Origin of the sequence: Streptomyces mexicanus (assembly GCF_902506575.1) — a bacterium.
GTDB lineage: Bacteria > Actinomycetota > Actinomycetes > Streptomycetales > Streptomycetaceae > Streptomyces > Streptomyces mexicanus.
Genome location: NZ_LR732544.1, coordinates 337,218 through 381,078, shown reverse-complemented (window position 1 = coordinate 381,078; position 43,861 = coordinate 337,218). Strand labels below are relative to the sequence as shown.

Below are 43,861 nucleotides of genomic sequence, written 5' to 3'. Positions count from 1 at the left end.
GGTAACCACCCCCGACCCACCCGCTGACGTACGACCTACGGAGCACCCCGCATGCATGACGACCGCAGCCTGGTCGAAGCCCGCCTCAAGCGCGTCCTCGACGAGCGCATCCGCCCCGCCGTGTACCCCGAGTCCGTCCCCCTCCAGGTGGCGGTGTGGCACGCGCCCGGCGAGCCCGTGCCGGTGGCCGAGGGACTGGCCGCCGCGCCGCAGCCGATCGAGGTGGGCGCCCGTTGGGGTGTTCCGTGGGGCACCAGCTGGTTCCGGGTGACCGGGACCGTGCCCGAGGAGTGGGCCGGGAAGACCGTGGAGGCGCTGCTCGACCTCGGCTTCGACGAGAACATGCCCGGCTTCCAGTGCGAGGGCCTGGTCTACCGGCCCGACGGCACCCCCGTGAAGGGCCTCAACCCGCGCAACCAGTGGGTCAGGATCGGCGCGCCCGTCACGGGCGGCGAGGAGGTGTGCCTGCACATCGAGGCCGCCTCCAACCCGGTCATCCTCGACTACCACCCCTTCCTGCCCACGCAGCTCGGCGACAAGGAGACCGCGGGCAGCGAGCCGCAGTACACCCTCGCCCGCATGGACCTCGCCGTGTTCGACGAGACCGTGTGGCAGCTGGTGATGGACCTGGAGGTGCTCGGCGAGCTGATGGCCGAGCTGCCGGTGGACTCCCAGCGTCGCCACGAGATCCTGCGCGCGATCGACCGGGCCCTGGACGCGGTCGACCTGCAGGACGTCAACGGCACGGCCGCGCGGGCGCGTTCGTGCCTGACCGACGTGCTGGCCGCGCCCGCCGTGCCCTCCGCGCACCGCATCAGCGCCGTCGGCCACGCCCACATCGACTCCGCCTGGCTGTGGCCGCTGCGCGAGACCGTGCGCAAGGTGGCCCGGACCACGTCCAACATGACCGCCCTGCTGGAGGACGAGCCGGACTTCGTCTTCGCCATGTCCCAGGCCCAGCAGTGGGCCTGGATCAAGGAGCACCGGCCCGAGGTGTGGGCGCGGGTGAAGAAGGCCGTCGCCGACGGGCGGTTCGTGCCGGCCGGTGGCATGTGGGTGGAGTCCGACACCAACATGCCCGGCTCGGAGGCGATGGCCCGGCAGTTCGTGCACGGCAAGCGGTTCTTCCTCGACGAGTTCGGCATCGAGAACGACGAGGCGTGGCTGCCCGACACCTTCGGATTCGCCGCCGGCCTGCCGCAGATCATCAAGGCCGCCGGTTCCAAGCGGCTGCTGACGCAGAAGATCTCCTGGTCGCAGACCAACAAGTTCCCGCACCACACCTTCCAGTGGGAGGGCATCGACGGCACCCGGATCTTCACGCACTTCCCGCCCGTCGACACCTACAACTGCTCCATGAAGGGCAGCGAGATCGCGCACGCCGCGCGCAACTTCAAGGACAAGGGTGTCGCCCGGCACTCCCTCGCGCCCACCGGCTGGGGCGACGGTGGCGGCGGCACCACCCGCGAGATGGTCGCCAAGGCGGCGCGGATGCGCGACCTGGAGGGCTCGGCCCGGGTGACGTGGGAGACCCCGTCCGCCTTCTTCGACAAGGCCGAGGCCGAATACCCCGAGCCCCCGGTCTGGGTCGGCGAGCTGTACCTGGAGCTGCACCGCGCCACCCTCACCAGCCAGGCGCAGACCAAGCAGGGCAACCGGCGCAGCGAGCACCTGCTGCGCGAGGCCGAGCTGTGGGCGGCCACGGCCGCCGTGCGCACCGGGTTCCCCTACCCGTACGAGGAGCTGGACCGGATCTGGAAGACGGTGCTGCTGCACCAGTTCCACGACATCCTGCCCGGCTCGTCCATCGCCTGGGTGCACCGCGAGGCCCGGGAGACCTACCGGCGCATCGCCCGCGAACTGAACGGCATCATCGAGGCGGCCCAGCGGGCGCTGGCGGGCGAGGGCGCCACACCGCTGGTGTTCAACGCGGCCCCGCACCCGCGCTCGGGTGTCCCCGCCGGCGGCGCGGCCACCGCCCGCACCGAGGGCCGTACGATGCTGACCGCCCGCGAGGGCGGCGGGCACGTGCTGGACAACGGGCTGCTGCGCGTCGAGATCGACGCCCGCGGCCTGGTGGTCTCCGCCTACGACATCGAGGCCGACCGCGAGACGATCGCACCCGGCCGGGCCGCCAACCTCCTCCAGCTGCACCCCGACTTCCCGAACATGTGGGACGCCTGGGACGTCGACGAGTTCTACCGCCACACCGTCACCGACCTCACCGACGCCGAGTCGGTCACGCCCGGCGAGGACGGCGCGTCGGTGCGCGTCGTACGGGCCTTCGGCTCCTCCCGCGTCACCCAGGTGCTGTCCCTGGCGGCGGGGGAGCGGCGGCTGGTGCTGGACACGGAGGTGGACTGGCACGAGACGGAGAAGTTCCTCAAGCTCGCCTTCCCGCTGGACGTGCACGCCGAACGGTACGCGTCGGAGACCCAGTTCGGGCACGTGCACCGGCCCACCCACACCAACACCTCGTGGGAGGCGGCCAAGTTCGAGGCGTGCAACCACCGCTTCGTGCACCTGGAGGAGCCCGGCTGGGGCGTTGCGGTCGTCAACGACTCGACGTACGGCCACGACGTGACCCGCACCGTGCGCACCGACGGCGACCAGGGCACCACCACGACCGTCCGGGTGTCGCTGCTGCGCGCTCCCCGCTTCCCCGACCCCGAGACCGACCAGGGCGTCCACCGCTTCCGGCACGCCCTGGTGCCCGGCGCGGGCATCGCCGACGCGGTCCGCGAGGGCTGGCGGATCAACGTGCCCGAGCGGCAGGTGACCGGCGCCGGAGAGGTGGCCCCGCTCGTCACCGTCGACCACGACGCCGTCGTCGTCACGGCCGTCAAACTCGCCGACGACGGCAGCGGCGACGTGGTGGTCCGCTTCCACGAGGCCCACGGCGGGCGGGCCCGGGCGACGCTGACGGCCGGCTTCGACGTCGCGGACGCCACGGTGACCGACCTGCTGGAGCGGCCGCTCGCCGACGCGGGCGCGCCGGAGCGGGACGGCGACCGGATCGCGCTCAGGCTGCGGCCGTTCGAGCTGGTGACGCTGCGGCTGCGGCGAGCCTGACCCGACCCACGGCCGCCCCCTGGAACGGGGGGCGGCCGAGCCGTGCGAGGCGCCGCGCGGAGGACGAGGTGGCACGGCGAGCTACCGCGGTGAGACGGGATCCGTCCGACCACGACCGTCCAGACCGTCGTGGTCCCGAAGGGCGAGGGAGGGGTGCGTCCGGCGCAGGGGCACAGGCTGCTGTGGTGGAAACACCTGTCTGCGTCGGCAACGATCCGGCTGTGCACCAGCAGCAGGTGTCAACGATCGTTGTGGGTCGGTCAAGGATCGTTGAGCGGTCCGGGGCCGGCGCGTAGGCTGCCATGTACAGGTCATGCATCCGGTAAGCGGTCCCCTTCCTGCGGGAGAGTGCATCAGTGCAGTCGACCCCTCCTTTGACGGAGACGCTCGAGCGCCTGGAGACGGTCATCGCCCAGCAGGGCCTGGACCGGGCCGAGCTGCTGGATCCAGCGGTTCTGGCCACCCGGGCGGCGCTGCCGGAGGCGACCGTGCGGACGCTGCTCGACGGCGGTCCTCCTCCGGCCGAGGAGGTGAACGACCGTGTGCGACACCGCATCCACACGCTCGTCCGGGCGCGCTTGGCGGCGACGGGCCGACGCATGTCGGACCTCGCGGCGGAGATCCACCGCCTGACGGGTGTGTCCGAGATGTGGGCACGGCAGGTGTGCGACGGCAAGAAGGTGCCCAATGTGGAGCTCTTGCACCACCTGGTCAAGTTCTTCCGGGTCGACGGCGCGGAGTCCTTCTTCACCGCTCCCGCCGACGAGGCGCTCAACCGGGCCCTCTTGCCGACCTTGCGGAGGCTGGAGACCGACCCTCTGCAGCCCTTGATGGACAAGTACGGAGTGAAGGGGAGCGACCTGCGGATGCACGGGTCCATGTCCCGGGCACAGCTGGAGCGCCTTCTCGAGGGAGTCCTCCGGTCCGTGCTGCCCGAGGACGCAGGCGGGGCGCGATGAGCCTTTCCCGGGCACGAGTTGTGGCATGAGGAGCAGGAGGGCCGCGAGCAGCAGGATCGCGGCCGAGTACGGCGTCCCCGTCTGCCCGCACGCCGGCGGGGCCGGCCTGTGCGAACCGGTGCGGCACCTGGCGACGTTCGACTGCGTCGCCGTCTCCGGCACCGTCGAGTACCGCGTCATCGAGTACGTCGACCACCTCCACGAGCACTTCCTGGACCCGGTGGTGATCCGCGACGGTCACTGCACGGCGCCCACCGCCCCGGGGTTCTCGGCCGCCGTGCGGCCCGAGTCCCTCGCGCGCTACTGCTTCCCCGGCGGCGCCTTCTGGGCCGCCGACACCGACCGACAGAAGGGACACGCGGCATGAACGACTTCGCAGGCATCCGGGCGCTGGTGACCGGCGGCGCCTCCGGCATCGGCCGGGCCACCGCCGACCTCCTCGCCGACCGAGGCGCCCAGGTGGCCGTCCTGGACCTGGACCCCTCGGGTGTGGACAAGCCGCTGCTCGCCTTCCGCGCCGACGTCACCGACGACGCCTCCGTACGTGCGGCCGTCACGGACGCCGCCGACGCCCTCGGCGGCCTCGACGTCCTGGTCAACAACGCGGGCATCGGCGCCCAGGGCACCGTCGAGGACAACGACGACGAGGAATGGCGGCGCGTCTTCGACGTCAACGTCCTCGGCCTGGTCCGCACCGCCCGCGCCGCCCTGCCCCACCTGCGGTCCTCCTCGCACGCCGCGATCGTCAACACCTGCTCCGTCGCGGCCACCGCCGGGCTGCCGCAGCGCGCCCTGTACAGCGCGTCCAAGGGCGCCGTGTACTCCCTGACCCTGGCCATGGCCGCCGACCACGTCCGCGAGGGCATCCGCGTCACCTGCGTCAACCCCGGCACGGTGGACACCCCGTGGGTCGGCCGCCTGCTGGACGCCGCGCCCGACCCGGCCGCCGAGCGCGCCGCCCTCCAGGCACGCCAGCCCACCGGCCGGCTCGTCACCGCCGCCGAGGTCGCCGGCGCCATCGCCTACCTGGCCAGTCCCCTCTCCGGTGCCACCACCGGCACCGCGCTCGCCGTGGACGGCGGCATGCAGGGCCTGCGGCTGCGCCCGGCAAACCGGTGAGGCGCCTGGGCCGCAGCGGCGTCCGGGTCAGCCCGCTGGGCTTCGGCGGTGCCGCGATCGGCAACCTGTACCGGGCCGTCTCCGACGAGCAGGCGCACGCGGCGGTGACGGCCGCCTGGGAGCAGGGCATCCGCTACTTCGACACCGCCCCGCACTACGGGCTCGGCCTGTCCGAACGCCGCCTCGGTGCGGCCCTGCGCGCCCACGACCGCTCGGCGTACACCGTCTCCACCAAGGTCGGCCGCCGCCTGGAGCCCTTCGATGGCGCCGGTGACGACCTGGCCCACGGCTTCGCCGTGCCCGCCACGCACCGCCGCGTGTGGGACTTCAGCGCCGACGGCGTCCGCCGCAGCCTGGAGGCGAGCCTCGCCCGCCTCGGCCTGGACCGCGTCGACGTGGTCTACCTGCACGACCCCGACGACCACCTCGACCAGGCCCTGCGCGAGGGCTACCCGGCCCTGGAGAAACTCCGCTCCGAAGGTGTGGTCGGCGCGATCGGCGCGGGCATGAACCGGTCCGCGCCGCTCACCCGGTTCGTCCGCGACACCGACGTCGACGTGGTGCTGTGCGCGGGCCGCTACACCCTCCTCGACACCAGCGCCCTGGCCGACCTGCTCCCGGCCGCCGCCGCACGCGGCACCTCCGTCGTCATCGGCGGCGCGTTCAACTCCGGTCTGCTGGCCGACCCGGGGCCGACGGCGACGTACGACTACGCGCGGGCACCTGCCCGGCTGCTCGACCGCGCCCTGCGCATGCGGGCGATCGCCCACGCCCACGGCATCACCCTGCGCGCCGCCGCCCTCGCCTTCTGCGCCGCCCACCCCGCCGTCGCGAGCGTCCTGGTGGGCACCCGCTCGGCCGCCGAAGTCCGCGACTGCGCCCGGCAGTTCGCCACACCCGTGCCTGCCGCGTTCTGGGCGGAGCTGCGCGCGTCGGGCCTGCTGCCCGAGAAGGCGCCGTAGACGACGCCGCGCAGCTCGGTCGGGACCTTCCGGTGCGCCGCCGCGTAGGCGGCGATCCGGTCGGCGCGGACCTTGGTGTGCAGGGCGGCTCTCATGATGTCGGCGCCACGGCCCTCGTCCAGACGGTCACCGTCGCCGAGGAGACCCCGGAGTTCCTGGTGCCGGCCGAGAGCCACGACCTGATCGCCGGGGTCGTCGGCTGGGGTGGACCACACCGGCCCGACATGGCCGACGACCTGGCCCGCCTGCGCGCCCTGCCTGGCGGCAGGCACCTGAAGGGCATCCGCCACCCGGCCGGCGCCGGCTGCTGCGGCCGGAGCGGCGGGGGCCGGCGGCCGGGGCCGACGCGGGCCCCGTCGGCGGCCCGGTCGGCCCGCCCCCCCAGCCCCCGGCCCGCGCCGAGGCGGCAGCGGCCCTGCCCGGCATCATGGTGAGACCGGAGCGGGCCTCTGTTCAACGGGTCCGTGCCGGCTCCTCCAGCCGGGTCGGTGGCAGGAAGTCCCGCACGTAGGTGCGCTCCCAGCAGGCGCCGGTGGCGCGCAGCTCCCGCCAGGTGGTGTAGCGGTAGCGGAAGAGGCGGGCGCGGATGTAGCGCGGTGGCCGGCCGGGCGGGAAGGGGGAGCGGCGCAGCAGCTTCAGCGTGGCGCGGTCGCCCTCCAGGAGCCGTTCCACCAGGGCGCCGAACCAGGCGCCCGCGTACGCCGGGGACAGCGCGACGAACCACATCAGCCAGTCCAGGCGCAGATGGTAGGGCGCGAACTGGCGCGGCCAGCGCCGTGGATCCCCGGGCTTGCCGCGGAACTCGTACTCCCGCCAGTCGGCGTCTTCGCGCGGCCGGTCGTCCAGGGTGCCCTCGACGACCACCTCGTAGCGGATCCGGCTGATGCTGCCGAACGCGCCGTAGGTGTTCACCAGGTGCAAGGGATCGAAGGAGCGGTTCATCACCTGGCGGCGGGAGACCATGTTCAGCACCGGGTGGTAGCTGAGGACCACCACGAGCGCGGTGACGGCCGACACCACCACCTCGTACCACAGCGGCGCGGGTGCCACCGACGGCGGATGCGCCGGGAAGCGCACGGCGGACAGCGCGAGCACGATCGTGATCCAGTTCAGCCAGGCGAAGTTGCCCGACAGCACCAGCCACAGCTGGGTGAGGATCATCACCGCCGCCCCGGCCGTGGCCACCGGCTGCGGGGTGAAGAGCAGGAACGGCACGAGCAGTTGCGTGACGTGGTTGGCGGCCACCTCCACCTTGTGCAGCGGGCCGGGCAGACGGTGGAAGAACCAGCTCAGCGGCCCCGGCATCGGCTGCGTCTCGTGGTGGTAGTGCAGACAGGTCAGCTTCCGCCAGCACGCGTCGCCCCGGATCTTGATCAGCCCCGCGCCGAACTCCACCCGGAACAGGATCCAGCGCAGCAGGAACAGCACCAGCACCGGCGGGGCGACCTCGTCGTTGCCGAGGAAGACGGCGAGGAACCCGGTCTCCAGCAGCAGCGACTCCCACCCGAAGCCGTACCAGGTCTGCCCGACGTTCACGATCGACAGATACAGCGCCCAGGGCACCAGCCACAGCAGCATCCCGCCCCACAGCGGCAGCCACGAGTCCAGCCCCGCCAGCAGCGCCGCCGACACCGCGCACCCGCCCCAGGCGACCCCCGCGAACAGAGGGTCGGAGTAGCGCAGGTGGAACAGGCTCGGCGCCCGCCGAAACGGCACCCGGGCCACGAAGCGGGGGATCGGCAGCATGCCCCGCTCGCCGAGCAGCGCCCGGAACTGCAGGGCCGCCGTCAGGAACGCCACCAGGTACACCGCGGCCAGGGCCCGCTGGAAGACCAGCCGGCTCATCCAGTAGTCGGGCACGGTGAACCAGTCCACGGCCCTTCTGCTACCCCGCTCCCGGCTCGAAGAATCAGACAAACCCTGGCAAGGTGGCCCCATGGCTGAACAGGGAGCGCGCGCCCTGGCACTCCCGGAGGGCTGGCCCGCCCACCCCGATCCGATCCTCGCGCTCAACCGCATGGGCAGCTTCGACTGGGACCTGGACACCGGTCTGTTCAGCATGGACGCCCAGGCCCACCGGATCTTCGACATCACCCCGCAGGAGTACGACGGCCGCCCCGAGAGCCTGGCCGCCCGGGTCCCCGGCGGCGAGGGCACCCGCCTGGACGCCCTGGTGGCCCAGGCCATGAAGGACGGCAGCGAGAACTACGGCACCTACCTGCGGGTGCGGCGCCGCGACGGCTCCCTGACCTGGATCCACACCCAGGGACACATACGCCGCGACACCACCGGCCGCCCGCGCCGGATCATCGGCATCGTCCGCGACGCCACCGAGGAACTGAACGACAGCGCCGGCCTGCAGGAGCGGGCCGCCCGGGACGCGGCCCGCCGGCAGCAGACCAACGTCGTCCAGGCCACCACCGCCGCCCTCGCCCACGCGCGCACCGTCCAGGACGTCATCGACGTCGTCAAGGACACCCACGGCCTGGCCCGCCTGGGCTCCACCAGCCTGGTCCTCGGGCTGGTGGAGGCCGGCCGCATCCGGCTGGTCGCCGGGGGCCCCTCGGCCGCGTCGGTGCCCGGCCCCCGCGTCCCCCGCATCGACGAGCCGTATCCGATGAGCGAGGCCGTGCGCACCCTCAGTCCGCGGTTCATCGAGTCCCCGGAGGAGTTCGCCGAGCGCTACCCGATCCTGTGGCCGCACATCACCGACCTGAACATCACCTCCGCCGCCTACCTGCCGCTGATCGCGCAGGCCCGCCCGATCGGCGGCATGGGCCTGCTCTACAGCGACCGGCGCGGCTTCACCCCCGAGGAACGCGACGTCCTGGTCGCCCTCGGCAGCAGCATCGCGCAGAGCCTGCAGCGGGCCATGCTCTACGAGCAGGAGAAGGACCTCGCGCAGAGCCTGCAGCAGGCCATGCTGCCGCGCACCATCCCCAGCGTGCCCGGCGCGGACATCGCCGTGCGCTACCGCTCCGGGTACGCCGGCGGCTCCCTGGGCCGCGACATCGGCGGCGACTGGTACGACCTGATCCCGCTGCCCGGGGCCTGCCCCGGTGGCGCGGGCCGGGTCGGCGCCGTCATCGGCGACGTCCAGGGCCACGACACGCACGCCGCCGCCGTCATGGGCCAGCTGCGCATCGTGCTGCGCGCCTACGCCGCCGAGGGCCACACCCCGGCCACCGTCATGGCCCGCGCCTCCGTCTTCCTGCACGAGCTCGACACCGACCGCTTCGCGACCTGCCTGTACGCCGAGGCCGACCTGTCCACCGGCGTCCTGCAGGTCGTCCGCGCCGGGCACATCGACCCGCTGGTGCGCGGCACCGACGGCAGCTGCCGCCGGGTCGAGATCGACGGCGGCCTGCCGCTCGGGCTGTCCGCGGAGTTCGGCAGCCTGGAGTACCCGGTGTGCAGCATGGAACTGGACCCCGGCGAGGCACTGATCCTGTGCACCGACGGCCTGGTCGAGCAGCCCGGCGCCGACCTCGACGACGGCATACGGTCCGTGTGCGCGTCCGCCACCGCCGGTCCCGACGACGTCCGGGAGCTGGCCGACGAGCTGATCGGGACGGCCGAGCTGCGCGGCGGCGACGACGACGTGGCCCTGCTGATCCTGCGCCGCCGTGCCCTGGCCGAGCGGCAGGCCGTGGAACGGATCCGGCAGCACGTGGCCCCCGGCGACCCGGAGGCACTCACCCGGGCCCGGCACACGATCGGCGCCGCGGTGCGCTCCCTGGGCGCCGGGGAACGCTCCGACGAGATCGAACTCGTCGCCGACGAGCTGATCACCAACGCGCTGATGCACACCGAGGGCCCCGCCGTCGTCACCCTGCGGGTGCTCAGCGGCCCCGGGCGGCGGCTGCGCGTGGAGGTCGAGGACCCCTCCAGCGCCCTGCCGCGCCGCCGGGAAGCGGGGGCGCAGGGCGTCTCCGGGCGCGGCCTGCTGCTCGTGGACCGGCTCACCGACGGCTGGGGCGTGGAGGCGCGGGGCAGCGGCAAGTGCCTGTGGGGCGAGTTCGAGGTGCCCGAGCCCGACTGAGCCGCTCGCGCGCCCGCCCGGCGCTGTCGGTGCCGGGTGGCACCCTGGAACCATGCCGGAGTTGCCCGAGGTGGAAGCGCTCAAGGACTTCCTGACCGAGAACCTGACCGGACACGAGATCGTCCGCGTGCTGCCCGTCGCGGTCAGCGTCCTGAAGACGTACGACCCGCCCGTCACCGCCCTTCAGGGCCGCGAGGTGAGCGCGGTGCGCCGGTACGGCAAGTTCCTGGACCTGGCCACCGACGGCGGCCTCCACCTGGTCGCCCACCTCGCCCGCGCGGGCTGGCTGCAGTGGCGCGACCGGCTGCCCGACGGCGTGCCCCGCCCCGGCAAGGGCCCGCTCGCCCTGCGCGTCGCCCTGGAGACCGGCGCGGGCTTCGACCTCACCGAGGCCGGCACCCAAAAGCGCCTGGCGGTGTATGTCGTGGCGGACCCGCGGCAGGTGCCGGGCGTGGCCCGCCTCGGCCCCGACCCGCTGGCCGCCGACTTCGACGCGGAGCGCCTGGCCGGGCTGCTGTCCGGGCAGCGGCGGCAGCTCAAGGGCGCGCTGCGCGACCAAAGCCTGATCGCCGGCGTGGGCAACGCCTACAGCGACGAGATCCTGCACGCGGCCCGCATGTCCCCGTTCAAGCCGGCCGCCTCCCTGACCCCGGAGGAGATCGAACGGCTGTACGAGGCGCTGCGTACCACGCTGACCGAGGCGGTCGAGCGGTCCCGGGGCGTGGCGGCCGGCCGGCTGAAGGCGGAGAAGAAGAGCGGCCTGAGGGTGCACGGCCGCACCGGCGAGCCCTGTCCGGTGTGCGGCGACACCATCCGCGAGGTGTCCTTCAGCGACTCCTCGCTGCAGTACTGCCCGACCTGCCAGACGGGAGGCAAGCCGCTCGCGGACCGCAGACTGTCCCGACTGCTGAAGTAGCCCGCGCCGCGCGCCGTCGTTCAGGGCGGATCGAGCGTCACCAGGCGCTGTCCGCCCGCCGTCCGCACCTCGAAGCGGGCGATCTGGCCGGGACGCAGCGCCGTGCCGCCCGTGACGTCGGCGGGCCGGGTGCCGTGCGCGGGCACGGCCCAGGTGGCCACCGTCTGCTCCGACCCGTCGCGGCCCACCGCGACCAGCCGACGAAGGACTGGCACTTCATCGGGATGGCCGTGGTCTCCGTGCTGGCGCTGGTCCAGCTGGTGATCGGGATCGTGGCGCTGGCCCGGGGCGACAAGCCGGACCAGGGGACGACGATCTTCGTGGCGTATCTGCTGGGCGCCTTCGCCTGCGTCCCGGCGGCCGGGTTCATGTCGCTGGCCGAGCGGACACGCTGGGGTTCGGTGACCGTCGCGGCGGGCGGGATCGTCCTGGCGGGACTGGAAGGACGGCTCTACGACATCTGGGGCGGTTGAGATGGCCTCCGTGCAGGAGAACTCCGCGCAGCACTCCACCGAGGACGACACGGCGCAGGGCCGGCCCGGACGGGACGGCGGGCCGGCGCGGCGCCGGCTCATCAGCGGGCCCGGCATGCTGCTGGTCTGGCTGTACGGCGCGATGGTCGTCGGCGCGGTGTCCCGCTCGGTGTACCAGATCGCCACCGACTTCGGGCGCGCGCCGCTCGCCTACTCGCTGTCGGCGGTGGCGGGCGTGGTCTACGGCTTCATCACGTACTCGCTGGTGCGCGGCGGGGAGCGGGCCCGCAGGGCGGCGCTGGTGTGCTGCGCCGCCGAGCTGGTGGGCGTGCTCACGGTCGGGACCTGGACGCTCGTGGAACCCTCGGCGTTTCCGGACGCGACCGTGTGGTCGGACTACGGCATGGGCTACATCTTCATCCCGGTGCTGCTGCCGCTGTCGGCGCTGTACTGGCTGCGCGCCGCCGCCAAGCGGCAGCCGGAAGCCGCCTGAGCCGCCGCCCCGGCGCGCTACGCGGTCTGCGCGTAGGTGCCGGCCGGCTTCTCCAGGACGATCATCGGTACGCCGTCACTGCCCTGGTCGGTGCCCACCGTCTCGTAGCCCACGCGCCGGTACAGGCGCAGGTTGCCTTCGCTGCGGTGGCCCGTGTGCAGCCGAAAGCGGGTGGCGCCGTGCTGCTCGGTCAGCGCCGCCTCGACCGCGCGCAGCAGCCGGGCGCCGATGCCGTGCCCCTGCAGGCGCGGGTGGACGCACAGCTTGCCGATGAAGGCGGTGCCGTCCTCGCCGAGGCGGCCGCGCACCGAGCCGACCACCTCCTCGCCGAGCCGGGCCACGACCACGCAGTCCCGGGCGACCTCCTCGCGGACGGAGTCCAGGCTCTGGACGAGCGGGTCGATACGGTAGTTGCCGTACAGCGCGGCCTCGCTCTGGAAGCTGAGGTACTGCAGCTTCAGGATCTGCTCCGCGTCCTGTTCGGTCGCCGCAGAGATGGTCACGCTCATGCCCATGTGCGCACGCCTCCCGCTCACCTGATCACCTGTCGTCCTCACTCCTATCCCCGCACTTCGCGGGCCGCAACCTCCGGTGCGAGCAAACGTCGCAGACATCCCAGACATCGGGAACGTTCCGGCCCAAGACTGCCCTGTGAGATACCCAACTCCCCCGCGATCTCCCGGTATGTGAGGTCTCTGGGCGACAGCAGCGCCTCCAGCAGGCGGGGGCAGCGGCCGGGCAGCCGGCGCACCGCCTCGCGCAGGGCCCGCCGGCGGGCGGCGGCCAGCACGATCTGCTCGGGACCGCGTTCGCTGTCGTCGGCGGGCTCCAGCCCGTAGGGACGTTCGATGCTGATGGTGCGTCGGGTGCGGCGGGCCTCGGAGCGGACGGCCTTGCGCACCCAGCCGTGCGGATCGTGCGGCGGACCGTCGGCCTCCAGGCGCTCCAGCAGCCGCAGCCAGACCGCCTGCTCCAGGTCGCCCGGCTCCGTTCCGGCGGCATGTGCCTCGGCGGAGGCCTCGGCGAGGAGCAGGGGGCGCAGCGCGGTGAGCATGTCGTGCGTCATATGCGGCACGACGCGGCCGCCTCGGCCCGGGTTGCCGGGACGGCCGCGGGTTCACCCCGACGAGGGCGTGGCGCGCCGGAGGTTGACGCCCTCAGTGACGGAGGAAGTCCGCCCGGGCCAGCAGGCCCGTGTCGGCGTTGTCGGTGAAGATGCCGTCGATGCCGGTGGCGAAGTACGCCTGGAACAGTGCGAAGACGTCGCCGTAGGCGTCCGGGGCGGTGCCCTTGCGGAACGTCGGCGGCAGGAACGGGTTCTCGTTGCGGACCGTGTACGGGTGCAGGATCAGGCCCGCGGCGTGCGCGTCGCGGACCAGGGTGCTGGGCCTGCCGAGGTTGCCGTCGGCGTCCTTGGGGATGACCAGGTCGAGGGTCGGGCCGATGCCCTGGGCGTAGGAGGCGATCTCCTTCAGTCCTGCGGGGGGGACGAGGTCCGCGACCGTGCGCGGGTCACCGGTGGCGACGAAGTCGTAGGGGCGGGTGTCGGCGCCGGACAGCAGCACGACGAGGGGGTTGCCGACGAGCCGGCGCATCCGCCGGACGCTGGTGGGTTCGAAGGACTGCAGGATCACCGGGGAGTTCTTCTTGTCCTTGCCGTGCCGGCGCAGCAGCGCGGCGACCCGCTCCTCCAGGCCGAGGCCGAGGGCGCGGAAGTACGTCGGGTGCTTGAGTTCGGGGTAGATCCACACCTGCCGGCCCCGCTTGCGGGTCTGCTCGTCCTGCCACGCCAGGACCTCTTCGAAGGTGGGGATCTCCCAGCGGCCGTTGTAGAGGGTGTTGTGCGGCCGGTTGGCCGGGATGCGTTCGGTGGCGCGCAGGGTCTTCAGTTCGGCGAGGGTGAAGTCCTCGGTGAACCAGCCGGTGGTGGGCACCCCGTCCAGGGTCTTGGTGGTCTTGCGGCCGGCGAACTCGGGGTGGTCGGCGACGTCGGTGGTGCCGCCGATCTCCGGCTCGTGCCGGCACACGAGGTGGCCGTCCTTGGTGGGGACGAGGTCGCCGGCCTCGACGATGTCGGCGCCCAGGTCCAGGGCGAGCTCGTAGGAGCCGAAGGTGTGCTCGGGCCGGTAGCCGCTGGCGCCGCGGTGGCCGATGATCGTGGGCACCGGCAGGCTCTTCAGTCCGCCGCCCTGCCCTGCGACCGCCGTCCGGTCGGCGGCCCCGGCCGCGCCGGGCAGCCCGAGGACCGTCGCGGAGGCTCCGAGCACCGCGGCGCCGAGCAGCGCCCGGCGGGAGGGGGGGGGGGGGCCGCGGCGCGGGGGCGGCGGCCCCGCCACAAAGCCCCGGGGGGCCTCCGCCCCGGGTGGGCGGGGGGTCCGCCCCCCGAGGGGCGCCGGGGGACTCGACGCCGCCGCGGGCGACCCCCGGCCGCCCGCCGCCCCGGCGGGGGCCCGGGCGCGCGCCGGCCCCGCCCTGCCCCCCGCCCCGCCCCGCAGACCCGCCAGGGTCGCCGCCGCGGCCCGCCTGCACCGCGCCCGCCACCTGCCCGAACACGCGGCGGCGACCATGGCGGTTCTGCGGGTCGGGTCGGTGAGCAGGTCGGCGCAGTCGCGCGCCAGGTCCTCGGCCGTGTCGGCGAGCGCCAGGTGCTCGCCGGCGACGACGTCGAGTCCCTCGGCGCCGATCGTGGTGCTGACCACCGGCACACCGTGGGCGAAGGCCTCCAGGATCTTGATGCGGGTGCCGCTGCCCACGCGCAGCGGCACCACCACCACGTCGGCGGCCCTCAGGTGGGGCGTCATGTCCGGCACGGCGCCGGTGACCTCGACGTGCGGGCCGGCCAGCGCGGCGGTCTCCGGGGTGGACGCGCCCGCCAGCACGACCCTCGCGTGCGGTACGCGCCGGCGGACCAGCGGGAGGATGTCGGCGGTCAGCCAACGGGCGGCGTCCGCGTTGGGCGCCCAGTCGAACGAGCCCTGGAACAGGAGGGTCGCGCCGCCCCCGGGGTGCGGCGGTGCCGGCGGATGAGCGGGCGCGGGGTAGGTGTTGGGGACCACGGCCGTCCGCTCCCCGCCGCCGAGCCGGGCGGCGTCGTCGGCGCAGGCCGTCACGGCCACGTCGGCCTCCCGTGCCACCCGCCGGTGGACGCGGCGCCACCAGGCGAGGGAACGGCGCGCCTGCACCCGCTGCCACGGGGTCAGCGGCACGCCCCACACGCCCTGCCCGAGCCGCGCCCAGCGGCGGATCAGCACGTCCTCGAAGTCGTCCACGTCGACGACGGTCCGGCCGGTGAACCGGCCGCGCAGCGGCAGCCAGGTGCGTTCCCGGTTGAACCAGACCAGGTCGTAGCGGGTGCCGGTCGACCAGTCGGGCAGGGCGGGGGCGAGTGCGCGCCGCTGGTGGGCGGCGTAGGCGGCGGACGGCCCGCGTGCGGTGATCTCCAGCAGGGCGCGGGCGCCGGTGTACGGCGGGAGGCCGGCCACGCCGGTGCGCGCGAAGCGGGTGCTCTCCCGGGCCGGTGGGGCGGTGCCGGGCGGTGCGAGGAACAGCGCGTCGACGGGGCCGAGTTCGGCGAGGGCGGCGGTGACCACGTCCATCCGCCGCACCGCGCCGCCGGCGGGACGGCGGGGCAGGATGTCGCTGACGAAGAGGGAGCGGATCACCGGTCTCCCCCGCTGTCCGACGTGGCCATCGGGCCGGCCTCCGGGTCGTGGTCAAGGTGGTGGTCGGGACCGGCTCCGGGTGGGCTGCCCGAGTGCCGGGCGGCGGCCAGGAGGGTGTACGCCAGTCCCGCGGCCCAGCCGATGACCGTCGCCCACATGACGCCGTCGACGCCCTGGGCGTGGCCCAGCGCATACGACAGCGGCAGCCGGACCACCCCCAGTGACAGCACCGTGCAGACCAGCGGCACCACGGTGCGGGCGATGCCGTTGAACCAGCCGTGCAGCACGACCGTCAGCGTGTAGCACAGGAAGAACGGCGCCGTGACGATGCTGTACCGTTCGGTGATCAGCCGGGTCTCGGCGCTGCTCGAGAACAGCGCGGCGATCGGCCCGCGCGCGGTGAGCAGCAGCAGGGACACCAGCGCGGTGAGCGCGACGCCCAGCCACACGCCGTGGCGGACGCCGTCGCGCACGCGCGCGGCCTGCCCGGCGCCGGTGTTCTGCGCGGTGAACACCATCAGCGCGCCGGACAGGTTGAGGAACAGCGCGCTGGTCAGCAGCTCCAGCCGGGAGACGACGGTCAGCGCGGCGAGGGCCTCGTCCCCGAACGGTGCGATGATCCACACCAGGCCCAGGACGCCGACGCCGATCAGCAGGTACTGCACGGCCATCGGGGCGCCGATCCGCAGGCCGCGCCGTACCTCGGCGCGGACCGTGGCGGCCGTGACCGCCGGCGCCCCGGAAGGACGCCGGCGCTGCTCACGCACCAGACGGGTCAGGCCGGCCGCCGCGGCCAGCGCGTTGGCGGCCGGTACGGCCAGGGCGGCGCCCGCGATGCCGAGCCGGCACGGGCCGACGAAGAGCCCGGCGAACACCGCGTTCAGCACGCTGGCGGCGATCATCAGCGCGGTGGCCCGGCGGGCGTCGCCGCGGCCGGTGAGGACCGCGCACACCGCGCCGAGCGCGTACACGGCGACCATGCCCGAGCACAGCGTCACCAGGAAGGTGCGGGCCTGAGCGGCGACTTCGCCGGTCACGCCCGTCAGCGCCAGCAGCGGCGCCGTGACCAGGACCGCGGCCGCGGCGCACACCACCGCCCAGGCGACGGTGCACACCGCGAGGGCCCGCAGCGCGCTGGGATCGTCGCGCCGGCCGGCCCCGGCCAGGTGCCCGAGCCGTACCGAGAAGGCGTTGGAGACGCCGGTGAACAGTGAGGTCAGGATCGTGTAGAGCGGTTGTGCCGCGCCCATCGCGGCCAGCCCGGTGACGCCCACGTAGCGGCCGACGACCGCGCTGTCGACCAGCAGGTAGCCCTGCTGGAGCAGGTTGGCCAGGGCCAGCGGGGCCGCGATGCCGACGACCTGGGTCAGGACCGGGCCCCGCGTCAGGTCCGGCACGTCACTCACCGGGCATGGTCAGCAGCTCGTCGAGCCACGCGTCGTCGTCCCCGTCGTCGTCGCCGAGGGCGTCCACGTCGTACTTGGTCTCGATGAGCCGGGCGACGGCGACCACGGTGCGCTCGCTCATCAGGTCGATGGCGTCGAACTGGCGGCCGATGCAGGCGGAGATGCTGTTGCCGATGGTCAGCGCCATGATCGAGTCGGCGCCCAGGTCCCGGAAGTCGGCGTGCACGTCGATCTCCGGATGGCCGAGGACGTGCGCCAGGCAGCGGCCCACCATGCGTTCGGTGTCGGTGTATGCGCCGTCCGGCTGCCCGGTGAGCCGTACGTCGGTGGACTCCACGGCCTCACGCACGCGGGCCAGGTTCTGCTTGGTCCGCTCGGCGAGCGCCGCCAGCGCCGTCGCGATCTTGTCCTCGATGTCCGCGGACAGGGCCACGTCGTAGGTCGGCAGGACGCTCATCAGGTCGCTGTCGTAGTTGACCTCGCCGGCGAAGAGGACCGGCCGGTCGCCGCGCAGCGCCGCGTCGATCAGGGCGAGGCCGTCGCGGGTGCGCAGCGAGCGGAACGCCAGGTCCTCGTTGACGCCGGTGGCGACCGCCATGCCGACCTCCCGCCAGGCCACCCACTCGACGCTGACCACGCGGTGCTCGGGCGTGTCCAGGGTGCGGGCCAGGTGGTCCAGGTAGTAGTTCGCGGCCGCGTAGTCGGCCTGCCCGAGGGCCGGGAACACCGCGGCCACCGAGGACATGTGCAGGATGAAGTCGGGACGGTCGTCGCGGGTCAGGTGGTGCAGCAGGAACGCGCCGCGCAGCTTGGGCCGCAGGACGGCCGCGAACCCGGGGACCTCCCGGTAGGCGATGAGGCTGTCGCCGGGCACACCGGCGGCGTGCACGATGCCGTCGATACGGCCGTGCGCGGCGCGGACGGTGTCCAGCACGGCCGCCAGCGCGCTTTCGTCGGCGACGTCGGCGGCCACCGGGTGCACGGTCGCGCCGAGCGCGGCGATCTCGCGGACCGCGGTGACCCGCGCCGCGGCGGGATGCTGCGGGTCGGCGGCGACCGCGTCCCACTCGGTCTCGGGCGGCAGCGCGGTGCGTCCGAGCAGGTACAGGTGGACGCCGGGAGCGCCGGCCGCGAAGTGCCGGGCCGTCTCCAGGCCGATGCCGCCGAGTCCGCCGGTGATCAGGTAGGCGCCGCCGGGCCGCAGGTAGGTGTCGCGGACCGCGTCGACCTCGGGCAGTTCCGCGAACGACTCGCGGTACTTGTCCGCGCCGCGCAGCGCGTACACCCCGGCCTGCCCGGCGAGGACCTCCTCGCGCAGCACCGCGGCCGGCACCGTGTCGTCGGCGTCGACCAGCCGGACGGTCACGTACGGGTACTCGCGGGCGATGGCCTTGACCAGCCCGGCCAGTGCCGCGTGTTCCGTGGCGACGCCCGCCTCGCCCGGTACGACCGCCAACGCCCGGCGGGTCAGCACCACCAGGTCGACCGTCGCGCCGACGTGCATGAGCGCCTTCGCCAGCCGGAACAGGCCGGTCAGGTGCTCCTCGACGCGGCGGTCCAGCTCGGCCGGAGTGGCGGCCGGTCCGCCGCCGGGGGCCGGTGCGTACACCAGGGGGGGGTAGCCCTCGTCGACGAGGTCCTCGGCGAGTTCGTCCGGTTCGGTGCCCGGGGTGCCCGGCGTGCGCAGCACCGTGTCCGGCGGCAGGGCGGCGGCCACGGCGCCGGCCGCCTCCGGGTCCGCCAGCGCCAGCACGCGGGGCGACGTACCCGCGTACCGCGCGGGCGGCGCGGGCGTGAACTCCACCGCGTGGGTGAGCGGGTGTGCCACGCGCGGCGCGGCCAGGGCGAACCGGTCGCGCCAGTCGTCGGGGAAGTCGACCCAGGCGCGAGTCTCGTCGAACTCGTACGGCGGCAGGTGCACGATCCGCGGCCCGGCTCCCCGGTACTGCGCACGCAGGCCCGCTTCCCCGCCGCCCACCCAGTGCCGGGCGGCGTCGGTGCGGGCGGCGTCCGGCACGTCGCCGGCCTCGGTGGCCGCCAGCGCCGCCCGCAGGGCGGGCAGGTCGGCGACCGTGTAGGCGAGCCGGTGGCGGTGGTGGGCGCGGGAGACGTTCGAGGTCCAGCACACGTCCCGGACGGTGCCCTCGATCCGGCCCGCGTCGATCGCCTCGCGGTAGCGGGTGACCAGCCGGCCGAGGGACGCCGGGCTCTGCGCGCTGAGCGTGAAGAGGTAGGGCGGCCGGTCCTCGCCCGCTTCCGGCGGCGCGGCGGTGAACTCCTCCAGTACCCCGTGCGCGTTGGTCCCGCCGAGGCCGAAGGCGCTGACTCCGGCACGGCGCGGGGTGTCCCCGTCGGGCCACGCGCGGGCCTCCAGCGGCACGTACACGGGGCCGTTGTCGAGGTCGATGGCCTCGTTGGGCCGCACGTAGTTGGCCAGTGGCGGGATCGTGCGGTGCCGCAGCGCGAGCGCGGCCTTGATCACGCCCCTGACGCCCCAGCCCTCGAAGAGGGGCCCGATGTTCGCCTTCACGGTGCCCCCCGCGCAGAACCGCCGGGCGTCGGTCCGGGCGGCGAACGCCCGCCGCAGTCCCTCGAACTCGATCGGGTCGCCGACCTTGGTGGCGGTGCCGTGCACCTCCAGGTAGCCGATCGTGCGGGGGTCCACGCCCGCGCTGCGCCACGCGGCGTCCAGCAGGTCGGCCTGGGCCCTGGCGTCCGGCGCGGTCATCATCTCCGAGTGCCCGTCGTGGTTGACCGCGCTGCCCTTGACGACCGCGTACACCTGGTCGCCGTCGGCCAGCGCCCGGTCCAGCCGCTTGAGCACGACCGCCCCGGAGCCCTCGCCGAACCCGGTGCCGTCGGCGCTCTCGTCGAAGGTGCGGGTCACGCCGTCGGAGGACTCGATGCCGATCCGGGTGTGCGGGTGCTGCACGGGCGCCATCACCACGCGGGTGCCGGCCACCACGGCCATCTCGCAGTCGCCGAGCAGCAGCGCGGCCCTGGCCTGATGCAGCGCCACAAGCGACGCCGAGCAGGCGCTGTCGACCACCATGCTGGGTCCACGCAAATCCAGCAGGTAGGACAGCCGGTTGGCCAGCATGGTGACGATGTTGCCGGTGATGCCGAGCTGGCCCAGCGCGGGGTCGATGCGGCAGAAGTAGTCCAGGTAGGACCCACCGGGGTTGCCGGCGTAGCCGATGTACACGCCGGTGCGGCTGCCGGCCAGCCGCTCGCCGGTGTATCCGGCGTCCTCCAGCGCGCGGTACATGGTGCGCAGGACCAGCCGCTGGTGCGGGTCGGTGACCGCGGCCTGTTTCGGGGTCATGCCGAAGAAGGCGTGGTCGAACAGGTCGATCCGGTCCAGGAAGCTGCCGTCGTGGAACGCGACGCGTTCCTCGGCGTCCGGCACCAGGGCGGAGGCGCGGTGGTAGCGCAGGAACTCCTCGACGTCCCGGCGACGCCGCGCCGGGAAGGGCCGGGTGAGGCTGCGGCCGGTGCGGACGACGTCCCAGAAGGCGTGCTGGTCCGGCGCGTCCGGTACGTCGACGGACAGTCCGACGACGGCGATGTCCGTGGTCATACGTGTTCCTCCGTGGGCTGGGCCGCGATCCGTGCGATGAAGGCGGTGAGAGTGGTGCCGTCGGCCTCGTCGAAGTGGTCCACGCCGGCGGCGCGCAGGGCGCGGACGGTGCGCACCCACTCCACCGGGCGGGAGATCTGCCTGCTCAGCAGTTGGACGGCCTGGCCGGGGTCGAACTCGGCGGCGGTGACGCTGGACATCACCGGGGTGTGCCCGGCGCGGAACTCGTAGCCGCGCAGGACGTCGGCGAACGCCCGTCCGGCCGGGGCCATCGCCGGTGTGTGGAACGGGCCGCTGACGTGCACCGGCAGCACCCGCACACCCGGGCCGCGCAGGGCCTTGGCGGCGAGCGCCAGTTGCCGTCGGTCACCGGCCACGGTGACTTGCCGGTCGCTGTTGCGGTTGGCGACGTGCACGAGGTTGAACCCGGCGGTGCGCAGTGTCGTCTCGACCCGTGCCGAGTCCATGCCGACCACCGCGACCATGGCGCCGCCGGTGACGCCGGCCATCAGCTCCGCGCGGCGCCGGACCAGGGCGAGGCCGTCCATGAGGTCGATGACTCCGGCGGCCACCAGCGCGTTGAACTCGCCCAGGCTGTGCCCGGCGAAGTAGTCGTAGCGCCGGCCGGACCGTTCCAGGTCCAGCCAGGACAGCGCGTTGACGAGGAAGACGGCCGGCTGGACGTAGCGGGTGTCGGCGAGCCGGTCCCCGGGGTTGTCGCGGCACAGCTCCGCGACGGAGTAACCGAGCAGTTCGGAGGCGGCCGCGGTCTGTCGCGGGTACCGCTCGAACAGTGCTTCTCCCATGCCTGGGCGCTGTGCGCCTTGGCCGGGGAAGACCAGACAGTGCATCGGTGGAACGCTCCTCACTCAGGCTGCTGGTGCGGGGATGCTGCGGTAGCGCAGCCCGTGGTGGCTGCCGCGCAGGCTCTCCCGGGTGAACACCCGGGCCGAGGGGCCGGGGCCGAAGTCGACGATCCGGTCGGGCCGGCAGCCGTCGATCGCCGCGCGGACCGTGCCGGGCCAGTCCAGTGGCCGGCACACCGCGTGGGCGAGGACGTCCGGCAGCAGGTCGCCGCGGTCCTGGAGGTTGACCGGGGCGTCGGCGACGTACACCGGCAGGGCCAGCCGGTCGCCGGTCAGCGTGGACGTCATCAGGTGCCGGTCCTCGAGCGCCGCTCGCACCGCCGCGTGCAGCAGCGGGGTGTGGAACGGTGCGGTGCTGCGCAGATAGGCCCAGCGCACCCCGGTGTCGGCGAACCGCCGCGCGTGCCGTGCCCGGAAGCCGGCGAGGCCGGCCGGGTCTCCGGCGAGCACGTGCGAGCGGCCGGAGTTGGCGAGGGCGACGTGCACCGGGGAGTCCTCCGCGAGGGCGCGCAGTTCCTCGGCCGGCAGGCCCGTCACGGCCGCCATGGGGGTGGCCTCGCCGGTCCGCGGCGGTGCCGCCTGGTGGCAGCGGATCAGGGTCAGCGTGGTCATGGTGATCATGTCGTGGCAGAGCGCCGTGTACTGCCGGCGGCTGGTGATCCGCAGCCCGGCGACCACGGCGCCGATCAGGCCCAGGCTGTGGCCGATGGCGGCCACCGGCGTCGGCCGGTCGCCGTCACCGATCGCCGGTTGCAGCAGGCAGAGTTGGTAGAGGTGGGCGCACAGCCCGTCGACGATGGAGTGGTCCAGGGCGGCGGCGTCGGGTGACGCGCCGCGGAGCCAGTCGGTCAGCGGGATCCCGCCGGGCAGTTCCCGGCGGTAGGCGTCCGCGCCGACGTGGTCGAGGACGCCGGCCACCGCCTCGGCGGCGGTGGTGAAGTAGCGGGCGTTCTCCGGGCGCGCGTACAGCGCCCGCAGGGCGGCGAGCGGCGGTCCTTGTATCCCCGCCATGCCGCTGAACAGGTAGAGGTCTCGCACGTGTCTTCCCCGTGAGGTGGTGCTACCGGCCGCGGGCAGGGGCCGGCAGGAGCTGCGGAAGGCCGTCCGCTTCGGCGATCAGATGCCGGGCCGCCTGCTGTTCGAGCTGCCGCAGGCGTGCGAGTCCGCGCCGGATCCGGTCCGCCGGCAGCGCGGGCAGCCCGGACTGGAAGGCGGTGACCCGGTCCGACAGCACGGTGGCCAGCTGCGCGATGCGCGCGTAGGCGGACCGCACCTGTTCTCCGTGCGCGGTGTGGGCGAGGAACCGGTGGAACAGGGTGCGTGAACCGGCCAGCAGGGCCATGCTGTTGACGCCGGGCGCGCGGTAGGCGGTGGTCACCGAGGCGCGTTCCACGACGAGGTTGTCGCCGACGACGTCGTAGAGTTCGAAGCCGTCGCGGAACCGGCCGAGGAAGGCGCGGTAGGCGGCCTCGAACCCGTCGCGGTCCGGTTCGGAGGTCTGCCGGACGGTGGCGCAGCCGGTGAACCAGCGTGCGGGTTCCCGGGCGCAGCCCTCGCGCAGGACGTCCCAGCTCACGGCCAGCGGGGCGTACTCGTGGTCGTCGCCGACGTTGTCGACCAGGAGGACATGGGTGTCGCTCGCTCCGCACAGCAGGAACGAGTGCAGCAGGTGGTACTCCTCGGGGAGGGTACCGACCCGGCGCATGAACTCCACCCAGTACGGGAAGTGGTGCCGGGGCGCGTAGAAGAGGACCGGCTGATCGGCGGCGAGGAACGCGCTGACGCCGGACTCGAAGCGGGCCAGGTCCACGGTGCCGGCCGAGAGCACCTCGAAGCCGAGCAGCCGCAGGTCGTCGTCGTTCACGTACGGGGTGTCGAAGGCCCAGCGGTCCTCGCCGCGCAGGTAGCAGTGGCGGTGGACGGCGGAGGTGGATCCCAGCGCCGCGTACATCAGCAGGTCGGACCAGCGGGTGCGGCCGCCGACGTAGGCCAGGAGCTGGGTCTTGCGGCAGTGCAGGTGGTTGTTCGGATCCCGGGTGCGGATCAGGTCCAGGCCCGATAACTTGATCATCTGATCGACGGACAACAGCGTGAACCTCCGTTCGGCGGAACCTCCGTCGCGGAAGCCGGACCGGGGAGTACCGCAGACCTCTGGAGGCGTGCCGCGTTCCGACGGGTGCGGGCCGTCCGCGCCGGGGCAGCGGCGCCGGGGCGGGGTGGGTGTCAAGGGATCAAGGGGATCACCGAGGTCTCGCACATCGATGTGCGGACTCTTTGCGCAGCACACGCCGTGGATTTCCCGCCATTGGGCGATCGGGCGAGGCGCGCGGCAGAGAGGGAACGGGTCGCGTGGGACCCGTCTTCGTCGATGGCTTCTTCGGCAGCGACACAGGCAACCGACAACCGCTCAGGTGTTCGCCTGGTGCAGTCCATGATGTCAGCGCCGCGGGCGCCGGTCAATAAAAGTCATACGATTCGCCGCTTTCTGAGATCCGCTCCATCAACTTATTGACGGAACGTCAACTTCCATGGAGCGCGCCCAGGTTGGCAGACGCGCCGCGGCTCTGCCGACGAACACCGGGTACACATGACCGACAAGAAGCCGTCACACACGGACCGGAATCAGGGGCGGCCGCCGGCCGTTCTGACGGGCATGACTGTAGGAGTAGCGCTCAACGCGTCCGACGCACCCAATCAGGTCGACGCCACCGTCGAGCTGGCCCGCGAGGCCGCGGCGGCCGGGCTTCGCTCGGCGTGGTTCGGCCAGACCTTCGGCGCCGACTCACCCCAGCTCGCCGCGATCGTCGGGCGCGAGGTGCCCGGACTGCACGTGGGCACCTCGGCGATCCCCGTCTTCGGCCGGCACCCGCTGATCGTCTCCAGCCAGGCCCAGACCGCCCAGGCCGCGACCCACGGTCGCTACCACCTCGGGCTGGCCCTGGGCACCAAGCTGCTGACGGAGACCGGCTTCGGTCTGCCCTTCGAACGGCCCATCGCCCGCCTGCGTGAATTCCTCACCGCACTGAGGCAGTTGACGCAAACCGGCACGGCCGACTTCCACGGCGAGCTGCTCACCGCGACCACGCCGGTCTCCGCCCGCGTACCCGGCGCCGAGCACGGCGTCCCCCTGCTGGTGGCCGCGATGGGGCCGCAGGCGCTGCGTGTCAGCGGTGAACTGGCCGACGGCATCCTCCCGTATCTGGCCGGGCCGCGCGCCCTGGCCGAGCACATCGTTCCGGCCGTGACCGCCGCGGCCGAGGCCGCCGGGCGTCCCGCGCCCCGGATCGTGGCTCTGGTGCACGGCGTCGTCACGGACGACGTGGAGTCGGTGCGGGCGAAGGCCACCGAACAGCTCGCGTTCTACGAACAGATCCCGTCCTACGCACGCGTCATCGAACTCTCCGGTGGCCGACGGGCCGCCGACGTGGCCGTGATCGGCGACGAGAAGACGGTCGCCGACGAGGTACGGCGCTACCGGGACGCCGGGGCCACCGAAGTCGTCTTCTCGGGCACCGAGATCGCCGGAGCGGCGGACCGGCGGCGCACCTGGGCGCTCCTGGGCGAGCTGGCCGGCTGACGGCTCCCGGGGCCGGCGGGGGACGCCGCCGGCCCCGGGAGCGGTGAACGCTGCCGTCCGAGCCCCCCCGGGCGACGGCGCCGTGGGCCGCCGCCGGATCTCACCCGCGGCCCGCGGCGGCCGTCGGTCCGCGGGAGGCGACAGGCACCTGTCCGGTGGCCACGTGCAGGTCCTCCTCCCGCAGCCGGCCGGTCGCCCACACGCTCGCCAGGCCCGTCAGCGCCAGATAGCCGCAGGCCCACCAGGGGCTCCCCGAGCCGAAGGCCAGCAGCGCGGTCATGATCAGCGGAGTGATCCCGGACGCGAAGATGCCGGACACCTGGTAGACGAAGGACATGCCCGTGTACCGGACGGGTGTGGCGAACAGAGCGGCGAACAGGGTGCCTTGAGCACCGTAGAACCAGGCGTGCACGATGCCCAGGGTCACGAGGAGCGTCACGGCGAACGCCGCGGTCCCTCCGCTGCCGAACAGCCAGAACGCCGGGAAGACCGAGAGGGCGAAGGCGGCCATGCCCGTGCGGTACACCCGGCGGGCTCCGCGGCGGTCGACCGCGGTCCCGCACACCGGTATCAGGGCGGCCATCACGAGCGCCGCGGCCGTGACCGCGAGCAGCACCGGCGTGCGGTCCAGGTCCAGCGTCCCGGTCGCGTACGTGAGGGCGAAGACGCCCCAGGTGTTGAAGGCGGCTCCCTCTCCCCACCGCGCCAGCATCCCGAGCAGGAGGTGCCGGCGCGCTGCGGGCTCACGCAGCAGTTCCACCAGCGGGGCCGGGCGGGGCTCTTCCCGCAGACGGCGTACGGCACGGAAGGCAGGTGTCTCCTCGATCCTGAGCCGTACGGTCAGCCCGACGGCGACGAGCACGAGGCTGGCGAGGAAGGCGATCCGCCATCCGTGGTCGACGAACGCGGCGTCGCCGAGGAGATCGCTGAGCAGCGCGAACACGCCGGTCCCCAGGGCCAGCCCGAGCGCCAGCCCGATCTGCGGAAAGCTGCCGAACCGGCCCTTGCGGCCGGTGGGCCCGTGCTCCACGGCCAGCAGGACCGCCCCGGCCCACTCCCCGCCCAGCGCCACACCCTGCGCGACCCGCAGGAACAGGAGCAACGCGGGAGCGAGGACGCCTACCTGCTCATAGGTGGGCAGCAGGCCGATGAGGGCGGTGGAGAGCCCCATCAGGCCCATGGTGAAGGCCAGCGTGCGGGTGCGGCCGATCCGGTCGCCGATGTGGCCGAAGAGCAGGCCGCCCACGGGCCGGGCGACGAAGCCCACGGCGAACGTCGCGAACGACAGCAACGTGCCCACGGTGCCGTCGGCCGTGGGGAAGAACAGTTTGTCGAAGACCAGCCCGGCGGCGGTGCTGTAGAGGAAGAAGTCGTACCACTCCACGGTGGTGCCCAGCAGGCTGGCGAGCACGACCGTCCTCAGCGCGCCCGGGTCAGTGGGTTCCGGCTCGCGCGCACGGGCCGGGGCCTGCGAGGACGCGGACGCCGCGCTCATCGGGCGGCGAAGGGGACGGTGCCCGCCTCGGCGGGGCGCGGACCTGCCGGGTACTGCCACAGACCGCGCTTCTCCAGCACCGGCAGGACGCCCTCGCCGAACCAGTACGCCTCCTCCAGGTGCGGCACCCCGGACAGCACGAACTCCTCGATGCCGAGGCGGTGGTAATCCTCGATCAGGTCGGCGACCTCCGTGTGGCTGCCGACCAGTGCCGTGCCCGCGCCGCCGCGGACGAGACCGATGCCGGCCCACAGGTTCGGGTAGATCTCCAGATTGCTGGTGTCGCCGCTGTTGTGCAGCTCGCGCATCCGCCGCTGCCCCTCGGACTCGCTGGTCGCCAGGCCCTGCTGCACCGCCTTGATCCGAGCCGGGTCCATCGCCTTGAGCAGCCGCTCCGCCTCGGCCCACGCCTGCGCGGAGGTGTCCCGGCTGATGGTGTGCAGGCGAATGCCGAAGCGCACCTGCCGGCCTTGCGCGGCGGCCAGCGAACGTATCCAGTCGATCTTCTGCTTCACCTGCTGCGGCGGCTCGCCCCAGGTCAGGTACACATCCGTGTACCGCGCCGCCACCTCGCCGGCCGCGGGCGAGGAGCCGCCGAAGTAGATCCGCGGTGCGGGCTCGGGCAGTCGGCTCAACCGGGCTCCCTCGACCCGCAGGTGCTCGCCGTGGTGGTCGACCGACTCGCCCGCCCACAGCCGCCGCACGATGTCGAGGAACTCCCCCGTCCGGGCGTACCGCTGGTCCTTGTCGAGGAAGTCGCCGTACGCCCGCTGTTCGGCGGACTCGCCACCCGTGACCACGTTCAGCAGCAGCCGCCCTTTCGACTGCCGCTGGAAGGTCGCGGCCATCTGCGCCGACAGCGTCGGGCCGATCTGCCCGGGGCGGAAGGCGACCAGGAACTTCAACCGTTCGGTGACCTGAGTGAGCATGGCCGTGGTCACCCACGCGTCCTCGCACCACGCGCCCGTCGGGGTGAGTGCTCCGACGAAGCCGAGCTGCTCGGCGGTACGGGCGATCTGGCCGAGGTAAGCGATGGAGGCCGGGCGGTCCCCGGCGGCGGTGCCGGGCGTGGATCCGTGACCGCCGCCGACGACGTGCCGGCTGTCACCGGTCGTGGGCAGGAACCAGTGGAAGGTGAGGGCAGACATGCGTGCTCCGGGAGGGGTGGGGAGAACGGCCGCCGGGCAGGGACGGCCCGTGCCGTGCGGAGGGACAGGCGAGGTGCGAGGGTCCGGTGGGTTGCCCTGCGCTCCAGGGAGTGTCAGGGACTTCGAAGGGGCCGCCGGGGCTGTACGGGCATACGGAACTCCTGTTGCGGAACGCACGTGTTACGGAAAGCACGTGTTACCTAACGCACGTGCTATGGAACGCGAATGCGCGGTGTTTCCCTGACGCCGTATGCACCGAACGTGCCGACGTACCGTGTGCGTGCGGGCAGTGCAGTGCATACGCGGCACGCGACCGTGCGTCGACAGGTGTGGCGTGGGAGGAAAAGCGGCGGATCCTGGAATCAGGCCGCGGTGCAACAGGAGGCGCTGGAGACGCGGACGAGGTCGACATGGCGTCGCCGCGTGAGGTCCAGTCGCGTGTTCATGCCGACGATGCTGGCAGCAGCCGGGCTCAGCCGTCAAGGCACACCCGACGGGTCTCGCATCGCGGACCACCGAAGGTCACGAACGTGTGAGAGGGGAACCCTCGAACGAGCCCCGGAAAACGCCGCACGTCGCGAGCGTGGGACACGGCCGGGGGCGGTGGACTCGCGCACCGCGCCGGCCCACCGCCCCCGTCCGCCTGCCTCAGGAGGTGCGCCCCCTCTCACAGGCGTGTCGGCTCCGCTCTTACGCACACGTCAGCGTCGGCGTCCCCCAGTCGCCGTGGTCGTTGCCGTTGCCGTCACCGGCGTCCCCGACCCTGAGGTCGACCACCTGGGCGCCGCTGACGTCGACGTCGATCGGCACGGCGGACTGCCTGCCCCGGATCGTCGGGGTGGTGACCAGGGTCTTACCGTCGGCGATGACGGAGAACGTCACCGTTCCCGCACCGCCGGTCTCGTCGTCGACGCCCACCTCGGCCGTCAGGCGGGAGCACTGCCCGGCGAGGTAGAGCGGCACGTCGCTGACCGCGTTGGTGCCCAGGCCCTTCGGGTAGCCGACGCCCGCGATGCGGAGGGGACGGCCGTCCCCGGCCGCCTGCTCGCCGACGCTGCTGTCCCGCTCCACCGGGCCCCAGCCGTTGGTGGACGACAGGAAGGGCAGGTCGCTCACGGCGCTCTTCCCGGCCGGCGGCGCGGGCGGGATCCCGCCGACGATGCGCTCGTCATAGCCGGTAGCCGGCCGTCCGTTCTGCTGGTAGTGCACGGTGGCGGTGAGTGCCGAGGCCGATGGCAGCTCCCCGGCCGGCGGCTGGACCTTCCAGGTGAAGGTGGCCGATTCGCCGGGGTGCAGGCGCTCGACCGACAGGGGACCTGCTGCGCTCACGCTCCAGCCATCGGGCGCGGAGAGCGAGGCCGTCAGCCGGGAGGCGGACGGCCCGTCCTTCGGCAACCGCACCGTCGCCTCGGCCGTGAAGGCCTGTCCCGGCTGGGCGGTGCCCGGAACGTCGAGGGTGACATCCGCTCCCGGACGCTTCGGCATCGCGTACTTCTTGCGGTCGTAGCGGGGGCTCTCGTTCTGTGCGACGCGCAGGGACGAGGCGTAGCTGCCGTAGTCGGTGAGAGAGACCTTGCCCAGCCCGCCGGTGGTGCCGTCCAGGTTCCACACGGCGAGGGCGATGCTGTTGTGGCCGTTCGGATTCAGGATGCCGTTGGGCACCGGGAAGGTGTGCTGCGGGCCCAGGTAGTTGACGTAGTTGCCGACCTGCCAGCCGTTCACGAAGATCGTGGCTCGGTACTTGCGCGACGGGTCGTCGGTGAACGTCAGCCCGAGCGACGTGTCCTGGCCGCGCGGCAGGTCCAGGTCGACGTCGGTGCGGTACCAGGAGACCCCGGGGCGCGTGTCGGTCGTCGGCAGGGACACCCCCTTCCAGGTGCCGTCCGGATAGCCCGGCAGGGACCAGCCGGCCCGCTCGCCGTACAGGCCGCCCGTCGACAGCGGGCCGCGCACGGTGTCCTGCGGGTCCTCGCCGCCCCGTACGCCCTGCAGCCGCCAGGTGAGCGGGGTCAGCGGCGCCCCGGTGAGGGAGGCGCTGGTCAGACCGCGCGCGGTCTTGTTGCCGTTGGTCGAGTTGTAGTCCTCCTCGTGCCCCATGTTCACGGTGAGCACGGAGACGACGTTGTCTCCCTCGGACTTCACCGCGCCGGCCGGGAAGGCGAAGTCGGCGCTGCCGGTGGTGGAGCTGCCCAGGAAGGTGCCGTTGAGCCAGGCGGAGAACGCCTGCGCCTTGCCTCCCGAGTCCGAGACCAGGTGGATGCCGGTCTCCTTGCCGGTGGCGCGGAAGCGGCCGCGGTACCAGGTGTTGCCGGTGTGGAACCCGTAGTCGTCCGCGTAGAGCACCGGAAGCGAGTTGATGCCGGAGACGCTGTTCGTGGTCGTCCTGTCGGCCACCTGCCAGGAGCTGTCGTCGAAGCCGGGGGCCGCTTCCGGGGATTCCTCGGCGTGCTTCCAGTCGGTCAGCGCCGGCAGGTGGACCGGGGCCGCGACGGGGATGGTGCCGGTGAGGCTGCCCGTGCCGGTGGCGTGGGTGTCCAGGGCCTTGCCGTTCCAGGTGACGCGGTCCGCGGAGGTGAACACCTCGATGTTCTTGTCGTCGGCGTTGTCGCCGGTGAGCGCCACGGTGCGGCCGTCGTCCAGGCTGGTCGCCGTGCGCAGCAGGTGGGTGCCGCGCACGAGCACCGGACCGGCTGCCGTGTCCTGGCGCCAGAACGTCTCGGCCGTGGCCTTGTCGCCGACGAGCAGCAGCATCGGGCGCTTTCCGCCGCCACTGACGCCGATGCGGATCAGGCCCTGGTGCGTGTAGTTCAGCCGCAGGTCACCGGTGGTCTCGTCCCAGGTGGTCGTGACCGTGCCGCCGCTGCTGGTCACGGTGGGCCTGGAGGGATAGCGCAGGACGGTCTCGCCGTCGCTGCCCGGGTCGCCGTAGAGCACGGCGACGTCCCGGTCGCCGATGGTCGCATCGGTCATGATCTCCGATGTCGAGTACTGCAGCTGCGCGTCCCCGAGCCGGTAGTTCGCCACGATCACGTGCGAGTCGCGGCCGTCGAGCGTGATCGCGGTGCCCGGCTGCTGCGGCACGACCGGGTAGGTCGGCTCCGCGGCCGCGGCCGTGGGCACGTCGATGGCGTCGATGGACACGTAGTCGTCCGTCGAGCCCGCCGCGTGGTTCCCGGCGACGACGATCTTCAGCGTGTGCGCCCCGGGCGCCAGGCCGGTCTTCTGGAAGATCACCGCCTGGTTCTCGCCGCCGGAGTCGTCGACCGTCGCCACCTTGCTGCCGTCGAGGTAGACGTCGGCGTAGCCGTGGTTGTTCGTCTTCGGGCCGATCCAGCGGATCGCGGTGCCGTCGAAGGGGACGGTGACCGAGTCACCGGCCTTGTTCGAGAACGACTCGGTGTGCTTGTAGTCGCCGCCGGTGTAGCTCTGGTCGGCCACGTGCGACCACGAACCGGTGTACTGCAACGCGGAGTCGGGGTCGTCCCACGTGTAGGTGGTGTCCGAGGACGGCCGGGCGTTGAAGTCCAGCGAGATGTGGGTCCTGTCGACCGCCGTGGACGTGGAGTTCCCGTGCCGCAGGACATGGAACTGCGTCTTGGTGTCGGGGTTCATCCGGGCGGTGTCGACGACCGCGGAGTCGTCCGGCGGCGTGGCCTTGATCGCGTCGGTCTTGGTCAGCGGGGCGACCGACTGCGTGAAGTACCCGATCAGCTTGTCCTCGTAGTACTTCGGGTCCAGTTGGCGGTTCTCGCGGATCGCGGCGCCGTAGTCGTAGGAGGTGTAGTTCTCCGGCATGCCCAGCCAGCCCCAGTTGGTGCCGCCGTAGGTCATGTAGAAGTTCTGCGCGGTGGCGCCGACGGCTATGTTCTGCTTGTAGAACACGTTGGCGAACCGGTCGTTGATCAGCTGGGCGCACTTGTCGTAGCCGGGTCCGCCCCAGGGGTCGAAGGCGCCGCCCTGGAACTCCGGCGTGTACAGCGGCTTGCCGGCCGGGTGGTCGTAGCTGATGTCAGGGACGCCGTTCCACTGCGAGGGGTTCGAGCAGTTGAAGCCCTGCGGGTAGGAGTCCGGTCCGTCGACGTCCAGGGCGCCGGTACCGGAGTTGAAGGTGCCGTTGTTGTTGCCGGTCAGCGGGACCGTGATGCCGTCGGCGCGGGCCTTGTCCTCCAAGTGCTTCATGTAGGAGCGGCCGGCGGCCGAGCCGTTGTAGTACTCGTTCTCGACCTGGTAGGCGATGACCGACCCGGTGCCGTCGGTCAGCTGATGGCGGGCGATGATCCGGTCGATCTGCGTCAGCCACTCGTCCGCGTACTTCAGGAACTGCGGGTCGTCACTGCGGTTGCGTCCGGCCTTGGTGGTCATCCAGCCGGGCAGACCTCCGCTGTCGACCTCCGCGTTGATGTACGGCGCCGGGCGCGCGATCACATAGAGCCCGGCTTCCTCGGCCATGTCGAGCAGCCTGTCGACGTCGCGCACCCCGCTGAAGTCGTACACCCCCGGCTTCGGCGAGTGGTATCCCCAGTCGAAGTACAGCGAGGTGCTGTTGAACCCGGCGGCCTTCATCTTCTGGAAGATGTCGCGCCACAGATCCGGGCTGGGGAGCCGGAAGTAGTGGAACTCCCCGGACCAGAGGTAGGTGCGCCGGCCGTCGACGAGGAACGAGTAGCCGTCGAAACTCACCGTGTGCGCCCGGGAGGAGGCGGCGGACGCGGCGACGGGTGCCTGCCGGCCGGTCTCCCCCGCCACGGCCGGCGCGGTCACGCCCGCGGACAGGGCGAGGGTCGCGGCCGCCGCCAGGAGCCCCCTCCATCGTGAACGGTGGCCGGATCTCGCGCGCCCTGGGCCGACCCGATCTCTGTCCACTGCTGCCTCCCTGCCGTCCGACCACTCAACTTCCAACAGAGTCATGCAAAGTCGAACAGTAAGGCTCGACACCGCACGGCACAATGGGCGTGACGGAACACGGCCGGACCCTTTGCAGGTGCTGCCGTCGGGATGGTGAGGTGGCACGGTGACCGACCGTCATGAGGCAGCGACGATCAGCCCGTCGACACTGGCCTGGGTGAACCGGCATCTCGAGCCCGGCGAACGGATCGTCGCAGCCGAGGCACTGCGCGGCGGCATCACCGCCGACATGTGGAGGCTGACCGTGGGCACGCGGGACGGAGCCACCCGTGACCTGGTGCTGCGCACCTTCGTCGACCCGTACTACGTGGCACGCGCTGAGGACTCGCTGAGCAGGGAGGCCGATGCCCTGACCCTGCTGGCGGCAACCGGCGTGCAGGCCCCCCAACTGGTCGCGGTCGATCCGACCGCCGCGCAGTGCGCGTACCCGTCGCTGCTGATGACGCATCTGGCGGGCCGGACCGTCCTCGACGACGAGGCGGTGGAGACGCGCGTTCTGCTGCTGGCCCGCCAGCTCGTGGCGATCCACGCCTTGCGCCCCGCCGACCGGCCCCGGACGTACGTGGCGTTGACGACCGCTGACACCGTCGTGGTTCCGCGGGGCGCCGACGCGACGGCGTGGGCCGCGGCGATCGACGTGATCCGCAATCCCGCACCGCCCTGGGAAGGGTGCTTCCTGCACCGGGACTTCCAGCCCGGCAACGTGCTGTTCGACGTGCCGCCCTCAAGGCCGGCAGATGCCCGGATCACCGGCGTAGTCGACTGGGCGGCCGCGTCCTGGGGCCCGGCGGATCTCGACGTCGCGCACTGCGCCGTCACCCTGGCGCTGCTGCACGGCCCCGCGTGGGGTCAGCGGTTCGCGGAGGCCTACGAGGAGGCCGACGGGGTGCTGGCTGCGACCGCGAGCGAGCGGCTGTACTGGCGGGTGCGGGACGCACTGGCGTCCTCGGAGGAGGTGCGGCAGGTGGCGCGGGCATGGCGGGAGGCAGGAAGGACGGACCTGACGACGCGAGCCGTGGAGGAGCGGCTGGACGCCTACGTCACCGGCCTGATGGAGGCGCAGGGCTGAGCGGCGGAGGGCCGGAGCACGGGTGCGACGGGCCCGCCACACACACTCCGGCCCCTGCCGTCCCGGGACGTCGGTGATCTACGAGCGGACGCGGCAGCCCGGTGCGAGCCGGTGAGGTCACCGCCGGTGTCCCTCCTGTGGGATCCGGAACGCCCGCCGGTAGGCGCCGGGCGTGGTGCCCACCTGGTCGCGGAAGCGACGGCGCAGGTTGACCGCCGAGGTCAGGCCGACCCGGACCGCGATCGCCTCGACCGGCAGGTCCGTCTCCTCCAGCAGGGTGCGTGCTGCGGCCACCCGGCGCGCGAGCAGCCACGCGCCCGGACTCGTACCGAGCCGGTCGGCGAAGCGCCGGGCCAGCGTCCGGGGCGAAACGCCGAGACGGGCGGCCATGTCGTTCACCGACAACGGCGTCCCCAGACGCTCGCCGACCCACTCCAGCAGGCCGTCGAGCGCGTCCGTGGGCGGTGAGGGCGGCGCGTACTGCACCTGTCCGCCCTCACGGTGCGGGGGCAGCACCATGTGACGCGCGAGCAGAGCGGCGTGCGCCGCCCCGTGGTCCTCCCGGACCAGGTGCAGGCACAGGTCGATGCCCGCCCCCGCGCCCGCGCTGGTGGCGACGTCGCCGTGATCCACATAGAGCAGGTCCGGCTCGACCCGCACCCGAGGAAACTCCCGCCGCAACTGTTCGGCACGCGCCCAGTGCGTGGTGGCCGAGCGGCCGTCCAACAACCCCGTCTGCGCCAGCGCGAACACCCCGGAACAGATCGTGACCAGTCGCGCCCCCCGCGCGTGTGCTCGCAGCAACGCGCGGCGCACGCGATCGGTCAGCGGTGTCTCCACCGGCAGCCAGCCCGGGATGATCACCGTGTCCGCCGATTCCAGCGACTCCAGACCGCGCGGCACGTCCATCGCGTACCCGGCCGTGGTCCGCACCGGCCCGGGTGTCTCCGTACAGGTCTCGAACTCGTAGTACTGCGGCACGCCCGCCCGCTCCGTGCCGAAGACCTCGGCGGCGCAGCCGAGTTCGAACGTCGACTGCACCGGCCGTACCAGGGCCACCACACGATGCATGGCAGAAAAATACCCCAGGGTGTCATCACGGACTCTCTCCCGCCGCACCCGGGCCGCGGCACTGTGACAGGCATGCACTCTGAGATCCCCGCCCAGGAGGGCTACACCTCCGTCTTCGTCGACGACTCCCCCGTCCGCGAACTCTTCCCCGGCATCCGGCTGCGCCCGCTGTGGAAGGGACCCGGCGGCGCGCACGCCCACGTACTCGAAATGGACCCTGGAACCTCCTGGCCCCACCGCGATGTCCACGAGCCCGGCCCGGAAGAGGTCTACGTGGTCTCGGGCACCTTCAACGACGGAGCGCGCGACTACCCGGCCGGGACGTTCCTCCACGCCCCTGCGGGGTCGTGGCACGTACCCACGACCACCACGGGCTGCACCCTGTTCGTCTTCTACCCGGCCGGCTGAGCAACCCCCTGCGGATCGCGGGACCCGCTAGGGGGATCCGACCACGGCCGTAGAGCCGGCCGCCCCCCCTGAGACGCGACCCGACGGCCCACCTCGGGGCGGCCGGCCCCGGGGGGCGAAACGCCGCCCGGGGCCGGCCCTGAGGTTCGGTCACTTTCGCCACAAACACGCGGTGCGTCACGCCACTCGGGCTGGGCACGGCATCCGGGCGGAGATCAGGCACGTCCACGGTGCTCGGCTCGGCGACGGGTCACCACGGACACAACCGGGTCGACCGGCGGTACCAGCCCCTGTGGAGACGGCCTGTACCAGGTGCGCCGGAGCATCGCCGTGCCGCAAGGCCGTCATGTACTCGATGATCTGGGCGTGCGACAGCGCCGGCACTCTTCGACGCAGAGTGTCCATGGCACGCACCCTCCCGCGCGCGTCCGCCACCACCCGGAACCCTGGTCGGTCGATGGCCGACGCCGCGACCGCAGACCTACGCCGAACCCTCACCACCGGCGCCCCGCTCGTCCGCGCCGTCCCTCTGCCCGCCGTGCGCGCCCTGCTTCACCCCACAGCCCGATGCGCGAGACCTTCGGCGACAGGTGGAAAAGAGTCGCGAGTGCACTGAAGGAGCGAGTAGGAAGGGGAGATGACTACTCGCGAACTCGATCCCTTGGAGCGTCTCCTGGCGGAGCGCGCCTGCGAGCGCCTGGTCCTGGAACTTGTGCACCGGCTCGACCTGGGCGATCCGAGTACGGTCTGCGAGCTGTTCACTCCGGACGGCGTCTGGGAGTGGCCGTACGACGGGCGGCGGATCGAGGGCAGGGAAGCGCTGCGCGCCTATTTCGGCTCTCGGCCGGTGGACCGCCTGTCCCGACGGATGTGTACGAACATCCTGGTCACTGTCGACTCGCCGAACACCGCCTCCGCGACCACCTACTTCGCCACCTACCGGGTCGATGGCTATACCGAAGGTGCGCTGATTCCTCCCCGACTGCCGGCGAACATCGGCCACTACGTGGACACGTTCCGCAAGATGCAGGGCACGTGGCTGATGGCGACCCGCACCCTCGTCCTGCCCTTCGGCGGGCCGACCGAACGTCTGGGCACTCCGAGTCCGTCCTGACCAGGGGCAGCCTCGACACCTAAGTGCTCCGAAATGCTGGTAGGGCGGGAGACAGACGATCGCTTTCTCTTTCGTGCCGCACGCGGACGACGTCTCCTGGTCCCCCGGACTGGCGACCGGGAGAACGGGACCGCATCCGGAACTCCGTCACGACACCTGATGGAGCCGGGCTCACCCGGCCACCGGAGTGACGGACGCCGGCCGTGACGGCCGCGGCGCTGCGGGGCCGCCTGATGCGGGTGGCCGCGGTGCTGCTCGCTGAGCAGTCGACTCCCCGCGTCCGGACCTCCGCGGCGTCAGATCTCCACGGCCGCGTGCCGCGACCCACCGCAGGGCCGCACCGCTGCGCTGCTGGGCGGGCGCGGCCAGGGGCCGCCCGTGGGCCCTCACCCCCGCAGCGGCGCCGTCTCCAGCAGTTCCTCCGCCAACGCTCGGGACGCCGCGTCGACGCGGGCGTCGGCGCGGCGGAAGACGTCCTCGGCCGCGGCGGCGGGCCAGTCGGCCGGGAGATGCTGGATCGGGAGGTGGGGGTCGGCGCGGACGATCTGGAGCCACTCCGTCAGCAGGCGCAGTTTGACGGCGAGTTCGTCGACGCCGGTCGCGTCGCGGCCGTCCGCGAACGCGGACCAGCGGTCGAGGAAGGCGGCGTAGCCGGCGGCCGGGGTCGCGAGGTCCCAGGTCTCGTGCACCATGCGGGGGATGTCGGTGGCCGGGTCCGCGGTGGAGCGGAACACCCTGACGTGGGAGCCGAGTTCGCGGTCGGCGGTGATCGCGGTGACGTCCGCGTGGCCCGGGGCGATCCACAGGCCGCCGATGAGCGGGCCGAAGCCCGCCCAGGTCAGCTGGGAGCGCAGGTCGTGGCGCTGCCGCTGGCTGGACTCGGGCAGGGAGAAGGCGAGCAGCGTCCACGTGCCGTCCCAGTCGTCGTTGACGGCGCCCTGTTTCCAGATGCGGTGCTCGCCGTCGCGGAGGATGGCCGCCGCCCGGTCGGTGAGGCCGAAGTACATGCGGCGGCCCTCGCGGCGGCGCTGCAGCAGGCCGCGGCCGACCATGCGGGTCAGGGTGGAACGGGTGGCGTGCTCGCCCACGCCCGTACGGCCGAACACCTCGATGATGCTGCCGGAGTAGACGCACACGTCGCCGCCCAGCACGAAGTTGCCGAGGAACGTGAGCATGAGGGACTGGGGGCGCAGGGTCACCTCGGATCCCGGGTCCGTCCGCGGTCCGCCCCCTGCGACCTCTCCCACCGCGCCTTCGTCCCGCTCCGCCACGCTCGCCTCCCGCGCGGTGTCCTGTCCCGCCGCGCGGCTTCTGCCGCCTGCCATGTCGTCCTCCTGTGTCGCACCGCCGCCGTACGGCGGCAATGTTACGCACTGTCTTGACCGCCGCAAGGAGAATGCCTAGCGTTGCGGGCAGTTCGAAAGCGACGGGCAGAACCGCCGGGCAGCCCCGTGCGGGGCGCTGCCCCTTCTTCCTCCTGCCCTCCCGCTCCCTCTCCGCCTCTCGAGGAGACCCATCCATGGACCTTTCCGGCAAGGTTGCCGTCGTCACCGGCAGCGGACGCGGCCTCGGCCTCGCCTATGCCCGCGCCCTCGCCGCCGCCGGCGCCTCGGTCGTCGTCAACGACGTGGACGCCCAGGCGGCCGAGGCGGCCGTCAAGCAGATCACCGAGGACGGAGGGCGGGCGGTCGCCGAGGTCGTCGCCGTCGGCACCGGCGAGGCCGCCGACGCCCTGGTGAACCGGGCCGTGAACGAGTTCGGGCGGCTCGACGTCATGGTCACCAACGCGGGCGTCCTGCGCGACCGCGTCCTGTGGAAGATGTCCGACGACGACTTCGACACCGTCCAGCACGTGCACCTGCGCGGCACCTTCACCTGCGCCCGCGCCGCGGCGATCAGGATGCGCGAGCAGGGCGAGGGCGGCCGCATCATCGTCGCCGGCTCCCCCGCGGGCCAGCGCGGCAACTTCGGCCAGACCAACTACGCGGCCGCCAAGGCGGGCATCGCCGCGATGGTGCGCACCTGGGCCATGGAGCTGGCGAAGGCCGGCATCACCGCCAACACCGTCGTCCCCAACGCGGCCACCGAGATGACGAAGACCATGCCGCTGTTCGCCCCGTACATCGAACGTTACGAGAAGGACGGCACGCCGTTCCCGGACTCCCTGCGCAAGGGCGTCGCCTTCGGTACCGCCGAGGACTGCGCGGGCCTGGTCGTCTTCCTCGCCTCCGACGCGGCGAAGGACGTCACCGGCCAGTGCGTCGGCATCGGCGGCGACAAGCTGTCGCTGTGGTCGCACCCGCAGGAGATCTCGGCCGCGTACACCGACGGCGGCTGGTCGGCGGACGCGATCGCGGCCGTCTGGCCGACCTCGGTGGGCCGGCTCCCCGAGACGTACGGCATCCCCGCCCCGCAGCTGTAAGGAGACGACCGCCCAGATGACCGGCATCGACATCGACGCGATCACCGCGATCGACGTGCACACCCACGCCGAGGTCTCCTCGCGCGGCCACGGCTCACTGTCCTCCGAGCTGGAGGCGGCCTCCAGCACGTACTTCAAGGTGGAGGAGGGCCACCGCAAGCCGACGTTGGCCGAGATCGCCGCCTACTACCGCGAGCGGAGGATGGCGTGTGTCGTCTTCACGGTCGACGCGGAGGCCGCGACCGGCGTCCCGGCCGTCCCCAACGAGGAGATCGCCGAGGCCGCCGCCGAGAACCCGGACGTGATCATCCCGTTCGCCTCGATCGACCCCGCCAAGGGCAGGGCGGGCGCACGCGAAGTCGGCCGCCTGGTCAGGGACTTCGGGGTGCGGGGCTTCAAGTTCCACCCCAGTGTCCAGGCCTTCTACCCCAACGACCGCTCCGCGTACGTCCTGTACGAGGCGATCGAGGAGGCCGGCGCCGTCGCCGTCTTCCACACCGGCCAGACCGGCATCGGCGCGGGCGCACCGGGCGGCGGCGGCATCCGCCTGAAGTACTCCAACCCGCTGTACATCGACGACGTGGCCGCCGACTTCCCCGGCATGCCGATCATCATGGCCCACCCGTCCTTCCCCTGGCAGGACGAGGCGCTGTCGGTGGCCACGCACAAACCGCAGGTCCACATCGACCTGTCGGGCTGGTCGCCGAAGTACTTCCCGCCGCAGCTCGTCCAGTACGCCAACAGCCTGCTCAAGGACAAGGTGCTGTTCGGGACCGACTACCCCCTCCTCACCCCCGACCGCTGGCTGAAGGACTTCGCCGCACTGCCGATCAAGGACGAGGTCCGGCCGAAGATCCTCAAGGAGAACGCGGCCCGGCTGTTCGGCTTCCTCAAGGACTGATCCCCTTCGCCAAGGATGTCCCCTGCTTGTCCCGCCCGTCCCCCCGACCCTCGGAGCCGCGCTCACAGCTCTCCGGGACGCACCCGCAGCTCTCAGGGACGCAAAGGAGCTCCCGCATGCGCAACCACGGCATCGGCTCCTGGACCGCACGACGCGCCCGCAAGAACCCCCACCGCCTCGCCGTCGTCCACCAGGGGTCCCGGTACACCTACGCCCAGCTGCACGACCGCACCACCCGCCTCGCCCACCACCTGCGCTCGCTCGGCGTCCGCCGCGGCGACCGCGTCGCCTTCCTCGGCCCGAACCATCCCGCGTTCCTGGAGACCATGTTCGCGGCGGGCCGGCTGGGCGCCGTCTTCGTCCCGCTCAACATCCGCCTCGCGGACGGCGAACTGAGGCACTGCCTCACCGACTCCGGTACGTCCGTCCTCGTCCACTCGCCGCCGTTCGGCGCGTTCGCGGCCGGCTCGGGAATCGGCCGGCTCGTCGCCGTCGACGACACGTACGAGCGGGCGCTGGCCCAGGCAGACGCCTCCCCCGTCGACGAGAGCGTCTCCCTCGACGACCTCGCGATGATCATGTACACCTCGGGAACCACGGGCCGCGCGAAGGGAGCCGCGCTCAGCCATGGCAACCTCACCTGGAACAGCATCAACACACTCGTCGACGCCGACTTCGCCTCCGACGAGGTGACCCTGCTGTCCGCCCCCATGTTCCACACGGCGGCCCTCAACATGACGTGCCTGCCGACGTTCCTCAAGGGCGGCACCCTGGTCCTGGAGGAGTCCTTCTCGCCCTCGCGCACCCTCGACCTGGTCGAGGAGCACGGCGTGACGGTGATGTTCGGCGTGCCGACCATGTTCCAGCGGATCGCCGCGGAGGAGCGGTTCGCGAAGGCCGACCTGTCGTCCGTGCGCATGATGATGTGCGGCGGCGCACCGGTCCCGCGGGCGCTGATCCGTACGTACGAGCAGCGCGGCCTGCGCTTCCTCCAGGGCTACGGCATGACCGAGGCATCGCCCGGCGTGTGCCTGCTTGACGCGGACAACGCCCTGGCCAAGGCGGGCAGCGCCGGTGTGCCGCACTTCTTCAACGACGTGCGGATCACCGACCCCGCCGGACACGACGCCGAACGCGGCCGGCGCGGCGAACTCCTCGTCGAGGGCCCCTCCGTCATGTCCGGCTACTGGGGCCTGCCGGACGCGACCGCCGCCGCCTTCACGGACGGCTGGTTGCGCACGGGCGATGTGGCCGTCGCGGACGAGGACGGGTACGTCACCATCGTCGACCGCGTCAAGGACATGATCATCTCGGGTGGGGAGAACATCTACCCGGCCGAGGTGGAAAAGGCCCTGCACGAGCATCCGGCCGTCACCGACTGCGCCGTGATCGGCGTACCCGACGAACAGTGGGGCGAGGTGGGCCGCGCGGTCGTCGTCCTCGCGCCGCAGGCGCGGGCCACCACCGCCGAGGAGATCCTCGCCTTCCTCGGCGGGCGGCTCGCCCGGTACAAGATCCCCAAGTCCGTCGTCTTCGCCGACGCGCTGCCCCGCAGCGGCGCCGGCAAGCTGCTCAAGCCCCGCATCCGGGCAACCTACGGAACACCCGCCGACCTTCCTTCCGGAGCCGCATCATGACCACCTCCTCGCCCTCTTCCGCCCTGCGCACCGCCACCGGCCTCGACGAGATCAAGGCCCTCGCCGGCGCCGACCTCGGCCGCACCGACTGGCTGGAGATCACCCAGGAGCGGGTGAACACCTTCGCCGACGCCACCGGCGACCACCAGTGGATCCACGTCGACCCCGAGCGCGCGGCGACCGGCCCCTTCGGCGCCCCGATCGCCCACGGCTACCTCACCCTCTCCCTCGTCATCCCGCTCTTCAACGACCTGCTGGCCATCGAGGGCGTCTCGATGAGCATCAACTACGGCCTGGACAAGGTGCGCTTCCCCAGTCCGGTGAAGGTCGGCGCGAAGATCCGCCTGCACGGTGTCGTGGACTCCGTGGCGGACGTCAAGGGCAACGGCGTAGAGATGCGCCTGACCTTCACCGTCGAGGTGGAGGGCGCGGAGAAGCCGGCGTGCGTGGCGTCGGCGATCTACCGGCACTACGCGTAGAACCCGCGCGCAGGGGAGGACTCCCGCGCAGACTTCGACGTGTGTCTATCTTGACGTTCTTCGATTCAAGACGCAAGGTGGCATCAACGAACGTCAATACAATCCGTTCTCGGGCATCCCCATGCCCGTCACCCGGGAGTCGAGTCATGCGCGAGCAGTCCACCGACCTGCGTGAAACCGTCCGCCGACGCTACGCCGCAGCCGCTGTGAAGGTCACCGAGGGCGGCGCCGCCTGTTGCGGGCCGCAGCCGGTCGAGATCGACGACACCTTCGGCTCCGCCCTCTACGCCGCCGGCGAGCGCGACGCGCTCCCCGCCGAAGCGGTGGCCGCCTCCCTCGGCTGCGGCAACCCCACCGCCGTGGCCGAACTGCGCGAAGGCGAGCGCGTCCTGGACCTGGGCTCCGGCGGCGGCATCGACGTCCTGCTCTCCGCCCGTCGCGTCGGGCCGACGGGGAAGGCGTACGGGCTGGACATGACCGAGGAGATGCTCGCCCTGGCACTCGCCAACGCGGCCAAGGCCGGCGTCACCAACGTGGAGTTCCTCAAGGGCACCATCGAGGCCGTCCCGCTGCCCGCGCACACCGTCGACGTCGTGATCTCCAACTGTGTGATCAACCTGTCCACCGACAAGCCCGCCGTGTTCGCCGAGGCGTTCCGCGTCCTCAAGCCCGGTGGCCGCCTCGGCGTCTGCGACGTCGTCGCCGACGACACCCTCACCCCCGCCCAGCGCGCCGAGCGCGGCGACCACGTCGGCTGCATCGCCGGCGCGCTGTCCTTCACCGAGTACCGCACCGGCCTGGAGGCCGCCGGGTTCACCGGCATCGAGATCACCCCGACCCACCAGGTCGCCGACGGCATGCACTCCGCCGTCGTCCGCGCCACCAAGCCGGTGGCCGCCGCCACCTCCGCCGCCGGCTCGGACCGGACGGACGACACCTGTCAGGAAGTCAGCGCCTGCTGCACCCCGACCGGAACCGTGACCGGCCCGGCGGCCGAGGACCGGCAGCCGTAGCTCCCAGCGGACCACCCGGCGCCGAAGGGCGGCCGCCCGTCACCGAGAGGCGGTCTCCCCGTGGGGTTGCCACCGCTCCCCCGAAGCAGAACAGGAGGGACGGCCAACAGGCGTTCCGGATAGGATCTTCCGCAGGTGGGATCCCGTGCTTACGGCCCTGCACCCGCGAGTGGACACGTCTGGACGGTCATGCTGGAGACTCCCCGTTTGATCCTGCGTCGCTGGCGCGAGGAGGACGTCGCGCCCATGGCCGCCGTCCATGCCGATCCCGAGGTCATGCGGTGGATCCGTGACGGCGGCGTTCTCGACGAACAGCAGACGCGCGGCCGGATCCAGGCGTGGGAGAGCGAGTGGGAGTCACGGGGCTTCGGCCTGTTCGCCGTGGAGATCCGGTCCACCGGCGAGCTGGCCGGGTTCACCGGCCTGTCGGTGCCCGAGTACCTGCCGGAGGTACTGCCGGCGGTCGAGGTCGGCTGGCGGCTGGGACGTGCGCACTGGGGGCAGGGCCTGGCCACCGAGGCCGCCGTGGCCGCCGTACGGTTCGGGTTCGAAGAGCGAGGGCTCAAGCGGATCGTCAGCATCACGCAAGTCGGCAACGACGCCTCCGAACGGATCATGGTCAAGCTGGGCATGCGTCCGGTCCAGGAGACCTTCGATCCCACCGTCGGTCGGCGCCTACGGGTGTACGCGTTGTCGTCGGACCGGTACCACCTCGGCCGAGGGTGACAGGAGGCCGGGGCAGGCGAGTGACGCACGAGGCCGAGGGGCACGCCGTGCCCGGGCCGGTGCCAAGGCACCGGCCGAGCGCAGCGCATGCCCGAGGTCTTTGGTGAGGACGCGGGGCGTCGCCGCCACCACCACAGGTCGGGGCCGGGCAGCCGGTGGAACCCGCCCGGTGCGTGGCCGTCCTCGTCGACGGTCGCCGCTTTGTACCGGTCGTCCAGCGCTCTGATCCGCGGGGTCCAGAGCCGGACGATGTGTTCGTCCAGCGGGAGCCACACCTCGTGCAGCAGGTTGCGCCGGCCCTCCCGCCCCCCTTCCCCGGCCGCCCATGGGACGCGCTGCGTCCCGG

General features: G+C 72.6%; 33 protein-coding genes and 4 pseudogenes. 19 read left to right on the top strand and 18 right to left on the bottom strand.

Going from position 1 to position 43,861, the window contains the following annotated elements; all coding sequences use genetic code 11:
- The first annotated feature begins 51 nt into the window (after nt 1-51).
- From GV126_RS01800 to GV126_RS01780, 5 genes and pseudogenes are all read left to right on the top strand, one after another.
- On the top strand, nt 52-3,072 hold the full coding sequence (locus GV126_RS01800; protein ID WP_159662106.1) for an alpha-mannosidase: 3,021 nt from the start codon (nt 52-54) through the stop codon (nt 3,070-3,072).
- A gap of 374 nt (nt 3,073-3,446) precedes the next feature.
- A complete protein-coding gene (locus GV126_RS01795; protein WP_236569839.1) occupies nt 3,447-4,031 on the top strand; it encodes a hypothetical protein in 585 nt (194 codons plus the stop codon).
- A 55-nt stretch (nt 4,032-4,086) separates the two neighbouring features.
- Nucleotides 4,087-4,398, top strand: a pseudogene (locus tag GV126_RS01790) (enolase C-terminal domain-like protein); the annotation flags it as partial.
- Nucleotides 4,395-5,150: an SDR family NAD(P)-dependent oxidoreductase gene (locus tag GV126_RS01785; protein ID WP_159662103.1), complete on the top strand. Its 756-nt coding sequence runs from the start codon at nt 4,395-4,397 to the stop codon at nt 5,148-5,150. The pseudogene GV126_RS01790 and the gene GV126_RS01785, both read left to right, overlap by 4 nt.
- Complete coding sequence (locus GV126_RS01780) at nt 5,147-6,112, top strand: aldo/keto reductase (protein ID WP_159662102.1); 966 nt, start codon at nt 5,147-5,149, stop codon at nt 6,110-6,112. The genes GV126_RS01785 and GV126_RS01780 overlap by 4 nt, the downstream gene beginning before the upstream one ends.
- A gap of 10 nt (nt 6,113-6,122) precedes the next feature.
- Here GV126_RS01780 and GV126_RS01775 read toward each other — a convergent pair.
- A pseudogene (locus GV126_RS01775) lies at nt 6,123-6,207 on the bottom strand (L-rhamnose mutarotase); the annotation flags it as partial.
- A gap of 358 nt (nt 6,208-6,565) precedes the next feature.
- Complete coding sequence (locus GV126_RS01765; RefSeq protein ID WP_159662101.1) at nt 6,566-7,987, bottom strand: lipase maturation factor family protein; 1,422 nt, start codon at nt 7,985-7,987, stop codon at nt 6,566-6,568.
- 61 nt (nt 7,988-8,048) lie between these two features.
- Between GV126_RS01765 and GV126_RS01760 the strand changes: the two genes are divergently transcribed.
- Both GV126_RS01760 and GV126_RS01755 read left to right on the top strand, forming a co-directional pair.
- A complete protein-coding gene (locus tag GV126_RS01760) occupies nt 8,049-10,154 on the top strand; it encodes a SpoIIE family protein phosphatase (protein WP_159662100.1) in 2,106 nt (701 codons plus the stop codon).
- 52 nt (nt 10,155-10,206) lie between these two features.
- Entirely contained in the window at nt 10,207-11,070 is an 864-nt protein-coding gene (locus GV126_RS01755; RefSeq protein WP_159662099.1) for an Fpg/Nei family DNA glycosylase, read from the top strand.
- Nucleotides 11,071-11,090: 20 nt separating this feature from the next.
- Here the strand turns inward: GV126_RS01755 and GV126_RS01750 are convergent.
- A pseudogene (locus GV126_RS01750) lies at nt 11,091-11,270 on the bottom strand (hypothetical protein); the annotation flags it as partial.
- Between GV126_RS01750 and GV126_RS01745 the strand changes: the two are divergent.
- On the top strand, nt 11,205-11,543 hold the full coding sequence (locus GV126_RS01745; protein WP_159662098.1) for a hypothetical protein: 339 nt from the start codon (nt 11,205-11,207) through the stop codon (nt 11,541-11,543). The pseudogene GV126_RS01750 and the gene GV126_RS01745 overlap by 66 nt on opposite strands.
- Before the next feature lie 115 nt (nt 11,544-11,658).
- A complete protein-coding gene (locus GV126_RS01740) occupies nt 11,659-12,036 on the top strand; it encodes a hypothetical protein (RefSeq protein ID WP_159673207.1) in 378 nt (125 codons plus the stop codon).
- 17 nt (nt 12,037-12,053) lie between these two features.
- On the opposite strand, the gene GV126_RS01735 is transcribed toward GV126_RS01740, so the two are convergent.
- The 9 genes and pseudogenes from GV126_RS01735 to GV126_RS01700 form a co-directional block, all read right to left on the bottom strand.
- Complete coding sequence (locus GV126_RS01735) at nt 12,054-12,551, bottom strand: GNAT family N-acetyltransferase (RefSeq protein ID WP_159673205.1); 498 nt, start codon at nt 12,549-12,551, stop codon at nt 12,054-12,056.
- A 44-nt stretch (nt 12,552-12,595) separates the two neighbouring features.
- Nucleotides 12,596-13,102: an RNA polymerase sigma factor gene (locus GV126_RS01730; protein ID WP_159662097.1), complete on the bottom strand. Its 507-nt coding sequence runs from the start codon at nt 13,100-13,102 to the stop codon at nt 12,596-12,598.
- A 91-nt stretch (nt 13,103-13,193) separates the two neighbouring features.
- On the bottom strand, nt 13,194-14,372 hold the full coding sequence (locus GV126_RS36140) for a glycerophosphodiester phosphodiesterase (RefSeq protein WP_236570221.1): 1,179 nt from the start codon (nt 14,370-14,372) through the stop codon (nt 13,194-13,196).
- A 201-nt stretch (nt 14,373-14,573) separates the two neighbouring features.
- Nucleotides 14,574-15,632, bottom strand: a pseudogene (locus tag GV126_RS36135) (glycosyltransferase family 4 protein); the annotation flags it as partial.
- A 62-nt stretch (nt 15,633-15,694) separates the two neighbouring features.
- Nucleotides 15,695-17,104: an MATE family efflux transporter gene (locus GV126_RS01720; RefSeq protein WP_159662095.1), complete on the bottom strand. Its 1,410-nt coding sequence runs from the start codon at nt 17,102-17,104 to the stop codon at nt 15,695-15,697.
- Nucleotides 17,097-20,684: a type I polyketide synthase gene (locus GV126_RS01715; protein ID WP_159662094.1), complete on the bottom strand. Its 3,588-nt coding sequence runs from the start codon at nt 20,682-20,684 to the stop codon at nt 17,097-17,099. The genes GV126_RS01720 and GV126_RS01715 overlap by 8 nt, the downstream gene beginning before the upstream one ends.
- Nucleotides 20,681-21,535, bottom strand: a complete 855-nt coding sequence (locus GV126_RS01710; protein WP_268977388.1) for an ACP S-malonyltransferase — start codon at nt 21,533-21,535, stop codon at nt 20,681-20,683. Before GV126_RS01710 ends, GV126_RS01715 begins: the two co-directional genes overlap by 4 nt.
- A gap of 18 nt (nt 21,536-21,553) precedes the next feature.
- A complete protein-coding gene (locus GV126_RS01705) occupies nt 21,554-22,588 on the bottom strand; it encodes a hypothetical protein (RefSeq protein ID WP_159662092.1) in 1,035 nt (344 codons plus the stop codon).
- A gap of 22 nt (nt 22,589-22,610) precedes the next feature.
- Nucleotides 22,611-23,621, bottom strand: a complete 1,011-nt coding sequence (locus GV126_RS01700) for a hypothetical protein (RefSeq protein WP_159662091.1) — start codon at nt 23,619-23,621, stop codon at nt 22,611-22,613.
- A gap of 582 nt (nt 23,622-24,203) precedes the next feature.
- Here GV126_RS01700 and GV126_RS01695 point away from each other — a divergent pair.
- On the top strand, nt 24,204-25,127 hold the full coding sequence (locus GV126_RS01695) for an LLM class F420-dependent oxidoreductase (RefSeq protein WP_159662090.1): 924 nt from the start codon (nt 24,204-24,206) through the stop codon (nt 25,125-25,127).
- A gap of 100 nt (nt 25,128-25,227) precedes the next feature.
- On the opposite strand, the gene GV126_RS01690 is transcribed toward GV126_RS01695, so the two are convergent.
- The 4 genes from GV126_RS01690 to GV126_RS01680 all read right to left on the bottom strand — a co-directional run bounded on the left by GV126_RS01690 (nt 25,228) and on the right by GV126_RS01680 (nt 32,531).
- Nucleotides 25,228-26,622 carry an MFS transporter gene (locus GV126_RS01690; RefSeq protein WP_159662089.1) on the bottom strand — a complete coding sequence of 465 codons (1,395 nt, stop codon included), beginning with the start codon at nt 26,620-26,622 and terminating at the stop codon, nt 25,228-25,230.
- The gene (locus GV126_RS01685) at nt 26,619-27,770 is read right to left on the bottom strand and encodes an LLM class flavin-dependent oxidoreductase (protein ID WP_159662088.1); all 1,152 of its coding nucleotides are present in this window, start codon (nt 27,768-27,770) and stop codon (nt 26,619-26,621) included. Before GV126_RS01685 ends, GV126_RS01690 begins: the two co-directional genes overlap by 4 nt.
- A 362-nt stretch (nt 27,771-28,132) precedes the next feature.
- The gene (locus tag GV126_RS37420) at nt 28,133-28,216 is read right to left on the bottom strand and encodes a putative leader peptide (protein ID WP_369123901.1); all 84 of its coding nucleotides are present in this window, start codon (nt 28,214-28,216) and stop codon (nt 28,133-28,135) included.
- 244 nt (nt 28,217-28,460) lie between these two features.
- On the bottom strand, nt 28,461-32,531 hold the full coding sequence (locus GV126_RS01680) for a beta-galactosidase (protein WP_236569838.1): 4,071 nt from the start codon (nt 32,529-32,531) through the stop codon (nt 28,461-28,463).
- Between the two features lie 250 nt (nt 32,532-32,781).
- Between GV126_RS01680 and GV126_RS01675 the strand changes: the two genes are divergently transcribed.
- The gene (locus tag GV126_RS01675) at nt 32,782-33,744 is read left to right on the top strand and encodes a phosphotransferase family protein (protein WP_159662086.1); all 963 of its coding nucleotides are present in this window, start codon (nt 32,782-32,784) and stop codon (nt 33,742-33,744) included.
- Between the two features lie 117 nt (nt 33,745-33,861).
- On the opposite strand, the gene GV126_RS01670 is transcribed toward GV126_RS01675, so the two are convergent.
- A complete protein-coding gene (locus GV126_RS01670; RefSeq protein WP_159662085.1) occupies nt 33,862-34,815 on the bottom strand; it encodes a GlxA family transcriptional regulator in 954 nt (317 codons plus the stop codon).
- A gap of 72 nt (nt 34,816-34,887) precedes the next feature.
- On the opposite strand from GV126_RS01670, the gene GV126_RS01665 reads away from it, so the two are divergent.
- Together GV126_RS01665 and GV126_RS01660 are read left to right on the top strand one after the other, a co-directional pair.
- Nucleotides 34,888-35,223, top strand: coding sequence for a cupin domain-containing protein (locus GV126_RS01665; protein WP_159662084.1), 336 nt, complete (start codon nt 34,888-34,890; stop codon nt 35,221-35,223).
- 637 nt (nt 35,224-35,860) lie between these two features.
- Nucleotides 35,861-36,337 carry a nuclear transport factor 2 family protein gene (locus GV126_RS01660; protein ID WP_159662083.1) on the top strand — a complete coding sequence of 159 codons (477 nt, stop codon included), beginning with the start codon at nt 35,861-35,863 and terminating at the stop codon, nt 36,335-36,337.
- Nucleotides 36,338-36,723: 386 nt separating this feature from the next.
- Here the strand turns inward: GV126_RS01660 and GV126_RS01655 are convergent, their stop codons facing one another.
- Nucleotides 36,724-37,662, bottom strand: coding sequence for a PaaX family transcriptional regulator (locus GV126_RS01655; RefSeq protein WP_159662082.1), 939 nt, complete (start codon nt 37,660-37,662; stop codon nt 36,724-36,726).
- 194 nt (nt 37,663-37,856) lie between these two features.
- Here GV126_RS01655 and GV126_RS01650 point away from each other — a divergent pair, with 194 nt between their 5' ends.
- From GV126_RS01650 to GV126_RS01625, 6 genes are all read left to right on the top strand, one after another.
- Nucleotides 37,857-38,759 carry an SDR family oxidoreductase gene (locus GV126_RS01650; protein ID WP_159662081.1) on the top strand — a complete coding sequence of 301 codons (903 nt, stop codon included), beginning with the start codon at nt 37,857-37,859 and terminating at the stop codon, nt 38,757-38,759.
- A gap of 16 nt (nt 38,760-38,775) precedes the next feature.
- Nucleotides 38,776-39,660 (top strand): amidohydrolase family protein, encoded by an 885-nt coding sequence (locus GV126_RS01645; RefSeq protein ID WP_159662080.1) that lies wholly within the window; start codon nt 38,776-38,778, stop codon nt 39,658-39,660.
- A 116-nt stretch (nt 39,661-39,776) separates the two neighbouring features.
- On the top strand, nt 39,777-41,297 hold the full coding sequence (locus tag GV126_RS01640) for an acyl-CoA synthetase (RefSeq protein ID WP_159662079.1): 1,521 nt from the start codon (nt 39,777-39,779) through the stop codon (nt 41,295-41,297).
- Nucleotides 41,294-41,776, top strand: coding sequence for a MaoC family dehydratase (locus GV126_RS01635; RefSeq protein WP_159662078.1), 483 nt, complete (start codon nt 41,294-41,296; stop codon nt 41,774-41,776). The genes GV126_RS01640 and GV126_RS01635 overlap by 4 nt, the downstream gene beginning before the upstream one ends.
- 146 nt (nt 41,777-41,922) lie before the next feature.
- On the top strand, nt 41,923-42,789 hold the full coding sequence (arsM, locus tag GV126_RS01630; RefSeq protein ID WP_159662077.1) for an arsenite methyltransferase: 867 nt from the start codon (nt 41,923-41,925) through the stop codon (nt 42,787-42,789).
- 189 nt (nt 42,790-42,978) lie between these two features.
- On the top strand, nt 42,979-43,515 hold the full coding sequence (locus GV126_RS01625) for a GNAT family N-acetyltransferase (RefSeq protein WP_159662076.1): 537 nt from the start codon (nt 42,979-42,981) through the stop codon (nt 43,513-43,515).
- The last annotated feature ends 346 nt before the right edge of the window (nt 43,516-43,861 follow it).

Excerpts from the sequence above, each read along its gene's own strand:
- GV126_RS01735 (WP_159673205.1), bottom strand. The coding sequence starts at position 12,551 with ATGGGCATGAGCGTGACCATCTCTGCGGCGACCGAACAGGACGCGGAG.
- GV126_RS01665 (WP_159662084.1), top strand. The coding sequence starts at position 34,888 with ATGCACTCTGAGATCCCCGCCCAGGAGGGCTACACCTCCGTCTTCGTC.
- GV126_RS01730 (WP_159662097.1), bottom strand. The coding sequence starts at position 13,102 with ATGACGCACGACATGCTCACCGCGCTGCGCCCCCTGCTCCTCGCCGAG.
- arsM (WP_159662077.1), top strand. The coding sequence starts at position 41,923 with ATGCGCGAGCAGTCCACCGACCTGCGTGAAACCGTCCGCCGACGCTAC.
- GV126_RS37420 (WP_369123901.1), bottom strand. The coding sequence starts at position 28,216 with ATGAACACGCGACTGGACCTCACGCGGCGACGCCATGTCGACCTCGTC.
- GV126_RS01650 (WP_159662081.1), top strand. The coding sequence starts at position 37,857 with ATGGACCTTTCCGGCAAGGTTGCCGTCGTCACCGGCAGCGGACGCGGC.
- GV126_RS01740 (WP_159673207.1), top strand. The coding sequence starts at position 11,659 with ATGCTGCTGGTCTGGCTGTACGGCGCGATGGTCGTCGGCGCGGTGTCC.
- GV126_RS01690 (WP_159662089.1), bottom strand. The coding sequence starts at position 26,622 with ATGAGCGCGGCGTCCGCGTCCTCGCAGGCCCCGGCCCGTGCGCGCGAG.
- GV126_RS01760 (WP_159662100.1), top strand. The coding sequence starts at position 8,049 with ATGGCTGAACAGGGAGCGCGCGCCCTGGCACTCCCGGAGGGCTGGCCC.
- GV126_RS01655 (WP_159662082.1), bottom strand. The coding sequence starts at position 37,662 with ATGGCAGGCGGCAGAAGCCGCGCGGCGGGACAGGACACCGCGCGGGAG.
- GV126_RS01625 (WP_159662076.1), top strand. The coding sequence starts at position 42,979 with ATGCTGGAGACTCCCCGTTTGATCCTGCGTCGCTGGCGCGAGGAGGAC.
- GV126_RS01785 (WP_159662103.1), top strand. The coding sequence starts at position 4,395 with ATGAACGACTTCGCAGGCATCCGGGCGCTGGTGACCGGCGGCGCCTCC.
- GV126_RS01670 (WP_159662085.1), bottom strand. The coding sequence starts at position 34,815 with ATGCATCGTGTGGTGGCCCTGGTACGGCCGGTGCAGTCGACGTTCGAA.
- GV126_RS01635 (WP_159662078.1), top strand. The coding sequence starts at position 41,294 with ATGACCACCTCCTCGCCCTCTTCCGCCCTGCGCACCGCCACCGGCCTC.
- GV126_RS01755 (WP_159662099.1), top strand. The coding sequence starts at position 10,207 with ATGCCGGAGTTGCCCGAGGTGGAAGCGCTCAAGGACTTCCTGACCGAG.
- GV126_RS01695 (WP_159662090.1), top strand. The coding sequence starts at position 24,204 with ATGACTGTAGGAGTAGCGCTCAACGCGTCCGACGCACCCAATCAGGTC.
- GV126_RS01660 (WP_159662083.1), top strand. The coding sequence starts at position 35,861 with ATGACTACTCGCGAACTCGATCCCTTGGAGCGTCTCCTGGCGGAGCGC.
- GV126_RS01640 (WP_159662079.1), top strand. The coding sequence starts at position 39,777 with ATGCGCAACCACGGCATCGGCTCCTGGACCGCACGACGCGCCCGCAAG.
- GV126_RS01710 (WP_268977388.1), bottom strand. The coding sequence starts at position 21,535 with ATGCACTGTCTGGTCTTCCCCGGCCAAGGCGCACAGCGCCCAGGCATG.
- GV126_RS01800 (WP_159662106.1), top strand. The coding sequence starts at position 52 with ATGCATGACGACCGCAGCCTGGTCGAAGCCCGCCTCAAGCGCGTCCTC.
- GV126_RS01685 (WP_159662088.1), bottom strand. The coding sequence starts at position 27,770 with ATGTCTGCCCTCACCTTCCACTGGTTCCTGCCCACGACCGGTGACAGC.
- GV126_RS01700 (WP_159662091.1), bottom strand. The coding sequence starts at position 23,621 with ATGATCAAGTTATCGGGCCTGGACCTGATCCGCACCCGGGATCCGAAC.
- GV126_RS01645 (WP_159662080.1), top strand. The coding sequence starts at position 38,776 with ATGACCGGCATCGACATCGACGCGATCACCGCGATCGACGTGCACACC.
- GV126_RS01715 (WP_159662094.1), bottom strand. The coding sequence starts at position 20,684 with ATGACCACGGACATCGCCGTCGTCGGACTGTCCGTCGACGTACCGGAC.